The organism is Agrococcus sp. Marseille-Q4369, from assembly GCF_018308945.1.
Taxonomy (GTDB): Bacteria; Actinomycetota; Actinomycetes; order Actinomycetales; family Microbacteriaceae; genus Agrococcus.
In genome coordinates, this window is the sequence record NZ_CP070501.1 from 1,224,574 (window position 1) to 1,279,312 (window position 54,739).

A 54,739-nucleotide genomic window follows, 5' to 3' on the forward strand; every position below is an offset into this window, starting at 1 on the left:
ATCGTCCACGGGCGACCGGCGAGCCTCTGAGCGGCCCGGACGAAGGCTGGAAGCGAGGAGTCCTCAAGCTGTGAGGTAGACGTGGCGCGCGAGCTCGACGGGCAGCTCGATCGCCTCGCCGCCCGCGACGTCGAGGCGGATGCGGCCGGCGGCCGCGCTCACCATCACGGTCGCGCCCGGCACGAGACCGGCCGCCTGCAGCTCGCCGAGCCCCTCGACGTCGGCCTGGATCGGCTCGCCGAGCCGGCGCACCACGTGCTCGCCCCGCGCATCCGTCGCCGTCACGACGCCGTCGAGGAACAGCTCGGCCGCGGGCAGGCCCAGCTCGTCGAGCCCGGGGATCGGCGTGCCGTACGGCGACTCGGTCGGGTTGCCGAGCAGCGTCAGCAGCCGGCGCTCGACCTGCTCGCTCATGACGTGCTCCCACCGGCAGGCCTCGTCGTGCACGAGGCTCCAGTCGAGACCGATCACGTCTGCGAGCAGCCGCTCGGCGAGCCGGTGCTTGCGCAGCACGCGGATCGCGAGCGCGCGCCCCTCCTCGGTGAGCTCGAGGTGCCGGTCGGCGCCGACGATCACGAGCCCGTCGCGCGACATCCGGTTGATCGTCTGCGAGACGGTCGGGCCGGAGTGGTTCAAGCGCTCGGAGATGCGGGCGCGCAAGGGCGTGATGCCCTCCTCCTCGAGATCGAGGATCGTGCGGAGGTACATCTCTGTCGTATCGACGAGATCCGCCACGCCCAGTACCGCTTCCTCTGCCTCCGCCATCCCTGGCGCACTCCAACCCATCCCACCCTATGCTTCAGCCGCTCGTAGGATCATCGGTGTGAACGATCTGCGCATCCCGACCGAGCTGCTCCCCGCCGACGGAAGGTTCGGCTGCGGGCCCTCGAAGGTGCGGCCCGAGCAGGTCGCGCATCTCGAGGCCAACATGGCGCTGCTCGGCACGAGCCACCGGCAGGCGCCGGTCAAGGCGCTCGTGCGCTCGGTGCGCGAGCAGCTCGCGCAGCTCTTCTCGCTCCCCGAGGGCTACGAGGTGCTGCTCGGCAACGGCGGCTCCACCGCGTTCTGGGATGCGGCGGCCTTCTCCCTCATCCAGCACCGCTCGCACCACCTCGTCTTCGGCGAGTTCGGCGGCAAGTTCGCGAAGGCGGCCGCCGCGCCGTGGCTCGAGGCGCCGAGCGTCGCCGCAGCCCAGCCCGGCTCCCGCCCCACGCTCGACCCCGTGGAGGGCGTCGACGTCGTCGCCTACCCCCACAACGAGACCTCGACGGGTGTCTTCCACCCGGTCATCGGGGCTCAGGCGGATGCGCTCGCGGTCGTCGATGCCACGAGCGCGGCGGGCGGTCTCGCGGTCGACGTCTCCGCGGCCGACCTCTACTACTTCGCCCCGCAGAAGAACTTCGCCTCCGACGGGGGCCTGTGGTTCGCGATCGCCTCGCCCGCCGCGATCGAGCGGATCGAGCGCGTCGCGGCGTCGGGACGCTACATCCCCGAGTTCCTGTCGCTGCAGCAGGCGGTCGTGAACTCGCGGCTCGACCAGACGCTCAACACGCCGGCGCTCTCGACGCTCCTGCTGCTGCAGGAGCAGCTGCGCTGGATGCTCGAGCAGGGCGGCCTCCCCGCGATGGCGGCGCGCACGGCCCAGTCGGCCGGCACGCTCTACGCGTGGGCCGAGGCTCGGCCGGAGGCGACGCCCTTCGTCGTCGACCCCTCGCACCGCTCGAACGTCGTCGTGACGATCGACTTCCACGAATCGGTCGACGCGGCCGCGCTCGCGAAGGCGCTGCGGCAGAACGGCGTGGTCGACACCGAGCCCTACCGGAAGCTCGGCCGCAACCAGCTGCGGGTCGCGACCTTCGCGGCGATCGAGCCGGCCGACGTCGTGCAGCTCACGCGCTGCCTCGACTTCCTGCTCGACGCGCGGTAGCCGCCGGCGCGCTACTCCTCTTCGTCGTCGGCGACGTCGTCGGCGTGGTCGCCGTGCCCGTCGCCGTCGTCGTCGACGTCCTCGAAGTCGTCGTCGAAGTCGTCGTCGAGGTCTGACTCCAGATCCGACTCGAGCTCCTCATCGTCGCCCTCCTCGGCGGCGGCCTCCTTGGCCGCGAGGTAGTCGGCGAGCCGCTCCGACCACGGCACCCACGCGGGCGCGAGCAGCGAGCCCTCGCTCGGCAGCAGCGCGACCTCGAGCACCGTCGGGCCGCCCTCGATGCCGCGCGAGAGCAGCACGGTCCACGACCAGTCGGGGTAGCCGGGCAGCTTCGATGCGTGCCGGATCGCGACGACGTGGTCGCCCTCCGCGAGCGCGTCCTCCACCTCGCCGACCGCGCCCTTGGGCGCGACCTCGTCGAGCGCCGAGAGCGCGAGCTCGAGCTCGAGCTCCTCCATCGACGGCACCGTCGGGACGGGCACGACGGCGGGCTGCTCGGGCGCCGGCTCGGCGGTCTCGTCGGCCGCTTCCGCGGGCTCGTCGGTCGACGCCTCGTCGGCGGTCGTCGGCTCGTCGACGTCAGCGGCGCTCGTCGGCTCCGGGATCTCGGGGGCCTCCGTCGCCTCCGGCGCGTCGGCAGCCGGAGCCGAGCCGTCGTAGACGGGCACGATGTCGAGGGCGGTGCCGTCGACGCTCGCGCTCTCCGCGGGCTCAGGCGTCGAGGTCATCAGCGACCCTCCGGAGCATCTGCGCGACGGTCGAGCCGTGCGCGGCGCTCGGGTAGCGGCCGCGCCGCAGGTCGTTGCCGATCGTGTCGAGCAGCCGCACGAGGTCCTCGACGATGATCGCCATGTCCTCGGTGTCGCGACGCGCCGCCTTGACGGCCGTGCTGCCGAGCACGCGCAGCGAGAGCGCCTGCGGGCCGCGCCGGCCCTCGGCGATGCCGTACTCGACCTTGGAGCCCGGCTTCACCTGCACGCCCTCCGGCACCGCCGACGCGTGCAGGAACACCTCGACGCCGTCGTCGCCGGCGATGAAGCCGAAGCCCTTGGCCTCGTCGAAGAACTTCACCCTGCCCGTCGGCATGGCACCCTCCCGCTCAGGATCGAGGTGCGGCACCCCGCCGCACGGCACCCAGCGTAGTGGGCGTGCCGGGGCGGCCTCCCACGGCGGTATCCTGGTGGGATGCCGAAGGCGAGCAGCAACCCGACGCAGCGCCCCCGCAAGAAGGCGCCGCAGCAGCAGGCGCCGGTCGCGCGGTCGCCGCGCGACGCGGTCGAGCGCGTGCTGGCCTTCCTGGTCGTCGCGCTCGCCGCGATCGCGGTGCTCGGCTTCGCGGGCGCCATGCTGCACGTCGCGTTCCGCGACAGCGTCGAGCTCTTCGCGGGCATCGCCTGGCAGTACGCCTACTGGCTCCCGCTCATCGCGCTCCCCCTCGCCATCGTCTGCCTCGTGGTGCTCGTCATCGTGAGCGCGGCGGGCAAGTCCCGCAGGCGCTGATGGACGTCGTCGCGCTCGCGGCCCGCATCCAGGCGATGCCCGATGACGCGCTCGACCTGCTCGTCACCGAGCGGCAGGCACCCCCGCAGCTCGCCTCGACGTTCGACCTCGCCGAGCACCTGCTGACGGATGCGTCGATCGCGCTAGCGCTCCGGTGGCGGTCGGGCGCAGAGCTCGCCGGGCTCGCGGCGGGCACGTCGTCGCCGAGGCTCGACGCCCTGCTGCTCGGCGTCGACGGCGTCGCGCTGCCGCCAGTCACCGCGCTCGCAGCCGAGGCGCTCGACGGTCTCGCCGCGAGCGCCGCAGCGGACGCGGCGCCCATCGACGCGGCACCCACCGACTCCCCCACCGCGCCGCAGCTCGCGATCGATGAGGCGATCAAGATCGCCGAGCTCGTGCACCGCATCGCCGACCACCCGATCACGCTCCGCTCGCGCGCGCAGCTGCCGGCGGCCGTCGTGCGCGACCTCGCCGCGTCGATCGACGCGGAGCCGGGGCAGCTCGACGAGCGGCTCGAGCTCGCGAGCGCCGCGGGGCTCGTCGACAAGCACGACGGCCGGCTCCGCGCGACTGTCGACGCCGACGCGTGGCTCGCCTCGCCCGTGCCCGACCGCTGGCTCCGGGTCGCGACCGCCTGGCTCGAGGCGACCGACGACCTCTCGGCCGTCGCGACCGGCGACTTCCCGCTCGCCGACGACGCCGTGCGGGCCGTCCGCGAGCGCCAGGCGCGACAGGCGCGCCGGCTCGGGCTCGTCGACGGCAGGAACCCGACCACGCTCGCCGCCGCGCTCGCCCACGACCCGGGTGCCGCGCGCGAGACGCTCGCCGCCCACGTGCCGCCCGCCACCGCATCCGTCTACCTGCAGCCCGACCTCTCGGCCGTCGCCCCCGGGCCGCTCCGCGCCGCCGTCGACGCGCGCCTGCGCGGCATCGCCCGCATCGAGCGCGCCGGCATCGCCTCGCAGTGGCGCATCACGGCGCAGAGCGTCGCCGCGGGGCTCGCGAGCGGCGAGAGCGCCGATGGGGTGCTCGAATTCCTCGCGGGCATCTCGCTCACCGGCGTGCCGCAACCGGTCGCCTACCTCGTGCGCGACACCGCCGCGCGCTTCGGCAGCCTGCGCGTGCGCTCCGTCGACCCGACCGCCGAGGGCGGCGCCCGCGCGCAGGTGCGCAGCGACGACGAGCAGCTCATCCGCACGATCGCCGTCGATCGCGCGCTCGTCACCGCGGGGCCCGTGCAGACCGGCCCGCACCGCCTGACCTTCAGGCTGAGCGCCGAGGAGGTGCTCGAGGCGCTGCTCGAGGAGCGCTACCCCGCGGTGCTCGAGGACGAGGAGGGCGAGCTCGTGCTGCGCCGCCCCGAGCGCGCGCCGCGCCGGGAGCGCGAGCGGCATCGGCTCGTCGCGCGCTTGCGCGACGCGGGCTTCGAGGTCGGCGAGCAGGAGCGCGCGTGGCTCGAGCGGCAGCTGCAGTCGGCGGTGCGCGAGCGCATGCCCGTGCGGCTCACGGTGACGACGTCGAGCGAGCCGGTCGACGTCGAGCTCGTGCCGCTCGCGGTCGCGAACGGCAGGCTGCGCGCGCGGGACGCGAACCGCGACGTCGAGCGCACCCTCCCGCTCAGCGCGATCACGAAGGTCGCGGGGCTCGGCGTCGCGAACTGACGCGCCATCGGGCCGGAACGCCGTCGGCGAACGCTGGGGCTGTACCCCTGCCGGGCAGTAGGCTGGAACGCTATGACGCTCGGCCCCCTCATCGTCCAGTCCGACCGGACCGTGCTGCTCGAGGTCGCGCACCCCGACGCGGCCGCGGCGCGGCAGGCGCTGCAGGTGTTCGCCGAGCTCGAGCGCGCTCCCGAGCACATCCACACCTACCGCGTGACGCGGCTCGGCCTGTGGAACGCGCGCGCCGCCGGCCACACCGCCGACGAGATCATCGGCACCCTCGACCGCTACGCGAAGTTCCCCGTCCCCGCCGGCGTCGCGCAGGACATCCGCGAGACGATCGGTCGCTACGGCCGGCTCGTGATCGAGCGCGACGACGAGGGGCTCGTGCTCCGCAGCCAGGACCGCCCCGTGCTCGAGGAGGTGCGGCGCTCGAAGAAGATCGCGCCGCTGCTCGGCGGCCCCGCCGACGGCGGCATCCGCGTCGTCGACTGGGCGCGCGGCGAGCTCAAGCAGGAGCTCGTCAAGCTCGGCTGGCCCGCCGAGGACCTCGCGGGCTACACGCCCGGCACCCCGCTCGACATCGAGCTCGTCGAAGACGGCTGGACCCTGCGGCCGTACCAGGCGGACGCGGTGACGCACTTCGCCGACGCCGGCTCGGGCGTCGTCGTGCTCCCGTGCGGCGCCGGCAAGACGATCGTCGGCGCGGCGGCGATGGCCGCGACCGACACCACGACCCTCATCCTGGTCACGAACACCGTGTCGGCGAGGCAGTGGCGAGCCGAGCTGCTCGCCCGCACGAGCCTCACCGAGGACGAGATCGGCGAGTACTCCGGAGCGTCGAAGGAGATCAAGCCGGTCACGATCGCGACGTACCAGATCCTCACCGTCAAGCGCGGCGGCGAGTACGCCCACCTCGGCGTGCTCGACGCGCTCGACTGGGGCCTCATCGTCTACGACGAGGTGCACCTGCTGCCCGCGCCGGTCTTCAAGCTCACCGCCGACCTGCAGGCGCGGCGCCGGCTCGGCCTCACCGCGACGCTCGTGCGCGAGGACGGCCGCGAGTCGGACGTCTTCAGCCTCATCGGGCCCAAGCGCTTCGACGCCCCGTGGAAGGAGATCGAGGCGCAGGGCTTCATCGCGCCCGCCGAGTGCTTCGAGGTGCGCATCGACCTCGACGAGGACGAGCGGCTCGAGTACGCCGCCTCCGGCGATCGCGACCGCTACCGCATCGCCGCCTCGAGCCCGCGCAAGATCGACACCGTCCGCCGCGTGCTCGCGCAGCACCCCGACGAGCCAACGCTCGTCATCGGGCAGTACCTCGACCAGCTCCACGAGCTCGCCGCCGCGCTCGACGCGCCGCTCATCACGGGCGAGACGCCCGTCTCGGAGCGCGAGGAGCTCTTCCAGGCCTTCCGCACCGGGCAGGAGCGCGTGCTCGTGGTCTCGAAGGTCGCGAACTTCTCCGTCGACCTGCCCGACGCATCCCTCGCCGTGCAGGTGTCGGGCTCGTTCGGCTCGCGCCAGGAGGAGGCGCAGCGGCTCGGCCGGCTGCTGCGGCCGAAGGGCGGCCGCACGGCGAGCTTCTACACGATCGTCGCGCGCGACACCGTCGACCAGGAGTTCGCGCTCGGCCGCCAGCGCTTCCTCGCCGAGCAGGGCTACGCCTACACGATCCTCGACGAGCACGAGCTCGGTCTCGCCGATCGCGCCGCGGTGTGAGCGCGTTCCGGTGACTCCCAGACTCTTCTCAGGCAATCACCAGAGACTGTCCGCATGACCGAGCCGAACGCCAAAGTCCTCGTCGTCGACGACGAGCCGCACATCCGTGACCTGCTGACGACGAGCCTGCGCTTCGCGGGCTTCGACGTGCGCGCCGTCGGCGCGGGAGCCGCCGCGATCTCCGCCGTCCTCGAGGACGAGCCCGACCTCATCCTGCTCGACGTCATGCTCCCCGACATCAACGGATTCGGCGTCACCAAGCGGCTGCGCGCATCCGGCTTCACCTCGCCCATCCTCTTTCTCACCGCGAAGGACGACACCGAGGACAAGATCAACGGCCTCACCGTCGGCGGCGACGACTACGTCACGAAGCCGTTCTCGCTCGACGAGATCATCGCGCGCATCAAGGCGATCCTGCGCCGCACGATGGCCGAGACCGACGACGCGACGATCCACGTCGGCGACCTCGCGATGAACCAGGACACGCACGAGGTGACGGTGCGCGGCGAGGAGATCGAGCTCTCCCCCACCGAGTTCAAGCTGCTGCGCTACCTCATGCTGAACGCCAACCGCGTGCTGTCGAAGGCGCAGATCCTCGACCACGTCTGGGAGTACGACTTCAACGGCGACGTCGGCATCGTCGAGTCCTACATCTCCTACCTGCGGCGCAAGATCGACGACGGCGCGAGCGAGCCGATGATCGTCACCAAGCGCGGCTTCGGCTACATGCTGAAGTCCCCGAAGGCGTAGGTGCGACGGGCGCTGACCCGCCTGCTCGGCCGCACGTCGCTGGCCGGGCGGATCAGTGCACTCATCGTCGTGGTGATGACCTTCGGGCTCGTGCTCGCGGGCATCGGCACGCTCAGCATCATCCGCGACGCGCAGGTCGCCGACATCGACGTCGAGATCGAGGAGGCGCTGCTCGCGTTCACGAGCGAGCCGGTCACGCGCCGCGACTCGCCGGAGCAGTGCGACCTCGCGCAGCGGATGCCGAACACCTACTACCTGGGCGTCGCCGAGCCCGACGGCGTCATCGTCTGCGACAACAAGCTGCCCGACCCCGAGAACCCCGACCTGTCGGGGCTCTCGCTCGCGACGCTCGTCGAGCAGCCGAAGGCGTTCACGATCCCCTCGATCGACGGGCAGTCGACGTGGCGCACGCTCGTCGCGCCCACGACGGTCGAGGGCACCGGCGAGCTGCTCATCTCGGTCGTCGCGGTCAACACCGACCAGCTCGAGGCGACGACCGGCACCTTCATGCTCGTGTTCGCCGGCTTCTCGGTGCTCGCGGTCGTGCTCGGGGCCGCCCTCACGCGCATCCTCGCCGTCTCGACGCTCCGCGGCCTGCGGCGCACGGCGAAGCAGGCCGAGCGCTTCGCCGACGGCGACTACGAGACCCGCCTGTCGACCGAGCACCCGCGCACCGAGGTCGGCTCGCTGCAGCGCTCGCTCAACGGCATGCTCGATCGCATCGAGGCCGCGATCGAGCAGCGCGACGAGTCGGTGAAGCAGATGCGGCAGTTCGTCGGCGACGCGAGCCACGAGCTGCGCACGCCGCTCGTGTCGGTGCGCGGCTACGCCGAGCTCTACCGGATGGGCGCGATCTCGCGGCCCGAGGACGTCGCGAGCGCGATGGAGCGCATCGAGGGCGAGGCCAAGCGCATGGCGCGGCTCGTCGAGGACCTGCTGCAGCTCGCGCGGCTCGACGAGCGCCGCCCGATGGACCTGCAGCCGCTCGACCTCGTGCCGCTCGTCAACGACGCCGCCTCCGACACCCGCGCGGGCTCTCCCGATCGGCAGGTGCACGTGCTCCCGATCGACGCGGATGCGATGGGTCCCGTCGAGGACGACGTCGACGACGCGCTCCCCGACGCGATCTTCACGCCGCCGCCGCTCACGCCGCCCGCGATCGTGCTCGGCGACGAGCACGCGCTGCGCCAGGTGATCTCGAACCTCATCGGCAACGCGCTGCGCTACACGCCGGAGGGCTCGCCGATCGAGCTCGCGGTCGGGGTCACCGCGCGCCGTCGCCGCGCGGTCGTGATGGTCGTCGACCACGGGCCGGGTGTGCCGGCCGATCAGCGCGGCAAGGTCTTCGAGCGCTTCTTCCGCACCGACGAGTCGCGCGCTCGCGAGACGGGCGGCTCGGGCCTCGGCCTCGCGATCGTGCGCGGCATCGTGCGCGCCCACGGCGGCCGCATCGACGTGGTCGAGACGCCGGGCGGCGGCGCGACGTTCCGCTTCGCGATCCCGCTCGCCTCCGACGAGGCGGTCATGGCGCTCAGCCACAAGCTCCGCCCGGCGGACTCCCCCAACACGATCACGGGCGACCATCCACAGGCGCGCGCCGCCGCGCGACGCTGACCCGACGCATCCCCCTACCGTCTGCCTCGAGCGCGGATGCTCCGCGCGGGATCGAGGGGATCATGAGCAGGTACGTCGTCGACGGCGACGCCATCCACGGCGCGCACCTCGCGGTGCGGTCGACCGCATCGCGGCTGCAGTCGGAGTCCGCGGCGATGCTCGCGCAGCTCCAGGCGCTGCAGGACTCGTGGACGGGCCAGGCGTCGATCGCCTTCCAGGGCGTCGTGCAGGACTGGCGAGCGACGCAGCTGCGCGTCGAGGAGTCGCTCGCGAGCATCAACGAGGCGCTCGCGATGGCAGGCCGCCAGTACGACGAGGTGGAGCAGGGCAACACGCGGCTCTTCGCGGGCTGAGACGACGAAGGGCCCCAGCAGCGCTGGGGCCCTCCGATCGGTGGATCTCCTAGAAGTCCATGCCACCCGTGGGGTCGGCCGGCATCGCCGGCTGCTTCTCGGGCTTGTCGGCGACGACGGCCTCGGTCGTGAGGAAGAGGCCGGCGATCGACGCGGCGTTGGCGAGCGCCGAGCGCGTCACCTTCACCGGGTCGGCGATGCCCGCAGCGAGCATGTCGACGTACTCGCCGGTCGCGGCGTTGAGGCCGTGGCCGACCTCGAGGCTGCGCACCTTCTCGGCGACGACGCCCGGCTCGAGGCCGGCGTTCGTGGCGATCTGCTTGAGCGGCGCGTCGACGGCCACGCGCACGATGTTCGCGCCCGTCGCCTCGTCGCCGACGAGCTCGAGGCCCTCGAACGCGGTCTTCGCGGCCTGGATGAGCGCGACGCCACCACCGGCGACGATGCCCTCCTCGACGGCGGCCTTCGCGTTGCGGACGGCGTCCTCGATGCGGTGCTTGCGCTCCTTGAGCTCGACCTCGGTCGCGGCACCCGCCTTGATGACGGCGACGCCGCCAGCGAGCTTCGCGAGGCGCTCCTGGAGCTTCTCGCGGTCGTAGTCGCTGTCGGTGTTCTCGATCTCCGAGCGGATCTGGCGAACGCGACCCGCGATGGCCTCGGCCTCGCCGGCGCCCTCGACGATCGTCGTCTCGTCCTTCGTGATGACGACCTTGCGGGCACGGCCCAGCAGGTCGAGCGTCGCGCTCTCGAGCTTGAGGCCGACCTCCTCGGAGATGACCTGGCCGCCCGTGAGGATCGCCATGTCGGCGAGCATCGCCTTGCGGCGGTCGCCGAAGCCGGGGGCCTTGACGGCGACCGACTTGAAGATGCCGCGGATCTTGTTGACGACGAGCGTCGCGAGCGCCTCGCCCTCGACGTCCTCGGCGATGATGACGAGCTGCTTGCCCGCCTGGATCACCTTGTCGACGATCGGGAGCAGGTCCTTGATGTTCGAGATCTTCGAGTTGACGATCAGGATGTACGGGTCCTCGAAGACCGTCTCCTGGCGCTCGGGGTCGGTCACGAAGTACTGCGACAGGAAGCCCTTGTCGAAGCGCATGCCCTCGGTGAGCTCGAGCTCGGTGCCGAAGGTGTTCGACTCCTCGACGGTGACGACGCCCTCCTTGCCGACCTTGTCGATGGCCTCGGCGATGAGCGCGCCGATCTCCTCGTCGGCGGCCGAGATCGAAGCCGTGGCGGCGATCTCCTCCTTGGTCTCGACCTCCTTGGCGTTGGCGAGCAGCTGCTCGCTCACCGCGGCGGTGGCCTTCTCGATGCCGCGCTTGAGGCTGATCGGGTCGGCGCCGGCTGCGACGTTGCGGAGGCCCTCGCGGACCAGCGCCTGCGCGAGCACGGTCGCCGTCGTCGTGCCGTCACCGGCGACGTCGTCGGTCTTCTTCGCGACCTCCTTGACGAGCTCGGCGCCGATCTTCTCGAAGGGGTCCTCGAGCTCGATCTCCTTGGCGATCGACACGCCGTCGTTCGTGATGGTGGGGGCGCCCCACTTCTTCTCCAGCACGACGTTGCGGCCGCGCGGGCCGAGGGTCACCTTCACCGCGTCGGCGAGCGTGTTGAGTCCACGCTCCAGCCCGCGGCGGGCCTCCTCGTTGAATGCGATCATCTTTGCCATTGCAGTTCGTCCCTCCTGGACGCTGTGGACGTTCATCTGGCACTCCGACGATAGGAGTGCCAGTACACGAGTCTGGCACTCTCACTTGGCGAGTGCAAGCCGCGCGGGGGTCGGCGTCAGGGCGCGCTGGGCGTGGGCGAGTGCGTGACCGCACCGCCCTCCTGCGGCTCGGCGCTCGGGGCCGTGCCCACCGCATCCGCACCGAGCACGATCGTGATCGGCGTGCCGGTGATGCGGCCGTCCGAGAGCCGCGCCTCGCCGACGCCGAGGCCCTGCGCGAGCCCGCGCGCGACGGGCGCGAGCGACTCGTCGTCGTACCAGACGACCGTGCGCTCGACGTCGCCGCCCTCCGAGCCGCCGGTCGCGAGCACGCTCCAGCCCGCGTCCGAGAGCGCTTGACCGACGCCCGCGGCGAAGTCGTGCTCGCCCGACTGGTCGAGGACGGTGATGGATGCGTCGACGCCGGGATCGATCAGCCCCGGGTCGGAGACGACCTCGGCGGCCTCGCTCGCGACCGGCGCGGACGGCGCCGACTGCGGCCGCAGCCGATCGAGCAGGAAGAGGCCGATCGCGATGAGCACGATCGTCGCGGCGAGCGCGCACAGCAGGATCACCCAGCGCGGCGTGCGCCGCGACGCGCTCGAGCGGTGGGCGCCGACGCGCTGCGTGCGGCTCATCGGCCCTCGCGCACGCGCAGCAGTCGCCGCACGAGCATCGGATCGTGGCGGAGCGCCTCGGGCGTCTCGAGCAGCCCATCGAGCACCTGGTAGTAGCGGGTCGTGGTCCAGCCGAACTCGGCCCGGATCGCGCGGGCCTTCGCGCCGCCGTGGCTCGTCCAGCCGCCCTCGAAGTCGAGTACGCGGCGGATGCGCTGCTCGCGCGCCGATTGCAGGTCGTGGGCCGACGTATCCGCCGTCGTCGAGTGCCCCTCGGGCTCGACGACCGAATCGGCGGCCGCGAAGGCCAATGCGGCGGAGTCCGGCGCCGCGGAGTCCGGCGCCGCAACGTCGTCGGCAGCCGGCGCGCTGGCAGGTCGCGGCTCGGTCGGCATGGTGCCGATCCTACGGGCGCGGCGGCGTTCCGCCCGCCGCGAAACACAGTCGGCGCAATGGTGCCGCGCGTACGATTGCGGCATGACCGATCCCATCGAACGCTCCGACTCCGAGTGGCGCGAGGCGCTCTCGCCCGACGCCTACCGCGTGCTGCGCGAGGCCGGCACGGAGCGCCCGTGGACGGGCGCGCTGCTCGACGAGTCGCGCCAGGGCGTCTACGCATGCGGCGCGTGCGGCAACGAGCTCTTCGACGACGAGACGAAGTTCGACTCCGGCTGCGGCTGGCCGAGCTTCTTCGACGCGCGCGAGGACGCCGTCGAGCTCGTCGAGGACCGCTCGCTCGGCATGGTGCGCACGGAGGTGCGCTGCGCGAAGTGCCACAGCCACCTCGGTCACGTCTTCAAGGACGCGCCTCAGACGCCGACGGGCGACCGCTTCTGCATGAACTCCGTCGCGATGAGCTTCACGCCGGAGTCCTGAGGCACCGCGTCGAGGCACCGCGTCGCCGCTAGCGTTGCGGCGTGATGACGCTCGACGAGATCTGGCCGCTGCTCGGCCTGCGGCTGACGACCCCGCGGCTCGAGCTGCGGCCGCTCACCGACGACGACATCCCGCACTACGTCGCCGCGGCCGCGGCGGGCATCCACGACCACGCGCCGCGCACTCCCTTCGGCCGGCCGTGGGACGAGTCGCCCGACCTGGCGGCGAGCTCGGCGCGCTGGATCTGGCAGGCGCGCGTGCGCGTCGAGCGCGACGACTGGATGGTCATGCTCGGGGTGTGGGCCGAGGGCGCGCTCATCGGCGCGCAGGACGTCGTCGCGCGCCGCTTCCACGCCGAGCGCACGATCGAGACGGGCTCGTGGCTGCGTCGCGACGCGCAGGGCCGCGGCTTCGGCACGGAGATGCGGCTCGCCGCGCTGCTGTGGGCGTTCGACTCGCTCGGCGCCGAGGTCGCCGAGACCACCACGTACGACTGGAACGCCGCGTCGCTCGGCGTGAGCCGCGCGCTCGGCTACCAGCCGAACGGCGAGAGCCGCCACTCTCCGCGCGAGGGCGTCGTCGAGCGCGAGCTCGACCTGCGACTGCGGGCGGATGCGCTGCGGCGCCCGACGTGGACGCTCGGCATCGAGGGCGGCGAGGCCGCGGCCCGCTTCCTCGGCGTGCGCTGAGCGCGGTCCGCGTCCGGCTCAGGCCGGTCGCGGCGCACGGACGGGCCGGCGCAGCGACGACACCGCGACCGCGGCGATCGTGAGGCCCGCGCCGAGGAGCGACCACGCCGTCACGGGGTGGCCGGCCGGGAACAGCCAGTCGAGCAGCAGCGACGCGACGACCTGACCGCAGATGACGCCGAGGCCCATCGTGAGCACGCCGAGGTGGTGCACCGCGACCGACATGAGCGCGATGAAGACGATGCCGAGGATGCCGCCCGCGTAGAGCCACGGCTCGGCGGGCAGCGGGCGCGCGGTGACGCCCGCGAGCGACTGGACGCCGACGAACGCCGCGAGCGCGACGGTGCCGACGAGGAAGTTCGAGACGGTCTGCGCGATCGCCGAGCGCGAGTGCCGCTGCACGAGGCCGCCGAACGCCTGCTGGAACGACTGCAGGAGGCCCGCGATGAAGGGCAGCACGACGAGCCACGCGCCCTGCAGCTCCCCCGCGCCGACGAGCGCGATGCCGACGGCGACGAGCGCGAGCAGCGCCCCGATGACGCGCGGCGCGGTGATCGGCTTCCGCGCGAGCCCTCCGAAGCCTGCCCGGTCGACGGCGAGCGCGCTCGTCGTCTGCCCCGCGACGACGCCGACGGTGTAGAGCGCGACGCCGGTCGAGCCGACGACGACGCCTTGCGTCGCGACGAGGAACGCGCCGAGCAGCCCCGTCGTCGCGTACCACCACGGCATCGAGCCGTCGCGGATGACGCCGACGAGCCTGCGCACCCCGGCCCTCGCTCCGGGCGAGACGAGCAGCAGCACGGCGAGCAGCCCGAGCCCGACGCAGAACGAGATGAGGGCGGCGAGCATGCCGTGGTCGAGCCGCGCGCCGAGCTCGCCGTTGATGCGGCTCTGCACCGCGAGGCCAGCGCCGGCCGCGATCGACGCGAGCAGCCAGAGGAGGTGGATCACGCGACCGCCAACGGCTCGAGGTCGGGCGCGGGGTCGGTCGCGAGCCGGGCGAACCGCACGACGTCGAAGCGCGTGGCCAGGCCGTGCTCGTCGACGTAGCGGAGCCGCTCCCGCTCGACGCCCTCGCGCACGTAGCCGGCGCGCTCGGCGACCGCGATCGAGGCCGGGTTGTTCGCGCGGGCGCCGAGCTCGAGCCGGTGCAGCCCGTGGGCGAACAAGCGGCGGGAGAGCGTGTCGAGCGCTCGGCTCGCGAGCCCCCGTCCACGCGCCGCGGGCGCGAGCCAGTACGACATCCAGGCGGTGCCGTGCACGGGTTCCCGCTCGGCGGCCATGACGCATCCGACCGCCTCGCCGCCCTGGTCGATCGCGAGCGCGTCGGCCGCGATCGCCGTGAGGTAGTCGCGCGCGTCGTCGAGCGTCTCGATCGGCGGCGCCTGCCGGTGCAGGTCGAGCGAGCCGAGGAAGGCGGCCAGCACTGCGGCGGCGTCGCGCTCGGAATCCCAGGGGCGCAAGCGGCTCACCGGGAAAGCCTAGAATGGCTGGGCGCCGCGGGCGAACCCGCGCCGCGCCTCCTTAGCTCAGTGGTAGAGCAACGCTCTTGTAAAGCGTAGGTCGTCAGTTCGATCCTGACAGGGGGCTCTACCGGCCCTCCGCGATGAACGTCGCCAGCGCATCCGCATCGTCCACGTCGCCGTCGAACGTGACGCCGTCGACGACCACCGTCGGCACGCCGCGCAGCGGCTCGACGTCCTGCAGCGGCTCCTCGATCGCGCGCACGGTCGCCTGCCGCACCCACCACGCGAAGCGGCCCTCGGCGATGCAGTCGCCCGCCTCAGCGCCGTGCTCGGCGGCGAGCGCGGTCACCGAGGCCGCATCGAAGGGCTGTCGCTGCAGCATCGCCAGCAGGGCGGTCTGGAACGGGCGGTACGCCTCGGGCTCCGCATCAGCGACGCACGCGAGCGCGTTCGCGCCGAGCGTCGACGCGTAGCCGTTGCCGATCGAGTCGCCGAGCGAGACGGGCAGGTAGGCCACGCGCGCGCGCCCCGCGTCGGCGAGCTCGGCGAGCCGCTCGCCGCTCGCCTCGAGCAGCCGGTCGCAGTACTCGCACGCCGGGTCGACCACGACGAGCACATCGGGCACGTCGGCTGCGTCGGGCAGCGGCTCGGGCGCGCCCTCGGCGGGCACGGGGTCGCGCTCGATCGCGCCGTCGGCGTCGAAGGCGATCGCGTCGGCCATGTTCGCGGGACCGTCGGCGGGCGCGAGGGTGACGATCTGGCCGCCGAGCTCCTGCTGGATCGTCTCGAGCTCGGGGTCGCGGATCACCCAGCGGTCGAAGACGAGCACGGTCTGCTCCTGCAGCTGCCGCTCGGTCGCGACCGCGAGCGCCGCATCGGCGCTGGCGGCGAGGATGAGCTCGGTGTCGGCGCCGCACGTCGCGACGACCGGGTCGTCGTCGCTCTCGCGGTACTGCTCGACGAGGTCGTCGCACTGCCCGCCCGCGTCGAGGTAGGCGGCGCCGAGCTCGCCGATCGTGGTGATGGGCGGGGGCGGCGACGCCGCGCACCCTGCCAGCACGGCGAGCGCGACGAGCGCGCCACCTGCCGACAGGGTGCGCATGCGCTCAGCCGTCGCTCGGGGCGGGCGACTCCGCGGGCTCGGGCGACTCGGTGAGCGAGCCGGCCGTCGCCGTGACGAACGCCTGGAACCCTGCCGCGTCGCCGGGGGCGCCGGCGTAGCGCTCGCCGTTCACGATGACCGTCGGCGTGCGGTCGGCGACCTCGCCGTCGGTGCCGGGCAGCGGCTCGGTGCCGGCGCGCACGGTGGCGTCCTCGACCCAGCTCATGAAGCGGCCCTCGGTGATGCACTCGGCGAGCCCGCCCGACGTGTCGATGCCGGCCGACTCGGCGACGCCGACGATCTCGTCGTTCGTCAGGCCCGGCGTGCCCTCCTCGGGGCGGTTGTCGAACATCGCGGAGTTGAACGCCCAGAACTGGTCGGGCGCGTGCTCGGCGACGCACGCGGCGGCGGAGGCGGAGCGCGTCGAGTACTTCGTGCCGAGCGACGTGCGGTCGAGGATCGAGATCGGGTGCACCTCGACGGTCGCGGCGCCGGTCTCGAGCAGCTGCTCGAGCGTCGCGCGGTTGGCCTCGTCGAAGGCGCCGCACGCGGGGCACATGTAGTCCTGGTAGATCTGGATCTGGATCTGGTCGTCGCGCGGCTCGGTCGGCGTCGGCTCGCCCTCCGGCGGCGTCGCGGGCGTGCGCTCCGCCTCGAAGCCGGCGCCGATCACGATGCCGTTGCTCGCCATGTTCTCGGGGCCGGGGCCCGCGGGGCGGATGCTGTTGACGATCACGACCGCCACGATCGCGACGATCGCCACGGCAGCCACGATGATGCCGCCGATCGTCAGGCCCTTCTTGAGGCGCTCCTTCTTGCGGCGCTCCTCCTGCATCCGGCGGGCCTGCTCGCGGGCCTGCGCACGACGCTCGTTCTTCGTCAGCTTCTCGCTCATGCGTCCTTGTCCTGGGTCGGCCGTGGTCACGGCGGTGGGCGCCGCTGGGGGAAGCGCGCCGTCCTCTAGGGTACCGGCAGGCCGACGTGCCAGGATGAGCACGCGGGCGACGGCGCCCGTCCTCACCACGACGGATCGTCCGGCACGTACCTGCCGGTGGAAAGGGAGTATCGACAATGGCGTCTGTGACGTTCGACAAGGCCACCCGGGTCTACCCCGGCGGCAACCGCCCCGCGGTCGACGCGATCGACCTCGAGATCGGCGACGGGGAGTTCCTCGTGCTGGTCGGCCCCTCCGGCTGCGGCAAGTCCACGACCCTCCGCATGCTCGCGGGCCTCGAAGAGGTCAACGACGGCCGCATCCTGATCGGCGACCGCGAGGTCACCGACATGCCGCCGAAGGACCGCGACATCGCGATGGTGTTCCAGAACTACGCGCTCTACCCGCACATGACGGTCGCCGAGAACATGGGCTTCGCGCTCAAGATCGCCGGCGTCGCCAAGGAGGAGCGCGCGAAGCGCGTCGAGGAGGCGGCGAAGCTGCTCGACCTCGAGCCCTACCTGAGCCGCAAGCCGAAGGCCCTCTCGGGCGGTCAGCGCCAGCGCGTCGCGATGGGCCGCGCGATCGTCCGCCAGCCGCAGGTGTTCCTCATGGACGAGCCGCTGTCGAACCTCGACGCCAAGCTGCGCGTGCAGACGCGCACGCAGATCGCTTCGCTCCAGCGCCGCCTCGGCGTCACGACGGTCTACGTCACGCACGACCAGACCGAGGCGCTCACGATGGGCGACCGCATCGCGGTGCTCAAGGACGGCGTGCTGCAGCAGGTCGGCACCCCGCGCGAGCTCTACGGCCAGCCGGCGAACCAGTTCGTCGCCGGCTTCATCGGCAGCCCCGCCATGAACCTCATGGAACTGCCCGTCACCGAGCGCGGCATCGAGTTCGGCGCGCACGTCACGCCCATCCCGCGCGAGCAGCTCGCGGCGGCGAAGGGCCACGTCGTCGTCGGTGTGCGCCCCGAGGACATCTCGGTCGCCGAGTCGGGCGGCGTCGGCCTGCCGGTGCTCGTCGATCTCGTCGAGGAGCTCGGCGCCGACGGCTACCTCTACGGCCACGCCGACGTCGAGGGCAAGCGCGTCGACATCGTCGCGCGCGTCGACGGGCGCACGCACGCCTCGCTCGGCGACACCGTGTACATCACGCCCGACCCGCAGCACATGCACCTGTTCGACTCCGACAGCGGCAACCGCCTCTGACCGGCACCGAGCGACGGCCCCGTCCTGGCGACGGGGCCGTCGTCGTCGACGGATGCGCGCGATCGACCCGAGCGCGCACGCCCGGTCGCGCCTACCATGGCGGCATGCGGTCCGACCTGCGCATCACCTCCGCCGTGATGGATGCGACGCTGCTCGACCTGCCGTGGGACGAGCCGCTCGAGCAGTGGACCGACGCCGACGTCGTGCAGCTGCCGAAGGGCATCTCGCGGCACCTCGTGCGCTTCGCGCGGCTCGGCGGCCGCGTCGTGGCGATCAAGGAGACGACGCCCGAGATGGCGACCCGGGAGTACGGGATGCTCCGCACGCTGCAGCGGCTCGAGGTGCCGTGCGTCGAGCCGCTCGCGGTGATCGCCGACCGGGTCGACGCCGACGGCAACCCGCTCGCCGCGGCGCTCGTCACCCGACACTTGCGCTTCTCGCTCCCCTACCGCGCCCTCTACTCCTCTGCGCTCAAGGAGCCGACCGCGCAGCGCCTCGTCGACGCGCTCGCGGGGCTGCTCGTGCGGCTCCACCTCGTCGGCTTCTACTGGGGCGACGTCTCGCTCTCGAACACGCTCTTCCGCCGCGACGCCGGCGCCTTCGCCGCCTACCTCGTCGACGCCGAGACCGGCACGCTGCTGCGCGACGGCCTCTCGGACGGCCGCCGCGAGGACGACCTCGAGATCGCGCGCGTCAACATCGCGGGCGAGCTGCTCGACCTCGCCGCGGGCGACCGCCTCGACGAGTCGATCGATCCGGTGCAGGTCGCCGGCTCGATCGTCGACCAGTACCGCTCGCTCTGGCACGAGCTCCACAGCGACGAGGTGCTGCCCGCCGACGAGCGCTGGCGCATCTCCGCTCGCATCGAGCGGCTCAACGCGCTCGGCTACGACATCGGCGAGCTCGCGATCCGCACGGGCGACGGCGGCACGACCGTGCGCATCCAGCCCAAGGTCGTCGACCCGGGCCACCACCACCGCCGGCTGCAGTCGCTCACCGGCATCGACGCGCAGGAGAATCAGGCGCGGCGGCTGCTCAACGACCTCGACCAGTACGTCGCGACGCAGCACGACCTGCGGCCGCACGTCGGCGACGAGGCGCTCGCCCACGAGTGGCTCGAGCAGGTGTTCCAACCGATCGTGCAGTCGGTGCCGATCGAGCTGCGCGGCAAGCTCGAGCCCGCCGAGATCTTCCACGAGGTGCTCGAGCACCGCTGGTTCCTCTCCGAGCGCGAGCAGCGCGAGGTGCCGCTCGCCGAGGCGGCCGAGCAGTACATCGCGACGCAGCTCGCGTTCCGGCGCGACGAGGCGGCGCTGCTCGACCTGCCGCTCACGATGACGATGCCCATCATCACCGTGCAGGGCCTCCTCGACGAGGAGGACGACGAGGGCGACTGGCGCGACCGCGTCTGACCCGCCCAGCGAGACGCACCGCCCACCGGGGCGCATCCGCCCGAGCGGGGCCCGCGTGCCCGCCCCGGTCAGGCGGAACCGCCCCGGTCGCCGCACGCACGCCCGATCTCGATGCGCGACCTCCGGCCGCTGCTCGATCAGCGCGAGGAGCGGCGCTTCGCGACCTCGTAGAGCGTGACGGATGCGGCGATGCCGGCGTTGAGCGACTCGGTCGCCGACGAGATGGGGATCGAGACGATCGCATCGCACGTCTCGGCCACGAGCCGCGAGAGCCCCTTGCCCTCGCTGCCGACGACGATCACGAGCGGGCCGCCCGCGAGGTCGAGCTCGTGCAGCGGCACGTCGCCGTCGCCGTCGAGCCCGACGACGAACACGCCCTGCGACTTCAGCTCCTTGAGCGTCGTCGTGAGGTTCGTGGCCATCGCGACCGGCACGCGCGCGGCGGCGCCGGCGCTCGTCTTCCACGCCGACGCGGTCACGCCCACCGAGCGGCGCTGCGGCACGATGACGCCCTGCGCGCCGAACGCGGCGGCCGAGCGGATGATCGCGCCGAGGTTCCGCGGGTCGGTGATGCCGTCGAGCGCGACGAGCAGCGGCGTCTGCTGCCGGTCGACGATCTGCTCGAGCAGCTCGATCGGGTGCGCGTACTGGTACGGCGGCACCTTGAGCGCGACGCCCTGGTGCACGGCGTCGTGGCCCGAGAGCCGGTCGAGCTCGGGCCGCATGACCTCGAGCACCGGCAGTCCGCGCTTGTTCGCGATCGAGAGGATCTCCTTGACCCGCTCGTCCATCTCGAGCCGGGCGGCGAGGATGAGCGTCGTCGCGGGCGTCTTCGTGCGCAGCGCCTCGAGCACGCTGTTGCGGCCGGTGACGAGCTCGGAGTCGTCCTTCGCCGACGAGGGCTTGCGGTGGCGGGGCGGCTCGGGGCGGCGGCCCTTCTGCGCGGCCGCCTCGAAGCGCTCGCGCGCCGACTTGCGCTTGCCGGCGACGTGCCACGAGCGGTCCTCGGCCTTCGGCGTGGGGCCCTTGCCCTCGAGCGCCTTCCGGCCGTGGCCGCCCGTGCCCTTCTGCGGGCCCTTCTTGCGCGGCGATCGCTGCGACTTGGTCATGAGATGCTCCAGGTGGTGGTGTCCTTGCCGTCCTCGACGGCGATGCCGGCGGCGGCGAGCGCATCGCGGATGCGGTCGGAGGCGGCGAAGTCCTTCTTCGCGCGCGCCTCGCGGCGCTCTGCCAGCAGCGACTCGACGAGGCTCGAGAGCGCCCCGGTCGCGGCCGACGTTCCAGGATGCCACACCTCGTCGGCCGGGTCGAGGCCCAGCACGCGCAGCATCGCCCGCACCTCCCCCGCTCGCGCGAGCGCGGCATCCGCCTCCCCCGCGTCGAGCGCGGCGTTCGCGGCGCGCGTCGACTCGTGCAGCACCGCGACCGCTTGCGGGGTCGAGAGGTCGTCGTCCATCGCCGCGCCGAACGCCACCGGCACGTCCGACTCCGGCAGCTCGCCCGCGCGCGCCGCGCGCTCGAGCATCGACTCGATGCGGCCGAACGCCGCCTCCGCCTCGCCGAGCGAGCCGCCCTCGAGGTCGCCGGCCGCGGTGCGGAGGTCGATCGTCGAGCGATAGTGCGGGGCGAGCAGGAAGTAGCGCACGACGATCGGGCGCACGGCGCGCACGAGGTCGGCGGCGAAGATCGAGTTGCCGAGCGACTTCGACATCTTCTCGCCGTCGACGTGCACGAGGCCGTTGTGGCTCCAGACGCTCGCGAACGCGAGCCCCGCCGCCGTCGACTGCGCGAGCTCGTTCTCGTGGTGCGGGAAGCGCAGGTCGAGGCCACCGCCGTGGATGTCGAACGCGTCGCCGAGGTAGCGGCGCGACATCGCCGAGCACTCGATGTGCCAGCCCGGCCGGCCGCGGCCCCACGGGGAGTCCCACGAGGCCGAGGCGGGCTCCTCGGGCTTCTGCGCCTTCCAGAGCGCGAAGTCGCGCGGGTCGCGCTTGCCGCGCGGGTCGGCGTCGGCGGCGGACTCCATGTTGTCGAGCGACTGGCGCGTGAGGGCGCCGTACTCGCGCCAGGAGCGCACGTCGAAGTAGACGTCGGCCGAGCCGTCGAGGGCCGGGTAGGCGTGGCCGCGCTCGATGAGCTCGGCGATGAGCGCGTGCATCTCGGGCACGGAGGCGGTGGCTCGCGGCTCGTACGTCGGCGCGGCGACGCCGACGGCGCGGTACGCCGCCGTGAACTCGAGCTCGACGCGGTAGGCGAGCGCCCACCACGGCTCGTCGACCGCGTTGACGAGCACCTTGTCGTCGATGTCGGTGACGTTGCGCACGAACGTGACGCGGTGGCCGCGGTGCTCGAGCCAGCGGCGCCAGACGTCGTAGGCGACGGCGCTGCGCACGTGGCCGATGTGCGGCGACGACTGCACCGTCGGACCGCAGACGTACATCGAGACCTCGCCGGCCTTGAGTGGCTGCAGGTCGACGATCGCCTGCTGCTTCGAGTCGTAGATGCGCACGGTCACGGTGCCCAAGGCTACTGGCGCTTCCGTTTCGCAGGCGATCCGGGCGGGTCGAGGGGAATCCTCCCTCGGGCCGGCTCGATCGCCTGCAGAACGAGTGGGGTGGGTCAGCGGCGACGGATGAGGGCGGTCGCGATCGCCTGCACGCCCTCGCCCCGACCGATCGCGCCGAGCCCGTCGGTCGTCGTGCCGCTCACGCTCACCGGCGCGCCGACCATCGCACTGAGCGCCGCTTGCGCCTCGTCGCGGCGAGTGCCGATGCGCGGCCGCACGCCGAGCACCTGCACGGCGACGTTCACGGGCGCCCAGCCGTCCGCCGCGAGCCGCTCGAGCGCGGCGCGCACGAACACCTCGCCGCGCGCGCCGGAGTACTGCGGGTCGTCGACGCCGACGAGGCCACCGATGTCGCCGAGCCCCGCGGCGCCGAGCAGCGCGTCGACGATCGCGTGGCACACCGCATCCCCGTCGGAGTGGCCGGCGAGGCCCTGCCCCTCCCACTCGAGTCCCGCGAGCATGAGCGTCCCGTCGCCGCCGAAGGCGTGCACGTCGACGCCGATCCCGGTGCGCAGCTCGTCCACGCGACCCCCCTCCGGCGCGAGCAGCGCCTCCGCGCGGTCGGCGTCAGCCGCCGTCGTGATCTTGAACGCGAGCTCGTCGCCCGGCACCGACGCGACCGGTTCGCCGAGCGCCTGCACGAGCTGGGCGTCGTCGGTCGAGTCGGCGCGCGCGAGCGCCTCCGCGTAGGCGGCACGCAGCAGTTGGGCGTCGAAGCCCTGCGGCGTCTGCATCGCGCGGAGCGTCGAGCGGTCGACGATGCGGCCGAGCCCCGCGGCACCCGACTCGCGGATGGTGTCGACGACGGGCAGCACCGGCACGACGGCGCGCGCGCCGCCCCGCAGCGCCTCGACGACCCGCTCGACGAGCGAGCGCGGCGCGAGCGCTCGGGCGGCGTCGTGCACGAGCACGAAGCGCTCCTCGCCCACGCGCTCGAGTCCCGCCGCGACCGAGTCGGCCCGCGTCGCGCCGCCCACGACCACGAGCGCGTCGACCCGCGCACGCTCGGCCGCCGCCGACGCATCCGCCTCGAACCCCGCAGGCACGACGACGACGATCGACGCGTCGATGCCCGCGAGGCCGCGCAGCGCGTGCTCGAGGATCGTCGCGCTCGCGAGCTCGGCGAAGGCCTTCGGCACGCCGCGCCCGAGGCGCGTGCCGCTGCCCGCGGCGACGACGATGATGGCGGTGTCGGTCACGCGCTCGAGCCTAGATGCCTCGCGCGGCCGCGCCCGGACGTGGAACGAGGCACCCGATCGAGAGATCGGATGCCTCGCCCCAGGCATGTGCCTGCAGGTCTGCGGGTCAGCTCGCGGGGGCGAGCGCCTCGTCGAGGCGCGCCGCGGCGGCGTCCTCATCGGTGTGCTCGGCGAGCGCGAGCTCGGAGACCAGGATCTGCCGCGCCTTCGCGAGCATGCGCTTCTCGCCGGCCGAGAGGCCGCGGTCCTGGTCGCGGCGGCTGAGGTCGCGGACGACCTCGCTCACCTTGATGACGTCACCGGACGCGAGCTTCTCGACGTTCGCCTTGTAGCGGCGGGCCCAGTTGGTGGGCTCCTCGGTGAAGTCGGCGCGCAGCACCTCGAAGACCTTGTCGAGGCCCTCCTCGCCGATCACGTCGCGGACGCCGACCATGTCGACGTTCTGCGCCGGCACCTCGATCGTGAGCCCGCCCTGTGCGACGTTGAGCTTGAGGTAGGTGGTCTCGACGCCCTTGATCTTGCGCACCTTGACCTCGGTGATCGTTGCGGCACCGTGGTGGGGGTAGACGACCGTCTCTCCGACCTCAAAGTTCATCGAATGCTCCTCGTCATAGCCAGAACCTCGATTTTATCACAGCGTGTCGCTCGCCCAGGCCCGCGGGGCGTGGTTGGATCGCGCCCCTCAGCGCCGCGTGGAGCGTCCATCGGGCGGGTATTAGAGTGGTCGTGACCGCGGTCGCGCACTCAGCGCCCGCGGCCATCGTCGAAAGGGATCCCGTGCAGCACCGCCCCCTCGCCGCAGCCGCCGCAGCCGCAGTCGTCGTCCTGGCAGCCACCGGCTGCAACCTGCTCACCCCGCAGGCGACGACGATCGAGTACGACCCCTCCGACGGCGTCTCGGGCTCGACCGGCACGGTCGAGTGGCACAACGCGCTGCTCATCGGCGACCCGGACGGCGACACGCTCAACCTGCTCGTCACCTTCACGAACCCCGGCGAGGCGACCTTCGTCGAGGTGCGCGTCGACGACGAGGCCGAGGAGGTCCGCGTCGGCCAGGGCACGACGACCTTCGGCTTCCCCGACGGCGAGCAGCTGCTCTTCGAGGTCGGCGAGATCGAGTTCGGCGGGCTGCGCAACGTCTCGTTCCAGGCCGACGGCGCCGAGCCGACGGGCGTGGGCGTGCCCGTGCACTCGACCGAGTTCCCCGACTACGCGGACTTCGGCCCGGCCGAGTAGCCCACCGGGCTCAGACCCGAAGGGGTCTGCGCCCTACGCTCCAGCGCGGAGCTCGAAGCGGTAGCCGAGGCCTCGCAGCGTCACGAGCTGCGTCGGGCTCGAGGGCTGCTCCTCGATCTTCGCCCGCAGCCGCTTGATGTGCACGTCGAGCGTCTTCGTGTCGCCGAAGTAGTCGCTCCCCCATACCCGGTCGATGAGCTGCCCCCGCGTGAGCACGCGGCCGGCGTTGCGCATGAGGTACTCGAGCAGCTCGAACTCGCGCAGCGGCATCGCCACCTCCGCCCCGTCGACCGTGACGGTGTGGCTGTCGGCGTCGAGCCGCACGCGCCCCACCTCGACGACCGAGTCGTCGTCCGCGTCCTCCTCCTCGGCTGCGCGGCGACGGAGGACGGCGCGGATGCGCGCCACGAGCTCGCGGGTCGAGTACGGCTTCGTGACGTAGTCGTCGGCACCGAGCTCGAGCCCGACGATCGTGTCGACCTCCGAGTCCTTCGCCGTCAGCATGATGATCGGCACCTTTGAGGTGCGGCGCACGTGCCGGCACACGTCGGTGCCGCTGCGCCCCGGGAGCATGACGTCGAGCAGGATGAGGTCGGCACCTTCCCGCTCGAAGCGCTCGACCGCCGCGTTTCCGTCGGCCGCGTGCGCCGTCTCGTACCCCTCGAGCTCGAGCAGGTAGGCGAGCGGCTCGGCGAGCGCGAGCTCGTCCTCGACGATCAGGATGCGCGTCATGCAGTCTCCTCGCGGGCAGGCGTCTCGGCGACGGGCAGTCGCAGGGTGAACGTCGAGCCCTGACCCGGGCGCGACCAGAGGGTGACCTCGCCGCCGTGGCTCACGGCGACGTGCTTCACGATACTGAGGCCGAGGCCCGTGCCGCCCGTGACGCGGCTGCGCGCGGGGTCGACGCGGTAGAAGCGCTCGAACACCCGCTCGCGGTCCTCCTGCGCGATGCCGACGCCCTTGTCGGTCACCGCGATCTCGACCACCCCGTCGACGACGCGCACGCCGATGCCGACGTGCGTCGCCTCCGGCGAGTACTGCACGGCGTTCGCCACGAGGTTCTGCACCGCCATCGTGACGAGCTCGGCCGAGCCGAGCACCTCGGCGTCCTCGAGCACGCGCGTCACCACGCGCATCCGCTTCGCATCCGCGAGCACGCGCGTGCGGTCGACCGCGACGTCGATGACCTCGGTGATCCCGACGAGCTCCGGCTGGTCGAGCGGGTCGTCGGCCTGGATGCGCGAGAGCTCGATGAGCTCCTTCGTCATGCGGCCGAGCCGATCCGCCTCGAGCTGCATGCGCTGCGCGAACGCGCGCACGCGATCGGGATCCTCGGCGGCCGCCTCGATCGCCTCGGCGAGCACCGCGACGGCGCCGATGGGGGTCTTGAGCTCGTGGCTCACGTTGGCGACGAAGTCGCGCCGCACACCCGCGAGCCGCAGCTCCTCGGTGCGGTCGGCGGCGAGCACGAGCATGAAGCGGTTGCCGAGCGGGGCGACGCGCACGCGCAGGTGCAGCTCGGTGCCGACGCCGATGCGGCCGCGGCGGTGCACGAGGTCGAGCACCTCCTCGTGCCCCGTGCGCCATACGCGACGCACCGCCTCGAGGATGTCGTGGCTGCGCAGCGCGCGCCCGTCGACGAGGTCGAGCGTCACGGCGCCGGGCGACGAGAGCAGCACCTGGTTGGAGCCGTCGAGCACGACGCCCGCCGACTCGAGCACGTCGACCATCGCGGCGATGCCGTCGGGGACGGGCTCGCTCGCGATCGCCATCACCTGGCGTCCGCGCTGCGCGGCGATGCCGAGCAGATGCACCGAGAGCGCTCCCAGACCGAAGCCCAGCAGGAGCGCCAGGAGCACGTACCACGACGCATCCACGCCCCCATCGTAGCCAGCGCGACGCGCGGCTCCCGCGGTTCAGCGGCTGGACACCGCCCGGTAACCTGGCCCCAGGACACTGGCAGTCCGTACCGTGCCACTGCCGCTCGACGCCGTCGAGCGTCGACGCACCGAAGGAGCAGGAGCAAATGCGCGACGTCTTCCAGCAGGAGCTCGCCGAGGTGCAGGAGCGCCTCGTCGACATCGCCAACCACGTCGTGGTCTCGATCGAGTCGGCCGTGCGCGCCTTCGGCGACTCGAACGTGCAGCTCGCCGAGCAGGTGATCGCGACCGACCCGATCATCGACGACAAGGCGTCGGCGCTCGACGAGCTCGCGATCAACATCATCGCCCGCCAGTCGCCCGTCGCCCGCGACCTGCGCATCACCGTCTCGGCGCTGCGCATCTCGGCGTCGCTCGAGCGCATGGGCGACCTCGCGCGCCACATCGCGCTGCTCGCCCGCTACCGCTTCCCGATGAACGTCGTGCCCGACTCGCTCGCGCCCACGTTCGCCGAGATGGGCGCGAAGGACATCGAGATCGCGAAGCTGCTGCGCGACCTGCTCGAGACGCAGGACCTCGCGCTCGCCGAGCAGATCGAGCAGGCCGACGAGATCGTCGACCAGCTGCACCGCGACGTCTTCGCGCACGTGCTCGGCACCGAGTGGCAGGGCGCGGCGCATACGACGGTGGATGCGACGCTCGCGAGCCGGTACCACGAGCGCTTCGCAGACCACGGCGTGAGCATCGCGAAGAAGGTCAAGTACCTCGCGACCGGCGACTGGGTCGGCGACGAGGACCCGCACCCGGAGATGGCGCCCGAGCCGGTGCAGCCCGCCGCGCCGACCGAGGGCTGACGCCGCCACGAGAGATGGGCCCGACCGCAGCAGTCGGGCCCATCCTCGTCTCGGCTCCTACCGAGGCCCGGGACGGGCCTCGGCGCTGGGGTCGCGGCGGAGACCCGAAAGGGTCTCCGCCCTAAGCTCCACCGCGCTTTCCCTGCGCAGCGACCGCGGCCGCACCCGCAGCCGCCGCCTCGGGGTCGAGGTACTCGCCCGGCGCGACGGGCATGTTGTCGTCGCCGAGGCGGTAGAGCAGCGGGATGCCCGTGGGGATGTTGAGCGCCGCGATGTCGTCGTCGGAGATCTTGTCGAGGTGCTTCACGAGCGCGCGCAGCGAGTTGCCGTGGGCGGTGACGAGCACCGTCTTCCCGGCCTCGAGGTCCTTCGTGATCGTCGACTCCCAGTAGGGCAGGAAGCGCTCGATGACGTCCTTGAGGCACTCGGTGCGGGGCATCTCGCCGTCGATGTCGGCGTAGCGCGGGTCGCCCGCCTGCGAGTACTCGTTGTCGTCGGCGATCGCGGGCGGGGGCGTGTCGAACGAGCGGCGCCAGATCATGAACTTCTCCTCGCCGTACTGCTCGAGGGTCTCCGCCTTGTCCTTGCCCTGCAGGTCGCCGTAGTGGCGCTCGTTGAGGCGCCACGAGCGGTGCACGGGGATCCACGAGCGGTCAGCCGCGTCGAGGGCGATGTTCGCCGTCTGGATCGCGCGCGTCAGCAGCGACGTGTAGAGCACGTCGGGCAGCACGTCGCGCTCGCGCAGCAGCTCGCCGCCGCGCTTGGCCTCCTCCTCGCCCTTCGGCGTGAGCCGCACGTCGACCCAGCCGGTGAAGAGGTTCTTCTCGTTCCAGGTGGACTGGCCGTGGCGGAGCAGGATGAGGGTGCGCTCGGTCATGCCGCCAGCCTAACCCGGTGCGCGATGCCCGAACCGGGCGATGAGGTGCCAGACGCGCTTGACCGCCTGCGGGTCACGGCCCTCGGCCGCCTCGCCCAGGATGCGCGCGTCGATGCGGCCGTCGACCGCGAGCTCCACGGCGAGCGTGAGCGCGTCGATGCCGCGATACGCCTCGAGCTCCTCGATGCGATCGACCTCGAGCTCGAGCCCCGGGTGCCACGCGACCGGCACGCCGAGCTCGGCGGCGACGCGCTCGAGCTCCGTGCCCCGGAACGACGGGTCGAGCACGAGCCGCCGGGCGTCGCGGGCGATCTCCAGGCCGCCGTGCACGTGCGCCTCGACGTAGTCGTCGAGCGGGTCGAGCGCCGACGCATCCGCGAGCGCGAGCAGGTCGCCCGCGCGCTCGGGCGTGCCGAAGCGCTCGGGCTCGGCGACCGAGTCGGGCCAGCAGAGCGTCACGCGCGGCCACGCGCTGCGCGCGACCTCGAGCCACGACGAGCCGAAGCGGATCGCGCCGCCCGTCTCGCGCCGCCGGTGCTCGACCGCGCCGTAGACCGGCCGCTCGTCGGGCGCCGCGTCGTCGTAGGCGCCGCCGAAGATGCGCGACTCCCACCGCCACCGGTCGCCGCCCGGATGCGCGGTGAGACCCCCGTTCGAGATGCCGGTGGAGAACTGCGAGCGGTAGGCGCCCTCGACCGCGATGCGCTCGAGCACGCTCTCGCCGCCGATCCGGCGATCGGGGTGGAAGTGCACGGTGATGCGCGCGTCGGCGGGGAGCGGCCCGCCGCTCGAGCGCGACGCGACGTGGTCGACCGCCCGGCGCCACGCATCCATGCCCGTCACCGTACCCACGCCCCGACGGGCGCGACAATGGTGGGGTGGCGAAGCCGACCGGACGCATCACGCGCGGCACGACCGGCGTGAACCGGCTGCGCCGCGTCGACCGCTGGATCGCGGCGCAGCCGGCCGCGCGCGTGCCGGGCTGCCTCGTCGTCGACCTCGGCTTCGGCGCGAGCGCGACGACGAGCCTCGAGCTGCACGAGCGGCTCTCGCGCGGCAATCCCACGGTCGAGGTGCTCGGCCTCGAGATCGATCCGGAGCGCGTCGCGCTCGCGACGGCGGAGCTCGAGGCGGCGCGCGCGGCGGGCCCTTCGCGCTACGGGCGCGCGATCGCGGCGGATGCGCGGGTGTCGTTCGCGCTCGGCGGCTTCGAGGTGCCGGCGCCGCGGCCGCCGCTCGTGATCCGCGCGATGAACGTGCTGCGGCAGTACGACGAGCACGAGGTCGCCGGGCACTGGGCGACGATGCTCGCGCGGCTCGCGCCCGGCGGGCTGCTCGTCGAGGGCACGTCGAACGAGGTCGGGCGGGTGTGCTCGTGGGTCGCGCTCGACGCCGCGGGGCCGCGCTCGCTCACGATCGCGCTCAAGCTCGACGAGCTCGGCTCGGCGCCGATGGAGGCGCCCTCGGTCGTCGCCGAGCGGCTGCCGAAGGCGCTCATCCACCGCAACGTGCCGGGCGAGCGCGTGCACGCGCTGCTGACGGACCTCGATCGCGCGTGGGCCTCGCACGCGCCGCTCGCCGACTTCGGGGCGACGCAGCGGTGGGTCGCGACGGTCGGGCGGATGCGCGACACGGGCTGGCCGGTGAGCGGCGGCCCGGCGCGATGGCGGCTCGGGGAGCTGACGGTCGCGTGGGAGGCGGTCGCGCCGCTGCCGTGACCGCACCGGCGGCGCCCGCGATGGCCGCGACGCGCCGTGTGCTCCGAGTCGACCCGTTCTCGCCGAGCGGAGCCGTTGCAGCAGGTCGGGTCGGCGAGAACGGGTCGAGTCGCTGCGGGAACCGGTCGAGTCGGCGGGAACGGGTCGAGTCGCTGCGGGAACCGGCGAGTCCATCCCGCGCAATTCGAGAAGCGGGCCCCATCTCGTTTCGCGGACCCGACATATCGGGTCCGCGTGCCGAGAACGGGTCCGTTGAGCCGGGCGCGCGCGGAAGCGCTCCGCGGGCGGATCGGCGGCGCGCGCCGCGCGCTACGCGGGAGGCGCCGCGGGGCGGGTCGGCCGCTGCACGGCGCCGAGCCTCGGCAGCCGCGGCGGCCGGTTCGCGTGGCCCGCGCTCGGCGGCACGAGCACCTGCTGGCCCGCCGCGACGTCGAGGCCCTCGGCGCTGCGCACGACGAGGTCGCCGTCGGCGGGCGCCGAGCGCTTCACGACGGCGAGCGCGATCGGACCGAGGTCGTCGTGGATCGCCGCGGACGTCACCTCGCCGACCTCCTTGTCACCCGCGAGCACGACGTCGCCAGCCGCGACCGGCGCGTTCTGCGAGCCGTCGAGGTGCAGCAGCACCACGCGGCGCGGCGGCGCGCCCAGGTTGTGCACCTTCGCGACCGTCTCCTGCCCGCGGTAGCAGCCCTTCTGCAGGTGCACCGCCGTCGTCAGCCAGTCGAGCTCGTGCGGGATCGAGCGCTCGTCGACCTCCGCGAGGCCGGGCCTGCCCGCGGCGATGCGCAGCGCCTCGGCCGCGAGCGAGCCGACGAAGCGCTCCGGCTCGAGCGCGGCCGCCTCCTCCGGGCTCAGCACCGACTCCGACCAGCTCCACGGCTCCCCCGTCGGCTCGCCGTAGCGCACGCCGCCGGGCGCGACCTCGGGCCAGCCGTCGAGCCACGCGACGGGGCCCGCAGGCTCGCCCGCGGTGCCCACGACGACCGCCTCGGGTCGCTCGATCTCCACTTGCTTGAAGAAGCGCATCCGCGTCAGCCACGACTCGAGCGCGTCGCCGCTGCCGGCATCGACGATCACCCAGAGCGCATCGCCGTCGCGCCGCAGGCGCAGCACGTGCTCGATGCGCCCTTCGGGCGAGAGCACGAGCGTCTCGCTCGAGGCGCCGTCGGCGAGCGAGACGATCGCCTGGCTCGAGATCGAGTCGAGCCACGGCAGCGCGTCGGGGCCGGTGAGCCGCAGCACGTCGCGCGGCAGCAGCACGAGCGCGCCGGCCCGCAGCCGGCGCTGCTCGGCCATCGGGTTGCCGACGTGCAGCGGCAGGCCGGTCGACTCGTCGAGCACCGCGCCCGGGATGCGCGAGGCGAGCATGCTCACGCCTCGTCGCCGCCCGAAGGGGTCGCGCGCGCGAGCCGGGCCGAGGCGTGGCTCTCGAGCCCGCGGCCGAGCGCCGCGAGGTCCCACGCCCACAGCAAGTGACCCTCGACGAGCCCGAGCATGCGAGTGGATGCGGTGTGCTCCTTCGCGCTCGCACCTCGCAGCACCGCGTCGGTCGCGAGGTCGATGCGGGGGCCGGCGATCGTGCCGAGGTAGAGCTCGGCGACGCCCGCGGGGTGGGCGATGAGCGCCTGGATGTCGAACGCGCCGTCGGGGCGGCGGAGCGACTCGACCGCGTCGAGCGAGCCGAACGCGGGCTCGCCCTCGGGCGGCAGCATGCCGGGGCCCGGGTCGGCCGCCTCCGCGGGGCGGGCGAGGCGCCAGAAGCCCGACTCGGCCGCGAGCGGCGTCAGCTCGTCATCGAGCATCCACGCGTAGGCCTCGTACGAGAGGTACGGATGCCCGTGGTGGGCGAAGGAGACGCGCTGGCCGAACTCGTGCTCCACCGTGCGGTCGCCGACCGGGAAGGAGAGCACGCCGGTGCCCTCCCAGTCGCCGACGAGCCACTGGAGCGGGCCGAGCTCCGGGGGCAGCGTGGGATCGAGCTCGAGCACCGCGCTAGCGCTGGCCCTTGAAGAGGTTGCGGATGACCACGTAGGAGACGCCGAGGATCGCGATCATGGCGAGCCCGAGCAGACCGAGGTAGAAGATCTCGAAGGCGATGATGGGGATGGCGTCCATGGCTCGATCCTACCCCCGCACCCCGAGCCCGCGCGGGCGCCGGGCGCTACAGCAGGTGCGTGAGCGGCACGAGCACCGCGGAGGCGATCGCGAGCACCACGACCACGCCGAAGACCGCCGCCGCGAGCCGCGCGACGACGCCGGGCTCCGTGGGCCCGCCGAGCTGGATCGCGAAGGCGACGAGCGTGCAGACGCCGAGCACGATCGGCAGCCACACGATGCCGTCGGAGGGCTGCAGCACCCCGACCGCGATCGCGCCGATGGCCGCGAGCAGCCACACGGGCCACACGCTCCCCCATCGCCACGACGTGGCCTTGCTCGCCATGGCCTCATCATGCCGCAGTCCCCTCGGACGGTCGAACCGGGCCGCGCGCCAGGCCGCGAGCCCTCGAGCGCGCCGGCGCCGTCAGGACGGCCTCCGCGCAGACCCTAGGATCGGAATCGGCAGGAGGCTTGATGGCGCACGTCGTGATCTTCACCCGCCGCGATCGGGGAGCGCTGCCCAGTCTCGAGCTGCTGGAGCACCGCGTGACGACGCTCCCCGGCACGGCGGAGGCCGTCGCGCACGCCCCCGCCGGCGACGTGCTCGTCGTCGACGGCGCCGTCGAGCTCGCGAGCGCGAAGGCGCTGTGTCGGCTGCTCGACCGCGACGCGGCGCCCGTGCTGCTCGTGCTCTCCGAGGGCGGCTTCGCGGCCGTGAGCGCCGAGTGGGGCGTGACCGACATCGTGCTCGACTCGGCCGGTCCCGCCGAGCTCGAGGCACGCATCCGCCTCGCCGTCAGCGCGCGCACCGAGGCCAAGCCGATCGTCGCGAGCGGCCTCAGCATCGACGAGGCGAGCTACCAGGCGAGGGTCGACGGCCGACCGGTCGACCTGACCTACAAGGAGTTCGAGCTGCTGCGGTTCCTCGCCGCGCACCCCTCGCGCGTCTTCACGCGCGAGCAGCTGCTGAGCGAGGTGTGGGGCTACGACTACTTCGGCGGCACCCGCACCGTCGACGTGCACGTGCGGCGGCTGCGCGCGAAGCTCGGCGACCTCGAGGGCCTCATCGGCACCGTGCGCGGCGTCGGCTACCGCTTCGACCTGGAGACCGCATGATCGACACCGCTCGCGCCCTCGGCGCCGCGTGCGCCGCGCACGACGGCATGCCGCCCTTCAACGACCAGGCGCTCGTCGAGCTCGCCCGCGGACAGCGGCGCGCGATCGGCGACGAGACGGCGCTCGCGATCGTGAGCGACGCCGACCGGGAGGTCGAGCTCGCCGTGCACCCCGACCACCGCGGCCGCGGGCTCGGGCTCGCGCTCGCCGAGCGCGTCGCCGCCGAGCTCGGCGACTTCGACGCGTGGGCGCACGGCGACCTGCCCGAGGCGCGCGCGATCGCCGAGCGGCTCGGGATGCGGCGCGTGCGCGAGCTGCTGCAGCTGCGCGCCCCCGTGCCGGCCGCCGCCGACGGCGCCGATCCCGACCGCCTGCCCGACGGGGTGCGCGCGTTCGAGTCCGACGACGCATCCGCCCTGCTCGCCCTCAACGCCGCCGCGTTCGCCGACCACCCCGAGCAGGGCCGCATGAGCGCGAGCGACCTCGCCGCGCGCCTGGCCGAGCCGTGGCACGACGACGCCAACCTCGTCGTGCTGCCGGGCGAGGCCGGCCTCGACGGCTTCGCGTGGGTCAAGACAGGCGGCGACGTCGCCGAGCTCTACGTGCTGGGCGTCGCGCCCGGCCGGCAGGGCGCGGGCATCGGGCGACGGATGCTCGAGGCCGCGTTCGCGCGGATGCGCGCGGTGGGCGCGACGACCGCGCACCTGTACGTCGAGGGCGACAACGAGGCTGCGCTCGGGCTCTACCGGCGGGCAGGATTCTCGCAGTGGGCGATCGACGTGCGATGGAGGCACGGGACGATCACCCAGGACGATGGCACCTCGGATTGAGAGGATGGCGTCATGACTGACGGCACCGCCACCAGCGCTCCCGCGAGCTCGGAGACGCTCCGCGAGCGCCCGGCTCGCACTCTCGGCGAGGAGCGCAGCTTCCACGACGCCAACGAGGCCGACTTCGACGACTACGACGACGAGTCGAGCTGGTCGGCCGAGCTGCAGGGCACCGCGACCGAGGACGGCCTGCCCGCCGACCGCTTCCTCGACCGCGAGCTCTCCTGGCTCGCCTTCAACGAGCGCGTGCTCGAGATGGGCGAGGACCCGCGCGTGCCGCTGCTCGAGCGCGCCAACTTCCTCGCGATCTTCGCCTCGAACCTCGACGAGTTCTTCATGGTGCGGGTCGCGGGCCTCAAGCGCCGCATCGCGACGGGGCTCGCCGTGCCGACGAACGTGGGCCGCTCGCCGCAGGAGCTGCTGCACGCCGTCGTGCAGCGCGCGCACGAACTGCAGCTGCGGCACGCGCTCGCGGCGCGCGAGTCGTTCCAGGTCGACCTAAGCGAGGCTGGCATCCACGTCGTCACGTGGCACGACCTCACCGACGAGGAGCGCGAGGCGATGTCGGCGCGCTTCGAGGCCGAGATCTTCCCCGTCCTGATGCCGCTCGCGGTCGACCCCGCGCATCCGTTCCCCTACATCTCCGGCCTCTCGCTCAACCTCGCCGTGCGCGTGCAGGTGCCGGGCGAGGAGGAGCCGCAGTTCGCGCGCCTCAAGGTGCCGGCGGTGCTGCCGCGCTTCATCGAGCTCCCCCGCGCGGCCGACGGCGCGCAGCGGTTCCTGCCGCTCGAGGCGCTCATCGCGAACAACCTCGACGAGGTGTTCTCCGGGATGGGCATCATCGACCACCACGTCTTCCGCGTCACGCGCAACGAGGACGTCTCGATCGACGAGGACGACACCGAGAACCTCATCAGCGCGCTCGAGGAGGAGCTGTCGCGGCGCAAGTTCGGGCCGCCCATCCGGCTCGAGGTCGCGGAGGACATCGACGCCGACACGCTCGACCTGCTCGTCGACGAGCTCGGCATCACCGAGCACGAGGTCTACCGGCTGCCGGGGCTGCTCGACCTCACCGGGCTCTTCCAGATCGCGGGCATCGACCGGCCCGACCTGCGCTACACGAAGCGCGTGCCGGTCACCGCGACGCCGTTCCTGCCCGGCGACCAGGACGAGAAGCCCGACCTCTTCGCGGCGATCACGCGCAAGGACGTGCTCGTGCACCACCCGTACGAGTCGTTCGCGACGAGCGTGCAGGCGCTGCTCGAGCAAGCGGCCGACGACCCCGACGTGCTCGCGATCAAGCAGACGCTCTACCGCACCTCGGGCGACTCGCCCGTCGTCGCGGCGCTCATCCGCGCGGCCGCGGCCGGCAAGCAAGTGCTGGCGCTCGTGGAGGTGAAGGCCCGCTTCGACGAGCAGGCGAACATCCGCTGGGCGAAGCAGCTCGAGCGCGCGGGCGTGCACGTCGTCTACGGCATCGTCGGCCTCAAGACGCACTGCAAGCTCATGCTCATCGTGCGCCGCGAGCAGGGGCGGCTGCGCCACTACTGCCACATCGGCACCGGCAACTACAACCCGAAGACGAGCCGCATCTACGAGGACTTCGGGCTCTTCACCGACAACGACCAAGTGGGTCGCGACATCACGAGGCTCTTCAACGAGCTCTCCGGCTACGCGAAGGAGAAGTCGTACCAGCGGCTGCTCGTCGCCCCGCGCCACTTGCGGAAGGGGCTGCTCGACCGCATCGAGCGCGAGACGCAGGCCGCCAGGGCCGGCCGGAAGGCGCGCATCCGCTTCAAGATCAACGCGATCGTCGACGAGCAGCTCATCGACGCGCTCTACCGCGCGAGCCGCGCGGGCGTCGAGGTGCAGATCTGGGTGCGCGGCATCTGCTCGATCAAGCCGGGCGTGCCGGGGCTGAGCGAGAACATCACGGTGCGCTCGATCGTCGGCCGCTACCTCGAGCACTCGCGCGTGTTCGCGTTCTGGAACGACGGCGCCGAGGAGGTCTTCATCGGCTCGGCCGACATGATGCACCGCAACCTCGACCGCCGCGTCGAGGCGCTCATCCAGCTCACCTCGACCGAGCACATGCGCGACATCTCGCAGCACTTCGATCGCGCGATGTCGCCGCAGACGGCGTCGTGGTGGGCGGAGCCCGACGGCACCTGGACGCGCCGCTTCTACGACGACGAGGGCGCGCCGCTCGACGACCTGCACCGCGACCGGATGATCCAGATCCAGCGCCGCAAGCGCGCGGGCGGCCGGTGACCGCCGCGGCCGCGCCCGTGCTCGCCGCGGGCGCGCTCGTGTGGCGGCGCGGGAAGCGCGGCGTCGAGGCCCTGCTCGTCGAGCGCACGCAGCACCGCGACCTGTCGCTGCCGAAGGGCAAGCTCGATCCGGGCGAGTCGCTGCCCGAGTGCGCCGCGCGCGAGATCGAGGAGGAGACCGGCTGCGCCGTGACGCTCGGGGCGCCGCTCGGCACGAGCGAGTACCGGCTGCCCGACGGCCGCGACAAGGTCGTCTACTACTGGCAGGCGCCGCTCGGCGATGCGGGCCCTGGCCCGTTCGAGCCGAACGACGAGATCATGGCGCTGCACTGGCTGCCGCTCGACGAGGCGCGGCGGCGCGTGAGCTATGAGCACGACGCGGCGATCATCGCGCGCTTCGAGGAGCGCCTCGCGCGCGGCCAGGAGCAGACGTTCCCGATCGTCGCGCTGAGGCACGGGAAGGCCGCGGATCCCTACTCCTTCGACGGCGATGCCGCGGCGCGGCCCCTCACGCCGCGCGGCGAGCGCCAGTCGGCATCGATCGCGCGCGGGATCGCCGCCTTCGGGCCGGAGCGCATCCTCTCCTCCGACGCCCTCCGGTGCCTGCAGACCGTCGAGCCGCTCGAGGCGGTGCTCGGCGTCGAGGCGAAGGCGCTGCACGAGCTGAGCCAGGAGTGGCCGGTCGGGCAGCGCGAGGAGATCGAGCGGCGCATCGCGAAGGCGGTGCGGAAGCGCCGCGGCACGGTGCTGTGCAGCCACGCGCCGGTGATCGGCGACATCGTCTCGGCGGTCGTGCACGTGACGGATGCGGCGGAGACCGAGCGCACGCACCGCGCGTCGATGCTGCACACGGCCGAGTTCACGGTGCTGCACGTGAGCGCGGGCGCCGAGCCGTCGCTCGTCGCCCTCGAGACGCACGGCCCGCCGGCCGACTGACCGCGCGCTCCCGGCGCGCTCGAGCCCCGCAGAGTCTCGCCACTCCGCGTTCGCCGCGGCCGCGAGAGCGCAGAGTTCCGGCACTCTGCTGTTTCGCGTGCTCGGAAGCGCAGAGTTCCGGCACTCTGCGGCCGGAGCGGATCAGCCGAAGCGGCCCGAGACGTAGTCCTCGGTCGACTGCACCGACGGGTTCGAGAAGATGCGAGTCGTCTCGTCGTACTCGATGAGCTTCCCCGGCTTGCCCGTGCCGGCGATGTTGAAGAACGCCGTCTTGTCGGAGACGCGGCTCGCCTGCTGCATGTTGTGGGTCACGATCACGATCGTGTACTCCTGCTTGAGCTCCTCGATGAGGTCCTCGATCGCGAGCGTCGAGATCGGGTCGAGCGCCGAGCACGGCTCGTCCATCAGCAGCACGTCGGGGCTCACCGCGATCGCGCGAGCGATGCAGAGGCGCTGCTGCTGTCCGCCCGAGAGGCCCGAACCCGGGATGCCGAGGCGGTCCTTCACCTCGTTCCAGAGGTTCGCGCCGCGCAGCGAGCGCTCGACGAGGTCGTCCTGGTCGCCCTTGGACATCCGGCGGTTGTTGAGCAGCACGCCGGCGAGCACGTTCTCGCGGATCGTCATCGTCGGGAACGGGTTCGGGCGCTGGAAGACCATCCCGATCTGGCGGCGCACGTTGACCGGGTCGACGCCCGTGCCGTAGAGGTTGGCGCCGTCGAGCAGGATCTCGCCGTCGACGTAGGCGCCGGCGATCACCTCGTGCATGCGGTTGATCGTGCGCAGCACGGTCGACTTGCCGCAGCCCGAGGGCCCGATGAACGCCGTGACCGAGCGGGGCTCGATCTCGAGCGAGACGCCCTCGACCGCCTTGAACGCGCCGTAGTAGACGTCGAGGTCGTTGATCTCGATGCGCTTGGACATGTGCGTATTACCTTCCGGCCTTCGGGGCGAAGAAGTGGGCGATGAGTCGCGCCACGATGTTGAGGATCATCACGATGAGGATGAGGACGAGCGCCGCGGCCCACGCGCGGTCGAAGTACGCCTGCTCCTGGACGCCGGGGCTCACGTACTGGTTGTAGGCGAAGACCGGCAGCGTCATCATGCGGCCCTCGAACACGTTGTAGTTCATGTTCGTCGTGAAGCCGGCGATGATGAGCAGCGGCGCCGTCTCGCCGATGACGCGGGCGATGGCGAGCGTCACGCCCGTGACGATGCCGGCGAGCGCGGTGGGCAGCACGACCTTCGCGATCGTCAGCCACTTCGGCACGCCGAGGGCGAGGGATGCCTCGCGCAGGTCGTTCGGGACGAGCTTCAGCATCTCCTCGGTCGAGCGCACGACCGTCGGGATCATGAGCAGGCTGAGGGCGACCGCGCCGCCGATGCCCGAGCGCACGCCCTCCCCGAAGAAGAGCGCGAAGAGCGCGTAGGCGAACAGTCCCGCGACGATCGAGGGGATGCCCGTCATGACGTCGACGAAGAACGTGATGGCCTTCGCGAGCTTGCCCTTGCCGTACTCGACGAGGTAGATCGCGGTGAAGATGCCGACCGGCACCGAGATGATCGCCGCCCAGAGCGTCACGAGCAGCGTGCCGACGATCGCGTGCAGCACCCCGCCGCCCTCGCCGACGACGTTGCGCATCGTGTAGGTGAAGAACTCGGCGTCGAAGCGCGCCACGCCGTTCGCGACGACCGTGATGACGAGCGAGACGAGCGGGATGAGCGCGAGCAGGAACGCGCCGGTCACCAGCCCGGTGACGAACCGGTCGGTCGCCTTGCGTCCGCCCTCGATGAGCTGGCTGACCACGGTGACGGCGACGAGGTAGAGCACGAAGCCGATGAACGCCGTCATGACGATGCTGAACTGCCCGCCGGACGCGCCCGCGACGAGACCGGCGACGGCCGCGCCGACGAGCAGCGCACCGGCGAGCACGGCCCACGGGCTCCAGCGCGGCAGCTGGCCTGCCGTGAGCGGGTTCTGCGCCTGGCGGGGCGCGCTGATGGTGGTGGTCATGGTCTAGCGACCTCCGTCGACGGTCGTCTTCGCGATGATCCAGCGCGAGATGGCGTTGACCAGCAGCGTGATCGCGAAGAGCACGAGGCCGGAGCCGATGAGCATGTTGACGGTGATGCCGTGCGCCTCGGGGAATCGCAGCGCGATGTTCGCGGCGATCGTCGAGGGGTTCTGCGAGCCGACGACGACGAACGTCACCGCGCCCGCGGAGGCGAGCACCATCGCGACCGCCATCGTCTCGCCGAGCGCCCGGCCGAGGCCGAGGATCGAGGAGGCGATGATGCCGGAGCGGCCGTGCGGGAGCACCGCCATGCGGATCATCTCCCACCGAGTGGCGCCGAGCGCGAGCGAGGCCTCCTCGTTCAGCCGCGGGGTCTGCAGGAAGATCTCGCGGCAGAGAGCGGTGATGATCGGCAGCACCATGACGGCGAGCACGATCGCTGCCGTGAGGATCGTGCGGCCGGTGCCGGAGGCGGGCGGCGAGAAGAGCGGGATCCAGCCGAGGTTCTGCGCGAGCCACGTGTACGCCGGCTGCATGAAGGGCGCGAGCACCGCGATGCCCCACAGTCCGTAGATCACCGAGGGGATGGCTGCGAGCAGGTCGATCAGGTAGCCGAGGATCGCGGCGAGGCGGCGCGGTGCGAAGTGCGTGATGAACAGCGCGATCGCGATGGCCATCGGCACCGCGATCACCATCGCCAGGAATGCCGACCAGATGGTGCCGAACGTGAGCGGCCACACCCAGGCCCAGAAGCTGTCGTCGTTCGGCAGCGGGCCGATGATCGCAGGCACGGCCTGCGCGACGAGGAAGATCGCGACGCCGGCGAGCGCGAGGAGGATGAGCACGCCGGCGGTCGTCGAGACCGCCTTGAAGATGACGTCAGCCGGACGGTTGGGCGCGGAGGCTCTCGTCGCGGCCGGTGCTGCGGTGGTCATGGGGCTCCAGCGAATCGGGTTGGGCCGGTCATGGCGACCGGCCGGGGCGACGAGCGCCCCGGCCGGTCGGGTGCGGCGATGCCGCGTGGTCTCAGACCAGTATGACTACTGGATCGAGTCGACGACGGCGAGGATCTCGTCGCGCAGCTCGTCCGAGATGGGCGCGTTGCCAGCGTTCTCCTGGCCGGCGGTCTGGCCCTCCTCCGACGCGACGTACGCGAGGTAGGCCTTGACGAGCTCGCCCGCCTCTGCGTCCTGGTACTCGGTGCACGCGATGGCGTACGAGATGAGGACGAGCGGGTAGACGCCGGCCTCGGTCGTCGTGCGGTCGAGGTCGACGGCGATGTCGCCGTCGTGGCGGCCCTCGACGCGCGGCGACGCGTCGACCGCGGCGGCGGCGGCGTCGGCCGTGAACGGCACGTACTCCTCGCCGACCTTGAGCGCGACCGTGCCGAGGTCACCGGCGCGCGAGGCGTCGGCGTAGCCGATCGTGCCCGTGCCGTTCGCGACGGCGTCGACGACGCCCGAGGTGCCCTGCGCGCCCTCGCCCCCGTAGGCGGCAGGCCACGTCTCGAACACGCCCTCGGTCCAGTCGGACTCTGCAGTCGCCGCGAGGTACTCGGTGAAGTTCTCGGTCGTGCCGGAGTCGTCGGAGCGGTGGACGGCCGTGATCGGCGCGTCGGGCAGCTCGACGCCCTCGTTCTGCGAGGCGATCGCCTCGTCGTTCCAGTTCGTGATCTGGCCCGAGAAGATCTTCGCGATCGTCGAGGCGTCGAGGTTGAGCGAGTCGACGCCCTCGACATTGAAGATGATCGCGATGGGCGAGATGTAGACGGGCAGGTCGACCGGGAGCGTGTCGGGCACGCACGCGGCGAACTCGCCCTCGAGCTCCTCATCCTTCAGGTAGGCGTCGGAGCCGGCGAACGAGACGCCGCCCGCGATGAACTGCTCGCGGCCCGCGCCGGAGCCGGCCGGGTCGTACGTGACGTTGACGTCGGGGTTCGCGGACTGGAAGCCGGCGATCCAGGCTTCCTGCGCCGCGCCCATCGACGAAGCGCCGGCGCCCGCGAGATCGCCCGAGAGGCTCGAGGCGGCGGACTGCGAGCCCTCGGGGGCATCGTCGGCGGCGGGCTCGTTGGCGGCGCAGGAGCTGAGCAGGAGCGCGCCTGCTGCGGCGACGACCGCAGCGCGGCCGAGCTTCGTGAACTTCACGGTGTTCCCTTCGGAAGGTCGGTGCAGGGCTGGGGACCCTGGGTCGGCACGCATCCGCGCGCCTCGATCACGGTAGGAAGGCCGAGTGGCGGGGAGCCGCCCGCGAGGTGAACAGCGGGTGAACTCGACCGGGGCGCGCATCGGCGCCCGCGAACGATGAAGCCGGGCCGCGAACGCCTCTCGGCGGAAGGCCGCTCGCAGCGGCGAATATTGGAGCCCGGGGTTACGCGGCCCGGCTGTTCCAGGGTAGCGAGCGCCGACTCGACACGCCTGGGCGTGCGCTCAGCGCGAACGCAAGGGTGGGATGCGTCAGCGCACGTCGACGACGACGTCCTCGACCTGCGGGTGGCCGTACGCCGAGCGCGCGACCACGAGCTCGGGGTCGACCCCTTCGGGCAGCTGGATCAGGGCGCGAGCGCCCGCGAAGGAGTCGCCGACGAAGTAGACGTCCTCCTCGGCGGTCGCCTCGACCGTGTCGGCCCAGTAGTACTCCCCGCCGTCGCTGCCGACGACCCAGATGTCGAACAGCTGGATGAAGCCGACGCCGCCCTCGACGCGCTCGCCGTCGAGCAGCACCGCGACGAACCGCGTGCCCGGCGCGCTGTCGCCGCTCTCGAGCGGCGGGTTCTCCTCGATGCCGGTGACCGCGAACGACCACGAGTCGCCCGCCTCGTCGTCGACCGTCACCATCTCACCGAGCCCGACGTTCGCCTCGCCCGAGGGCGCACCGCTGTCGGGTGCGTCCGCCGACTCGCTCGGCTGCGCGGGGTCAGCGGGCTGCGGGTCGGCCGGCTGCACCGGTGACTGCGGGATGGCGGGTGGCTCGGGAATGCACCCGGTGAGCACGAGTGCACCGGCGGCCATGACGAGTGCGGCTGCGAGCGGGCGGCGTGCCATGGCGACCTCCGATTCTGACCGCGACCCGTGCGCGGACCGCTTCAGCCTACGGCGTCGATCGGATGCGTCGGGCGAGCCGGGCGAGTCAGGCGAGCGATTCGTCGCGCCACAGGCGCGCGCACACGCGCAGGTCGTCGGCGACGTCGGTGAGCGCGGCGGCGAGCCGGGTGCGCTCGCGCGCGCGCTCGGGGTTCGTCGGCTCGTCGATGTGGGCCGACTCAACCGCTCCCGCGGCCGTCACGACGGCGAAGGCCGCCGCGCGGTCGAGGGCGAGCGCGAAGTCGCCAGTGAAGACGCCGCGGAGGATCGTCTCGGAGAGCGAGCGCAGCTCGTCGGGGCTCGCCGGCGCAGGCACGCCCGCGACGACGGGCGCGGCCGTCTGCAGCGCATCCGCGCCCTGCTGGTAGAGCACGGCCGCCTCGGCGGCGCGCTGCGTCACGAGCACATGCAGCAGGTTGACGCGCCAGAGCGCGCCGGGCAGCGAGTGCGGCCGGGCGTGCGACCAGAGCTCCGCGACCGTGTCGATGCCGTCCTCGCGCGCGAGCGTCAGGATGCGCTCGACGACCTCGGGGTCGGCCCCGGCGCGCACGCGCGAGAGCAGCGCCTGCGCCGTGTCGGCCGCGAGTTGCAGCCGCAGCACCGGATCGACGTCGCCCTCGACCCGCTCGAACCAGTCGTTCGAGAAGCGGGTCGGGCGGTGGAAGTCGTCGGCCATCGCCCACCATCATCGCGGATGCAGGCTGGGCGCGGGAGGTGCGCCTAGGTCGTGCGCACGATCGCGGGCGGCAGCTTCGGCGCGAGCCGGTGCCACACCTCGATGAGCGCGCTCGCCGCGAGGCCGATCGCGATCGACCACGCGATGATCGGCGTCGGCGGCAGCTGGAACTCGAAGAAGTCGCGCACGATCGGCACCGTCACCGCGGCGACGAGGCCGGCGATCATGACGCCCACGATGAGCGCCCGCACCGCCGTGAACGGCCGGCAGGCGATGCCGAGCACCCACAGCCCGCCGACGGTGAGCGTGAAGACCGCGGCGGTCTGCACCTGCCGCTCGTCGAGCCCGGCCTCGCGCCCGAGCACGGTCGTGGCGACGACCGAGAGCGCGATCGTGATGCCGGAGGGGATCGTGAAGCGGAGGCTGCGGAAGAGGAAGCCGGGCACGTAGCGGGTCGCGGCGGGCATGAGCGCGAGGAAGAAGGCGGGGATGCCGATCGTGAGGCCGTCCGTGGCCGAGAGCTGCCGCGGCAGGAACGGGTACTGCATGAGCAGCGCCCCGAACACGAGCGCCATCGTGAAGGCGTAGGTCGTCTTCGTGAGGAAGATGCGCGAGACGCGCTCGATGTTCGCGATCACCTGCCGGCCCTCGTCGACGACGCGCGGCAGGTGCGAGAAGCGGCCGTCGAGCAGCACGAGCCGGGCGACGGCCTTCGTCGCCGCAGCGCCCTCCCCCATCGCGATGCCGAGGTCGGCGGTCTTGAGCGCGAGCGCGTCGTTCACGCCGTCGCCCGTCATCGCGACCGTGCGGCCCTGCGCCTGCAGCGCCTCGACGATGCCGCGCTTCTGCCCGGGCGTCACGCGGCCGAGCACGTGGTGCTCGGCGAGCACGGCCGCGAGCGCGTCCCGGTCGGCGGGCAGCTGTCGCGCGTCGAACGCGTCGCCCTCGAGCGGCATGCCGACCTGCCGCGCGACGGCGCCGACGGTGCGCGGGTGGTCGCCCGAGAGGATGCGCACCTCGACCCCCTGCTCGCGGAAGTAGTCGAGCGTCGCGGGCGCGTCGTCGCGCACGTGCTCGCCGAACGCGAGCACCGCGACGGGTGCGAGCGGCGGCAGGTCGAGGCGCTCGGCTTCGTCGGTGGAGATGGGATGCGCCGCGCTGCCGAGCACGAGGGCTCGGCGGCCGAGCGCGGCGATCTCGAGCGCGCGACGGGCGGCCGGGCTCTCGCCGTCGTCGCCGAGCACCGACTCCGGGGCGCCGAGCACCCACGTGCCGCGCACGGGCCCCTCGTCGAACGCGACGGCGCTCATGCGGCGCGCGGAGGAGAAGCCGATCACGGCGCTCGGCCGCAGCGCCGGGTCGGGCAGCAGCGGGCGGATCGCGGCAGCGGTCGCGTTCGCGTTCTCGTCGTGGCCGAACCAGGCGAGCGCGAGCGGCCACGCGCCCGAGGCGCGCTCGAGCGCGGTCGCCGGGACCGCATCCGCCACCGACCCGCCCTCGTCGATCGGCGCCGCCTCGAGCAGCTCGATGTCGCTCTCGGTGAGCGTGCCGGTCTTGTCGAGGCAGATGACGTCGACGCGCGCGAGGCCCTCGACGGCCGCGAGCTCCTGCACGAGCACCTGGCTGCGGGCGAGCTTGACGGCCGCGACCGCGAACGCGATCGACGTCATGAGGATGAGTCCCTGCGGCACCGAGGCGGAGATCGCGGCGATCGCGAGGACGACGGCGTCCTCCCACTCGCCGCTCGCGATCGCCGCCTCCCAGCCGCCGCGCGCCTGCATCTGTCCGTTGAGGACGATCGCGATGAGCGGCACGAGCGCGATCGAGATCCACTTGACGACCCGGTTGAGGGCGCTGCGCAGCTCGGAGTGCACGAGCGAGAAGCGACGCGCCTCGGCGGTGAGCTTCGCGGCGAACGAGTCGCCGCCGACGCTCGTGAGCTGCACCGCTGCCGAGCCGGAGGAGACCGCGGAGCCCGAGAGCACGCCGTCGCCCGTGTGCTTGAGCTGCGGCTCCGACTCACCGGTCAGGAGCGACTCGTCGAGGTCGAGCCCCAAGGTCTCGACGATCACGCCGTCGGCGGGCACCTGGTCGCCGCGGCGCAGCAGCAGGATGTCGTCCTGCACGAGCTCCTCCATCGCGACGTCGTGCTCCTCGCCGTCGCGCAGCACCGTGCTGCGGGCCACGTGGAGCAGCGCGAGGTCGTCCAGTTTTCGCTTGGCGCTGTACTCCTGCACGACGCCGATGAGCACGTTCGAGATCGCGGCGAACGAGAAGAGCGCGTCCTGCCAGCGGCCGAGCACGAGCAGCACCGCGGTGCAGACGGCGATGACGAGGTTGAAGAGCGTGAAGAGGTTGGCCTGCAGGATCGAGACGAGCGAGCGGCTCGAGGCGTTCGCGAGCCGGTTGACGCGGCCGTCGGCGACGCGCTCGGCGACCTCGGCCGCCGTGAGCCCACACGCGGCGTCGGTGGTCGAGAGCAGCCGCTGGCGATCGGGCTCGCCGACGAGGGTGCGAGGACCCTCGTCGGGCTCAACGGCGGTGCGGGTCGCGGTGCGCGCGGGCGTGTTCACAGGCTGCGGCTTCCATCGGGAGCGGGGACGCGACAAGCCTGGCGGATGGTCGGCCCGCACGACAGGGTGCAGGCCCGAAGATCCGCCTAGCGGTTGACCCTGCCCTCGCGGACCACCGGGTTTCTCTACATGCGGCTGAAGACTTGGGAAGAAGAATCGTGTCGTTTCCGGCCCGCCCTGTCGGTTCTCGTGCGTAGGATCCTCAACATGACTGAGGAAAGCGCAACGAAGCGCCGCACATACCCGTTGAGTGAGGTCTTCAACGAGGCGGGCTTGCCCGACGTGACGTACGTGCCGCCAGCAGAGGCGAAGCAGTTGAAGGGATCGCTCGCCACGACGGGGAAACACGTAACGCTGGTGGGACCTTCCGGGTCGGGCAAGTCAACCGTGGCAAACCGCGCATTAACTGAGCTCAAGCTCTCTGCGTCGGACGTCCACTCGTTGAGTGGACGGAGCTATACCGGCGCCTCGACAATTCTGGAAGTCCTCGGCAAGGAGTTCTCGGTCGCCCCAACGCTCGACGACGTCACAGAATGGTTAAAGCTTTATCGCCTTGTGATGATCGACGATGTGCATCACCTGTCAGTGGGAGCGCGAGCAGAACTCGCGCGCTATCTGAAGCTATGGCACGAGCAAGGCATCCGCTTCTTCATGATCGGAATCGCAAAGACCGCAGAGGCGATCCTCGGCGCGGACCCAGAGCTTGCGATTCGGAACGACACTTGGCACATCTCAGCACAGTCCCCCGCGTTCCTAGGGGAACTAATGGACAAGGGCGAGGCTGCGCTCAATATTCGCTTTACAAAAGGCGGTCGGGAGGTCGCGCTTCGTGCTGCTCAAGGTTCGCCTTCCATCTTCCAGGCGATCTGCAGGATTGCGGCCGTCGAGGCTGAGGTGCTCGAATCACAGGAAGAACTCCGCGAGGTGGACGTGGAACTCCCACTCATCCGAGACGCCGTGGTGCGTCAGTACGATGGCCGCTACCTGGCGAAGATTGTGAGCCTTGCCCGCGGCAGGCGTCAAGCGCGCTCCGTGCATGACACCTATTATTCGATTGTGGACTACGTCGCGCGCAGCGGAAAGACGCAGATCTCGCAAGACGAGATGTACCACAAAGTCGTAGGAAGCGATGCGGCGAGAACTAAGTCTCGGCTGCGCAATAGCTTCTATCGTGCCATGAAGAACCTGCCGACGGTCATCGAGGAGAACCAGCTATCGGAGATTCTGATCTTTGAAAACGGCACGTTGACGATCGACGACCCAGTTTTCCGGTTCTACCTCGATCACCTCGACTTTTCGCGCGTGCGCTCGCAAGTCAATATTCGACGTATCGGTTACGAGTACGACGTCGCCGTTTCGTTCGCGGGTCCGGATCGCGTCACGGTCGAGAGCCTCGTACGAGCGCTCGAAAAGAGCGGGCTTGAAGTCTTTTATGACTTTGACGAGCAGGCGATGCTATGGGGCAAGGACCTCCGAAAAGAACTTGGACGCGTTTACAGCGAGGACGCACAGTTCATGATCGTTTGCCTGTCGGACGAGTACCCGGAACGGGACTGGACAACGTTCGAGCTCGAGGTCGGGAAAGAAGCGGCGGGCAAGCGCACGGAGGACTATCTGCTGCCGCTGATCGTCGGCGACCATCAGCCGGCGATTGTTGGTCTGCCCCAGACAGTCGGCCATCTCTCACTGAAGAATCGGTCTGCTGAAGACGTCGCGTCGCTGATCCAAGAAAAGATCGCTGCGCTGCCGGCGTCACGTCCGAACGACGAGGGCGAGGACGCTTCGGGCGCATCCTCGGAAGAGTCCGAGGTGTGATCATCGGTGGTCACTACGACGCCGCGCGCGCGGCATCGTGGCGGTTCGCGCGCACCTATCCTGGAGGCTCGGGCCTGTAGCTCAGTCGGTAGAGCATCGGACTTTTAATCCGCTGGTCGTGGGTTCGAGCCCCACCGGGCCCACTGCCGTCGTCGAGGAGGATGACCGCGAAGATCGACCTCAAGCGGGAGCTCGACTCCTACCGCGCGAAGCCGGGCGAGGTGCGCTTCGTCGACGTGCCGCCGCTGTCGTACCTCGCGATCGACGGGCACGGCGACCCGAACGGCCCCGCCTTCGCCGAGGCGCTCTACCCGCTCGCGTACGCGCTGAAGATGGCGAGCAAGCGCGAGCTCGGCCGCGACTTCACCGTCATGCCGCTCGAGGGGCTCTGGTCGGCCGACGACTGGTCGTCGTTCACGGATGCGCGCGACAAGACACGGTGGGACTGGACGCTGCTCATCCTGCAGCCCGATTGGATCGATGAGGCGATGCTCGAGGCGGCGCGCGAACGGGTCGCCGCGAAGGGCGCGCCGGAGGGTTCCTCCGCGGCCCGGCTCGCCGACGGCCGCCTCGAGCGGCTCGAGGAGGGCCGCTGCGTGCAGACGCTCCACGTCGGCGCGTTCGACGACGAGGGTCCGGTGCTCGCACGCATCCACGACGAGGTCCTGCCCGCCCACGGCCTCCGCCCCCGCGGGCGCCACCACGAGATTTACCTCAGCGACGCCCGCAGGGTCGAGCCGGCGAGGCGGCGGACGATCCTCCGCCAGCCCGTCGAGCCCGCGTGAGGGCTAGAAGGCGACCTCGATCGTCTCGTTCGACTCGATCACCTCGCGCACCGCGTCGCTCGTGAACGCCTCGATGAGCGCGGCGGTCGCCGCCGAGTCGGCGTCCTCCTCGCGCACGACGACGTGCAGCGCGAAGGTGTCGTCGAGCTCGGTGATGAGGCCGTCATCCTCGGGGTTGAGCCCGAGCGCCGAGATGTGCGAGGGCCACTGGAAGACGAGGTCGGCCTCCTCGTAGGCCGTGTTGAGCGAGCTGATCGGGATCTGCAGGAACTCGAGCTCCTTGGGGTTGCCGGCGATGTCGTCGACCGTCGCCTCGTAGGGGTCGACCGCCGGGTCGAGCTCGATGACGCCCTCGCTCGCGAGCAGCTTGAGCGCCCGGCCGGTGTTCGACGCGTCGTCGGGGATGGCGACGGTCGCCCCGGTGGGGAGGTCGGCGATGTCGTCGAGGGTCTTCGAGTAGAACGCGATGACGAAGTTGTAGACCGGCTGCACACCGGTGAGCGTGCCGTCGTTGGCGGCGTTGAAGCCCTCCATGTACGGCACGTGCTGCGAGAAGTTCGCGTCGATCTCGCCGTCGTTGAGCAGCGTGTTGGCGGTGACGTAGTCGGAGACCTCGACGAGCTCGATCTCGAAGCCGTCCGCGATCGCCTCGCCTGCGGCCTCGACCACATCCGTCATGGGCGACGTGACCGCTGCCACCTGGATGGTCGTCGGCTCGGCGCCGCTCTCGGCGCCTGCGTCGGTGCTGCCGGACTGCTGCGCGCCGCAGCCGGTGAGGAGGAGCGCGGCGGCCGTCGCGGTGGCGAGGAAGGGGGTGGAGCGCATGGGAGCATCCTGCTTTCTTCAGTGGTTCGAGGTCGGGGCGGCTCAGCGGTGGTCGAGCCGCACGGAGATGCGGTGGCCGATGCCCTGCAGTGCGAGCACGCAGACGACGATGACAGCGATGGTGATGTACATGAGCGCGTCGTTGTACTCCTGGTACCCGTAGCGCATCGCGAAGTCGCCGATGCCGCCGCCGCCGACGACGCCGAGCACCGTCGAGTAGGACAGCAGGCTGATCGCGGCGGAGGTCAGTGCGTAGACGAGCCCGGAGCGCGCCTCGGGCAGCAGCACCCGGAGCACGGCCTGCGGCACGGTCGCGCCCATCGTGCGCGCGACGAGCGAGATGCCCGGCGGGATCTCCCGCAGGATCTGCTCGACGAGCCGCGCGTAGATCGCGACCGCGACGAAGCACAGCGGCAGGGTCGCGGCCTGCGTGCCGAAGCTCGTGCCCATCACGGCCCGCGTGAAGGGGATGAGGAAGACGACGAGCAGCAGGAACGGGAAGGAGCGGACGATGTTGATGTACATGTTCGCGACCGACCACACGGGCCGGTGCTCGGCGAGGCCGCCGCGATCGGTGAGGAACACGGTCATGCCGAGCGGCAGCCCGACGAGCACCGCGGCGATGAGCGAGACGACGAGCATGTAGCCGGTCTCGGCGAGCGCCTCCCCCATCGCGTCGCCGTGCTGCGCGAGCAGCTCCGTGATCCACTCCACCTACATCAGCTCCCGGCGCACCTGCTCGCGGTAGCTCGGCAGCGACCGGTAGTCGCTGCGGGCCACTGCGAAGAGCTCGCGCACCGCGCCGCGCTCGAGGAGCGCCGCGCGGTCGCAGAGCGCCTTGACGACGTCGAGGTCGTGGGTGATGACGATCACGGTCGAGCCGAGCTCCTCGCGCGCCCGCTCGAGGACGCGCAGCACGTCGGCGGTCGTGGTCGTGTCGAGCGACGAGGTCGGCTCGTCGCACAGCAGCAGGGCCGGCTTCGCGACGAGCGCGCGCGCGAGCCCGACGCGCTGCCGCTCGCCGCCGCTGAGCTGCGCCGGGTAGTGGTCGGCGCGGTGGCCGAGGCCGACGAAGTCGAGCATCTCGTCGACCGCCGTCGCTTGCGCCGCGCGCGACGGCCGGGCGCTGCGGGGGACGAGCTGCAGCGCGAGCGCCACGTTGGCGCGCACGGTGCGGCTGCTGAGCAGGTGGATGCCCTGGAAGACGACGCCGAGCTCGCGCCGGAGCTCGCGGAGCCCGCGCCTGTCGAGGGCACCGACGTCGCGGCCGGCGACGGTGACGCGCCCCTCGTCGGGCGCGACGAGTCCGCTCAGCACCTGCAGCAGCGTCGACTTCCCCGCGCCGCTCTCGCCGATGACGCCGAAGATCTCGCCGCGGTGGATCGTGAGGTCGACGTCGTCGAGCGCTGGGCGCGGGTCGTCGGCGCCCCGGTAGCGCTTCGAGACGGCGGCGAGCTCGACGATCGGCGCGCCGCTCGCTTGCATGGTCCGTCCGCTTCCCGTCATCGGCGGCGCCCGCCGATCGCTATTTCTGTACCGGGATCAACTATAGCGTCGCGAGCGTACGGCTTGCGCCCCGGGCCTGCCGGGGCGCCGATGCGCGAGCGTCAGACGCCGTCGACGCGGAGGATCGAGCCGTCGGTGATCGAGACGAAGACCTCGCCGCCGTCCTCGAACGAGACCTGCCACGCCTGCGCGTCGCCGTCGTCTTCGAGCGAGGCGTCGTCGAGCGCGCTGCCCTCGCCGATCTCGTCGGCCGCCGCCTCGAGCGCCTCGACGAGCGTGATGCCCGCCGCATCGAGCGCGGCGCGGTCGTCGGCGTCGACCTCCTCGGCGTCGTCGGAGGTCGAGACGATCGACGAGCCGTCGCCGCTCACGATGACCGTGATCTGGCGGGTGCCGTCGGCGATGTCGATCTCCCAGGCGCGATCCTGGTCCTCGTCGTCGATCTCGTAGGCGACGCCGCCGGTCTCCCGCTCGGCGAGCTCGATCGCGGCGATGGCCGACTCGAGGCCCTCGATGCCGTGGCCGGACTCGCTCGGCTCGGCGCTCGAGCCGCTGCCGCTCTCGCTCGCGTCCGGTGCCGCCGAAGTCGCGACCGGCTCGGCCGAGCGCTGGGGCTGCTGGTTGCCGCCCCCGCCGCTGCACGACGCGAGTGCGAGGGCGCCCGTCGCGGCGACGGCGATGAGGAGGGGTGCACGGAGCTTCGAGTCGATGGCCATGCGCACGACGGTAGCCACGGCGGGTGGGAGCCGCGTGGGAGCGGACTGGGAGGTCAGATGCCGCCCCTCAGATGCCGACCGGCGCGATGCCCCAGCGGCCTCGCCACGACTCGCCCGGCTCGAGCCAGACGAGCCCGTGACCGGAGTTGAGCGCGTTCGCCGGCGCGCTCATCGGCTCGACCGCGACCGCGTGCCGCGCGCCGTCCGGCGCGGGGAACTCGCGCGGCGTGAAGACGACCGTGTAGGGATAGGCGTCGTCCTGCCACAGCTCGACGCCGCGCCCGTGCTCGTCGAGCAGCGACGAGGTCGCGACCCCGTCGACGAAGTCGAGCCCGCCGTAGTTGTGGTCGATGTCGAGCTCCGACAGCCGTCGACCTGCCCGCAGGTCGGGCGCCGACGCATCCATCGCATCGACGAGGGTCTCCTCGGTCGGGATGAGGTCGACCGCGTTGAAGACGCGCTCGGCGGGCACGGTGAGGGTCAGCTCGTCGGCCGGCGTGCCGCCGACGGCGAGGAACGGATGCGCGCCGCACGCCCACGGGGCGCGCTCGGTGCCGCCGTTGATCGCCTCGTGCGTGACGACGAGCCCGTCGTCGGTGAGCTCGTACGCGACGAACGTGTCGATCAGGAACGGGAAGCCGGCCTGCGGGTAGATCGTGGCCTGCAGCAGCACCCGTGAGGCGGACTGCTCGAGCAGCCGGTAGGGCGCGAAGCGCAGCAGGCCGTGACTCGCGTTGCCCTTCTCCCGCTCGGTGATCGGCAGCCGCTGGACCTCGCCGCGCAGCCGCCAGTCGCCGCCCGCGACGCGCCCGCCCCACGGGGCGAGCACGATGCCCTGCGCCTTCGCCGGCCGGGCGTCCTCCGGGAAGGGCTCGATGAGGTCGAGCCCCTCGATCGTGAGCTCTCGCAAGCCCGCGGCGACCTCGGTGACCGTGGCGCGCATCCGCTTGCCCTCGACGTCGTGGGCGATCGTGAACTGCTGTCCCGTGGGTGGCCGCATGCCGCGAGCATAGGAGATGCCCGAGCGCCGCTTCTCGGGTGTCCCCCACTTCTCCCGGCGAGCCGGTGTATCTTCCGACCAACGAGCGGCCCGGCAAGGGTGCCGGACCGCCCCCTTCGCGGGGTTCGGTCGAAAGGCATGAGATGACGAGCAGAAGGTTGGGTGCGGGTGCTGCGGCGCTCGCGGCGACGCTGGCCCTGACGGCGTGCGGCGGTGGCGGCGGAGGCTCCGCCGATGCCGCGGAGTTCTCCACCGAGTTCTCGGGAACCGTGAGCGCGTGGGGCTTCGAGAACGCCGACGACGTCGGCCAGTCGCGGCTGGATCACGCCGAGGCGGTGCTGGGCGAGTCCGACACGACGATCGAGATCGACGCGACGGCGTTCGACGCGCAGAAGTTCACGACCCTCGCGGCGTCGGGCTCCGTGCCCGACGTCGTGCAGATGGACCGCAACTTCGTCGCGACCTACGCGGCGCAAGGGCTCATCACGCCGCTCGACGCGTGCTTCGAGGCCCACGGCATCGACCCGGACGACCGCTGGTACGAGCAGGTCGTCGATGACGTCGAGTGGAACGACCAGGTCTGGGGCGTGCCGCAGTTCTACCAGCCGCCTGCCGTGCTGCTGAACATGCGCGTCCTGAACGACGCGGGCGTGACCGAGGAGGAGATCGACCCGTCGAACCCCGACGCGTTCATCGCGGCCGCGGAGCGGATGACGACGCTCGAGGGCTCGACGCCCACGCGCATCGGCTTCGACCCCCAGGGCGTCTCGAAGGCCGCGCTGTGGATGATGAGCTTCGGCGGCGGCATCATCGACGACGACGGGATGCCGACGCTCAACCGCGCCGAGAACATCGAGGCGGTCGAGTTCCTGCAGGAGCTCTACGACGCGCAGGGCGGATACGCGAACGTCAAGAGCTTCGTCGACTCCTTCGACGTCTTCGGCGACGGGAACTCCTACGTGAACGACACCGTCGGCGCCGCGATCTGGGACCAGTGGTACCCGAACGTGCTGACCGCCTACGCGGGTGAGATCGAGATCGCCGCCGTGCCGATGATGGCGCAGGACGGCGAGCCCATCACGGCCGCGTCGGGCCAGGCGTTCGTCATCCCGACGAACGCGCAGAACCCGTCGGCCGGCTGCGCGTGGGCGCTCGAGCTCACCTCCCCCGAGGCATGGCAGGCCGCGGGCGAGGCGCGGGCCGAGACGACCGCGTCGAACCCCGACCGCCAGGGCATCAACACGGGCCTCTTCACGGGCTCGCCCGACGTCGACCAGGACCTGCGCGAGCAGTTCGCCGACGCGGCGGGCTTCGAGGGCTTCGACGACGTCATCTCGACGTACTACGAGGTCGCCGCGGAGGGTGAGTCGTTCGGGGCTTCGCCCGCCGGTCAGCAGATCCAGTCGGAGCTGCAGAACGCCGTGACGTCGGCGCTGCTGGGCGAGTCGAGTGCCGAGGAGGCGCTCTCGCAGGCTCAGGACGCGGCGATGCGCGCCCACGAGCAGGTGGCCGGCGGACAGTAGCCGCACGCACCGAGACAGGGGCGCTCGACCTGCGGGTCGGGCGCCCCTCTCGCGTCTCGGTCCGGCGGCGCAGCTGCGCGGACCGACGGAGCGTCAGCCCTTCCGGCCCGTCGTCGCGATGCCGGTGATGAACGAGCGCTGCCCGAACGCGAACAGGATGAGCATCGGGATCGTGACGATCACCGCGGCCACCATCACGTACTGGTAGTCGCCCTGCCCGCCCGCGGTCGGGCTGTACTTCGTCATCGCGCTCGCGATGCCGAGCGGCACGGTGTAGCCCTCTTGCGTACCCGTGTTGAGGTAGATGAGCGCCGCCTGCAGGTTGTTCCAGCTCGCCTGGAACTCGAACAGCAGGATGATCACGAACGACGGCACCGACAGCGGCATCGCGATCCGCCAGAACTGACCCCACGCGCTCAGCCCGTCGAGCTTCGCCGCCTCGAACAGCTCCCGCGGCAGGCCCAGGAAGAACTGCCGCTGCAGGAAGATGTAGAACGCCGAGCCGAAGAGGTTGGCGCCCCACAGCGGCACGTGCGTGCCGACGAAGCCGAGCTGGTTCCAGATGAGGTACTGCGGCACGAGCGTGACCGCGCCCGGCAGCATCATCGTCGCGAGCACGACCCCGAAGAGGATGCCGCGTCCCGGGAAGCGGTAGTAGGCGAAGCCGAATGCGACGAGCGAGCTCGACACCGCGACGAGCACCGCGGCGAGCACGGCGATGAAGATGCTGTTGCCGATCCAGTTCGCGAGCGGCATCTCCTCGAACGCGACGAGGTAGTTCTCGGGCACGACGGTGTTGGGGATGAGCCGGTTGTCGAAGACCTCGCCGCGCGGCTTGAGGCTCGCCGCGACGAGCCACGCGAGCGGGTACATGAACAGCGCCGCGAACAACAGCAGCAGCACCCAGCGCACGACCTGGCCCACCCAGCCCATGGGCGTGAGCGACTGACCGCGCGCATCCCCGAACCACTTCTTGCGGCGGCGCACCTGCACGTCCTCGGGCTGCACCTCGGCGATCGCCCCGGCGGCCTGGACGGTCTTGATCGGCGTCTGCGAAGCCATCTCAGCGCTCGCTCTCGTAGTAGACGAACCGGTTCCCGA

At 72.0% G+C, this 54,739-nt stretch carries 57 protein-coding genes and 2 tRNA genes (1 of these 59 cut by a window edge); 23 read left to right on the forward strand and 36 right to left on the reverse strand.

Features of this window, described 5'->3' with window-relative positions; all coding sequences use genetic code 11:
* Positions 1–63: 63 nt before the first annotated feature.
* A complete protein-coding gene (locus JSQ78_RS06155) occupies positions 64–735 on the reverse strand; it encodes an iron-dependent transcriptional repressor DtxR (protein ID WP_211450243.1) in 672 nt (223 codons plus the stop codon).
* Between the two features lie 88 nt (positions 736–823).
* On the opposite strand from JSQ78_RS06155, the gene serC reads away from it, so the two are divergent.
* On the forward strand, positions 824–1,927 hold the full coding sequence (gene serC, locus JSQ78_RS06160; RefSeq protein WP_211450245.1) for a phosphoserine transaminase: 1,104 nt from the start codon (positions 824–826) through the stop codon (positions 1,925–1,927).
* Between the two features lie 11 nt (positions 1,928–1,938).
* Here serC and JSQ78_RS06165 read toward each other — a convergent pair whose 3' ends face one another.
* Both JSQ78_RS06165 and JSQ78_RS06170 read right to left on the reverse strand, forming a co-directional pair.
* Entirely contained in the window at positions 1,939–2,655 is a 717-nt protein-coding gene (locus tag JSQ78_RS06165) for a DUF3027 domain-containing protein (RefSeq protein ID WP_211450247.1), read from the reverse strand.
* Positions 2,639–3,013, reverse strand: a complete 375-nt coding sequence (locus tag JSQ78_RS06170; protein WP_211450248.1) for a cold-shock protein — start codon at positions 3,011–3,013, stop codon at positions 2,639–2,641. Before JSQ78_RS06170 ends, JSQ78_RS06165 begins: the two co-directional genes overlap by 17 nt.
* Before the next feature lie 99 nt (positions 3,014–3,112).
* Here JSQ78_RS06170 and JSQ78_RS06175 point away from each other — a divergent pair, with 99 nt between their 5' ends.
* From JSQ78_RS06175 to JSQ78_RS06200, 6 genes are all read left to right on the forward strand, one after another.
* Positions 3,113–3,427: a hypothetical protein gene (locus JSQ78_RS06175; RefSeq protein WP_026374334.1), complete on the forward strand. Its 315-nt coding sequence runs from the start codon at positions 3,113–3,115 to the stop codon at positions 3,425–3,427.
* A complete protein-coding gene (locus tag JSQ78_RS06180) occupies positions 3,427–5,088 on the forward strand; it encodes a helicase-associated domain-containing protein (protein WP_211450250.1) in 1,662 nt (553 codons plus the stop codon). Before JSQ78_RS06175 ends, JSQ78_RS06180 begins: the two co-directional genes overlap by 1 nt.
* A 72-nt stretch (positions 5,089–5,160) precedes the next feature.
* Complete coding sequence (locus JSQ78_RS06185) at positions 5,161–6,810, forward strand: DNA repair helicase XPB (RefSeq protein WP_211450252.1); 1,650 nt, start codon at positions 5,161–5,163, stop codon at positions 6,808–6,810.
* Between the two features lie 54 nt (positions 6,811–6,864).
* Positions 6,865–7,560 (forward strand): response regulator transcription factor, encoded by a 696-nt coding sequence (locus JSQ78_RS06190; RefSeq protein WP_021010709.1) that lies wholly within the window; start codon positions 6,865–6,867, stop codon positions 7,558–7,560.
* Positions 7,561–9,174, forward strand: coding sequence for a sensor histidine kinase (locus JSQ78_RS06195; protein ID WP_211450254.1), 1,614 nt, complete (start codon positions 7,561–7,563; stop codon positions 9,172–9,174). It begins immediately after the preceding gene.
* 62 nt (positions 9,175–9,236) lie between these two features.
* On the forward strand, positions 9,237–9,527 hold the full coding sequence (locus JSQ78_RS06200) for a WXG100 family type VII secretion target (protein ID WP_026374331.1): 291 nt from the start codon (positions 9,237–9,239) through the stop codon (positions 9,525–9,527).
* 49 nt (positions 9,528–9,576) lie between these two features.
* Here JSQ78_RS06200 and groL read toward each other — a convergent pair whose 3' ends face one another.
* The 3 genes from groL to JSQ78_RS06215 all read right to left on the reverse strand — a co-directional run bounded on the left by groL (position 9,577) and on the right by JSQ78_RS06215 (position 12,247).
* Complete coding sequence (groL, locus tag JSQ78_RS06205; RefSeq protein WP_211450256.1) at positions 9,577–11,196, reverse strand: chaperonin GroEL; 1,620 nt, start codon at positions 11,194–11,196, stop codon at positions 9,577–9,579.
* Between the two features lie 116 nt (positions 11,197–11,312).
* Positions 11,313–11,873 carry a LytR C-terminal domain-containing protein gene (locus JSQ78_RS06210; protein WP_211450258.1) on the reverse strand — a complete coding sequence of 187 codons (561 nt, stop codon included), beginning with the start codon at positions 11,871–11,873 and terminating at the stop codon, positions 11,313–11,315.
* Positions 11,870–12,247, reverse strand: a complete 378-nt coding sequence (locus JSQ78_RS06215; RefSeq protein WP_211450260.1) for a DUF3263 domain-containing protein — start codon at positions 12,245–12,247, stop codon at positions 11,870–11,872. The genes JSQ78_RS06210 and JSQ78_RS06215 overlap by 4 nt, the downstream gene beginning before the upstream one ends.
* Before the next feature lie 82 nt (positions 12,248–12,329).
* On the opposite strand from JSQ78_RS06215, the gene msrB reads away from it, so the two are divergent.
* Both msrB and JSQ78_RS06225 read left to right on the forward strand, forming a co-directional pair.
* Entirely contained in the window at positions 12,330–12,728 is a 399-nt protein-coding gene (gene msrB / locus JSQ78_RS06220; RefSeq protein WP_211450261.1) for a peptide-methionine (R)-S-oxide reductase MsrB, read from the forward strand.
* A gap of 44 nt (positions 12,729–12,772) precedes the next feature.
* Positions 12,773–13,417, forward strand: coding sequence for a GNAT family N-acetyltransferase (locus JSQ78_RS06225; RefSeq protein WP_249296006.1), 645 nt, complete (start codon positions 12,773–12,775; stop codon positions 13,415–13,417).
* Positions 13,418–13,435: 18 nt separating this feature from the next.
* On the opposite strand, the gene JSQ78_RS06230 is transcribed toward JSQ78_RS06225, so the two are convergent.
* Together JSQ78_RS06230 and JSQ78_RS06235 are read right to left on the reverse strand one after the other, a co-directional pair.
* The gene (locus tag JSQ78_RS06230) at positions 13,436–14,368 is read right to left on the reverse strand and encodes a DMT family transporter (RefSeq protein ID WP_211450270.1); all 933 of its coding nucleotides are present in this window, start codon (positions 14,366–14,368) and stop codon (positions 13,436–13,438) included.
* On the reverse strand, positions 14,365–14,889 hold the full coding sequence (locus JSQ78_RS06235) for a GNAT family N-acetyltransferase (protein WP_211450271.1): 525 nt from the start codon (positions 14,887–14,889) through the stop codon (positions 14,365–14,367). Before JSQ78_RS06235 ends, JSQ78_RS06230 begins: the two co-directional genes overlap by 4 nt.
* Before the next feature lie 46 nt (positions 14,890–14,935).
* Between JSQ78_RS06235 and JSQ78_RS06240 the strand changes: the two genes are divergently transcribed.
* A tRNA-Thr gene (locus JSQ78_RS06240) sits at positions 14,936–15,007 on the forward strand.
* On the opposite strand, the gene JSQ78_RS06245 is transcribed toward JSQ78_RS06240, so the two are convergent.
* Together JSQ78_RS06245 and JSQ78_RS06250 are read right to left on the reverse strand one after the other, a co-directional pair.
* Entirely contained in the window at positions 15,008–15,985 is a 978-nt protein-coding gene (locus tag JSQ78_RS06245) for a DsbA family protein (protein WP_211450273.1), read from the reverse strand.
* Positions 15,986–15,989: 4 nt separating this feature from the next.
* Entirely contained in the window at positions 15,990–16,880 is an 891-nt protein-coding gene (locus JSQ78_RS06250) for a DsbA family protein (protein ID WP_211450275.1), read from the reverse strand.
* 176 nt (positions 16,881–17,056) lie between these two features.
* On the opposite strand from JSQ78_RS06250, the gene JSQ78_RS06255 reads away from it, so the two are divergent.
* A complete protein-coding gene (locus JSQ78_RS06255; RefSeq protein ID WP_211450277.1) occupies positions 17,057–18,133 on the forward strand; it encodes an ABC transporter ATP-binding protein in 1,077 nt (358 codons plus the stop codon).
* 104 nt (positions 18,134–18,237) lie between these two features.
* A complete protein-coding gene (locus tag JSQ78_RS06260; protein WP_211450278.1) occupies positions 18,238–19,545 on the forward strand; it encodes a DUF4032 domain-containing protein in 1,308 nt (435 codons plus the stop codon).
* Positions 19,546–19,682: 137 nt separating this feature from the next.
* Here JSQ78_RS06260 and rlmB read toward each other — a convergent pair whose 3' ends face one another.
* The 4 genes from rlmB to JSQ78_RS06280 form a co-directional block, all read right to left on the reverse strand.
* The gene (gene rlmB, locus JSQ78_RS06265; RefSeq protein WP_211450280.1) at positions 19,683–20,654 is read right to left on the reverse strand and encodes a 23S rRNA (guanosine(2251)-2'-O)-methyltransferase RlmB; all 972 of its coding nucleotides are present in this window, start codon (positions 20,652–20,654) and stop codon (positions 19,683–19,685) included.
* Entirely contained in the window at positions 20,651–22,060 is a 1,410-nt protein-coding gene (gene cysS / locus JSQ78_RS06270) for a cysteine--tRNA ligase (protein ID WP_211450282.1), read from the reverse strand. Before cysS ends, rlmB begins: the two co-directional genes overlap by 4 nt.
* 104 nt (positions 22,061–22,164) lie before the next feature.
* The gene (gene ispD, locus JSQ78_RS06275; protein ID WP_249295949.1) at positions 22,165–23,310 is read right to left on the reverse strand and encodes a 2-C-methyl-D-erythritol 4-phosphate cytidylyltransferase; all 1,146 of its coding nucleotides are present in this window, start codon (positions 23,308–23,310) and stop codon (positions 22,165–22,167) included.
* Positions 23,311–23,416: 106 nt separating this feature from the next.
* Positions 23,417–23,905 carry a CarD family transcriptional regulator gene (locus JSQ78_RS06280; RefSeq protein WP_021010726.1) on the reverse strand — a complete coding sequence of 163 codons (489 nt, stop codon included), beginning with the start codon at positions 23,903–23,905 and terminating at the stop codon, positions 23,417–23,419.
* Between the two features lie 131 nt (positions 23,906–24,036).
* Here JSQ78_RS06280 and JSQ78_RS06285 point away from each other — a divergent pair, with 131 nt between their 5' ends.
* On the forward strand, positions 24,037–24,546 hold the full coding sequence (locus JSQ78_RS06285) for a hypothetical protein (protein ID WP_211450286.1): 510 nt from the start codon (positions 24,037–24,039) through the stop codon (positions 24,544–24,546).
* Between the two features lie 33 nt (positions 24,547–24,579).
* On the opposite strand, the gene JSQ78_RS06290 is transcribed toward JSQ78_RS06285, so the two are convergent.
* A complete protein-coding gene (locus JSQ78_RS06290; protein ID WP_211450288.1) occupies positions 24,580–25,278 on the reverse strand; it encodes a response regulator transcription factor in 699 nt (232 codons plus the stop codon).
* The gene (locus JSQ78_RS06295) at positions 25,275–26,423 is read right to left on the reverse strand and encodes a sensor histidine kinase (protein ID WP_211450289.1); all 1,149 of its coding nucleotides are present in this window, start codon (positions 26,421–26,423) and stop codon (positions 25,275–25,277) included. The genes JSQ78_RS06290 and JSQ78_RS06295 overlap by 4 nt, the downstream gene beginning before the upstream one ends.
* A gap of 149 nt (positions 26,424–26,572) precedes the next feature.
* On the opposite strand from JSQ78_RS06295, the gene phoU reads away from it, so the two are divergent.
* Positions 26,573–27,280 (forward strand): phosphate signaling complex protein PhoU, encoded by a 708-nt coding sequence (gene phoU, locus JSQ78_RS06300; protein WP_211450291.1) that lies wholly within the window; start codon positions 26,573–26,575, stop codon positions 27,278–27,280.
* Positions 27,281–27,401: 121 nt separating this feature from the next.
* Here the strand turns inward: phoU and JSQ78_RS06305 are convergent, their stop codons facing one another.
* Together JSQ78_RS06305 and JSQ78_RS06310 are read right to left on the reverse strand one after the other, a co-directional pair.
* A complete protein-coding gene (locus tag JSQ78_RS06305) occupies positions 27,402–28,157 on the reverse strand; it encodes a phosphoglyceromutase (protein ID WP_211450293.1) in 756 nt (251 codons plus the stop codon).
* Positions 28,158–28,166: 9 nt separating this feature from the next.
* A complete protein-coding gene (locus tag JSQ78_RS06310; protein ID WP_211450295.1) occupies positions 28,167–28,991 on the reverse strand; it encodes a DUF3626 domain-containing protein in 825 nt (274 codons plus the stop codon).
* A gap of 44 nt (positions 28,992–29,035) precedes the next feature.
* Here JSQ78_RS06310 and JSQ78_RS06315 point away from each other — a divergent pair, with 44 nt between their 5' ends.
* Positions 29,036–29,875 carry a class I SAM-dependent methyltransferase gene (locus JSQ78_RS06315; protein WP_211450297.1) on the forward strand — a complete coding sequence of 280 codons (840 nt, stop codon included), beginning with the start codon at positions 29,036–29,038 and terminating at the stop codon, positions 29,873–29,875.
* A gap of 309 nt (positions 29,876–30,184) precedes the next feature.
* Here the strand turns inward: JSQ78_RS06315 and ygfZ are convergent, their stop codons facing one another.
* The 4 genes from ygfZ to JSQ78_RS06330 are packed head-to-tail and all read right to left on the reverse strand — an operon-like array spanning position 30,185 to position 32,315.
* The gene (gene ygfZ, locus JSQ78_RS06320; protein WP_211450541.1) at positions 30,185–31,243 is read right to left on the reverse strand and encodes a CAF17-like 4Fe-4S cluster assembly/insertion protein YgfZ; all 1,059 of its coding nucleotides are present in this window, start codon (positions 31,241–31,243) and stop codon (positions 30,185–30,187) included.
* A 2-nt stretch (positions 31,244–31,245) separates the two neighbouring features.
* Positions 31,246–31,863 carry a heme-binding beta-barrel domain-containing protein gene (locus tag JSQ78_RS06325; RefSeq protein WP_211450298.1) on the reverse strand — a complete coding sequence of 206 codons (618 nt, stop codon included), beginning with the start codon at positions 31,861–31,863 and terminating at the stop codon, positions 31,246–31,248.
* A 4-nt stretch (positions 31,864–31,867) separates the two neighbouring features.
* Positions 31,868–31,990 (reverse strand): hypothetical protein, encoded by a 123-nt coding sequence (locus JSQ78_RS14010; protein WP_021010736.1) that lies wholly within the window; start codon positions 31,988–31,990, stop codon positions 31,868–31,870.
* Between the two features lie 46 nt (positions 31,991–32,036).
* Positions 32,037–32,315, reverse strand: a complete 279-nt coding sequence (locus JSQ78_RS06330) for a hypothetical protein (RefSeq protein WP_211450300.1) — start codon at positions 32,313–32,315, stop codon at positions 32,037–32,039.
* A gap of 131 nt (positions 32,316–32,446) precedes the next feature.
* Here JSQ78_RS06330 and JSQ78_RS06335 point away from each other — a divergent pair, with 131 nt between their 5' ends.
* Genes JSQ78_RS06335 through JSQ78_RS06350 form a run of 4 tightly spaced genes read left to right on the forward strand, consistent with a single transcriptional unit; the run spans position 32,447 to position 37,124 of the window.
* Positions 32,447–33,088, forward strand: a complete 642-nt coding sequence (locus JSQ78_RS06335; RefSeq protein WP_211450302.1) for a response regulator transcription factor — start codon at positions 32,447–32,449, stop codon at positions 33,086–33,088.
* Positions 33,085–33,918, forward strand: a complete 834-nt coding sequence (mshD, locus tag JSQ78_RS06340) for a mycothiol synthase (RefSeq protein ID WP_211450304.1) — start codon at positions 33,085–33,087, stop codon at positions 33,916–33,918. Before JSQ78_RS06335 ends, mshD begins: the two co-directional genes overlap by 4 nt.
* 12 nt (positions 33,919–33,930) lie before the next feature.
* Entirely contained in the window at positions 33,931–36,189 is a 2,259-nt protein-coding gene (locus tag JSQ78_RS06345; RefSeq protein WP_211450306.1) for an RNA degradosome polyphosphate kinase, read from the forward strand.
* Positions 36,186–37,124 (forward strand): NUDIX hydrolase, encoded by a 939-nt coding sequence (locus JSQ78_RS06350; RefSeq protein WP_211450308.1) that lies wholly within the window; start codon positions 36,186–36,188, stop codon positions 37,122–37,124. Before JSQ78_RS06345 ends, JSQ78_RS06350 begins: the two co-directional genes overlap by 4 nt.
* Positions 37,125–37,265: 141 nt before the next feature.
* Here JSQ78_RS06350 and pstB read toward each other — a convergent pair whose 3' ends face one another.
* The 7 genes from pstB to JSQ78_RS06385 all read right to left on the reverse strand — a co-directional run bounded on the left by pstB (position 37,266) and on the right by JSQ78_RS06385 (position 45,468).
* Positions 37,266–38,045: a phosphate ABC transporter ATP-binding protein PstB gene (pstB, locus tag JSQ78_RS06355; protein ID WP_211450310.1), complete on the reverse strand. Its 780-nt coding sequence runs from the start codon at positions 38,043–38,045 to the stop codon at positions 37,266–37,268.
* A gap of 7 nt (positions 38,046–38,052) precedes the next feature.
* The gene (gene pstA, locus JSQ78_RS06360; RefSeq protein ID WP_211450311.1) at positions 38,053–39,135 is read right to left on the reverse strand and encodes a phosphate ABC transporter permease PstA; all 1,083 of its coding nucleotides are present in this window, start codon (positions 39,133–39,135) and stop codon (positions 38,053–38,055) included.
* A 3-nt stretch (positions 39,136–39,138) separates the two neighbouring features.
* Positions 39,139–40,071: a phosphate ABC transporter permease subunit PstC gene (gene pstC, locus JSQ78_RS06365; protein WP_211450313.1), complete on the reverse strand. Its 933-nt coding sequence runs from the start codon at positions 40,069–40,071 to the stop codon at positions 39,139–39,141.
* Positions 40,072–40,176: 105 nt separating this feature from the next.
* Positions 40,177–41,283: a phosphate ABC transporter substrate-binding protein PstS gene (gene pstS, locus JSQ78_RS06370; protein ID WP_211450315.1), complete on the reverse strand. Its 1,107-nt coding sequence runs from the start codon at positions 41,281–41,283 to the stop codon at positions 40,177–40,179.
* 309 nt (positions 41,284–41,592) lie between these two features.
* Entirely contained in the window at positions 41,593–42,180 is a 588-nt protein-coding gene (locus JSQ78_RS06375) for a hypothetical protein (RefSeq protein WP_211450317.1), read from the reverse strand.
* A gap of 85 nt (positions 42,181–42,265) precedes the next feature.
* Positions 42,266–42,895, reverse strand: coding sequence for a DNA-directed RNA polymerase subunit beta (locus JSQ78_RS06380; RefSeq protein WP_211450319.1), 630 nt, complete (start codon positions 42,893–42,895; stop codon positions 42,266–42,268).
* Positions 42,896–42,939: 44 nt separating this feature from the next.
* Entirely contained in the window at positions 42,940–45,468 is a 2,529-nt protein-coding gene (locus JSQ78_RS06385) for an HAD-IC family P-type ATPase (RefSeq protein ID WP_211450320.1), read from the reverse strand.
* Between the two features lie 207 nt (positions 45,469–45,675).
* On the opposite strand from JSQ78_RS06385, the gene JSQ78_RS06390 reads away from it, so the two are divergent.
* From JSQ78_RS06390 to JSQ78_RS06400, 3 genes are all read left to right on the forward strand, one after another.
* Positions 45,676–47,283 carry a TIR domain-containing protein gene (locus tag JSQ78_RS06390; protein WP_211450322.1) on the forward strand — a complete coding sequence of 536 codons (1,608 nt, stop codon included), beginning with the start codon at positions 45,676–45,678 and terminating at the stop codon, positions 47,281–47,283.
* A gap of 70 nt (positions 47,284–47,353) precedes the next feature.
* Positions 47,354–47,426, forward strand: a tRNA-Lys gene (locus tag JSQ78_RS06395).
* An 18-nt stretch (positions 47,427–47,444) separates the two neighbouring features.
* On the forward strand, positions 47,445–48,068 hold the full coding sequence (locus JSQ78_RS06400) for a GyrI-like domain-containing protein (protein ID WP_211450324.1): 624 nt from the start codon (positions 47,445–47,447) through the stop codon (positions 48,066–48,068).
* 3 nt (positions 48,069–48,071) lie between these two features.
* On the opposite strand, the gene JSQ78_RS06405 is transcribed toward JSQ78_RS06400, so the two are convergent.
* From JSQ78_RS06405 to JSQ78_RS06425, 5 genes are all read right to left on the reverse strand, one after another.
* A complete protein-coding gene (locus JSQ78_RS06405) occupies positions 48,072–48,893 on the reverse strand; it encodes a MetQ/NlpA family ABC transporter substrate-binding protein (RefSeq protein WP_211450326.1) in 822 nt (273 codons plus the stop codon).
* 42 nt (positions 48,894–48,935) lie between these two features.
* Entirely contained in the window at positions 48,936–49,607 is a 672-nt protein-coding gene (locus tag JSQ78_RS06410) for a methionine ABC transporter permease (protein WP_249295950.1), read from the reverse strand.
* Entirely contained in the window at positions 49,608–50,378 is a 771-nt protein-coding gene (locus JSQ78_RS06415) for a methionine ABC transporter ATP-binding protein (protein WP_211450328.1), read from the reverse strand.
* 122 nt (positions 50,379–50,500) lie between these two features.
* On the reverse strand, positions 50,501–51,115 hold the full coding sequence (locus JSQ78_RS06420) for a PepSY domain-containing protein (protein ID WP_211450330.1): 615 nt from the start codon (positions 51,113–51,115) through the stop codon (positions 50,501–50,503).
* Between the two features lie 67 nt (positions 51,116–51,182).
* Complete coding sequence (locus JSQ78_RS06425) at positions 51,183–52,115, reverse strand: aldose 1-epimerase family protein (RefSeq protein ID WP_211450332.1); 933 nt, start codon at positions 52,113–52,115, stop codon at positions 51,183–51,185.
* Positions 52,116–52,258: 143 nt separating this feature from the next.
* Here JSQ78_RS06425 and JSQ78_RS06430 point away from each other — a divergent pair, with 143 nt between their 5' ends.
* Positions 52,259–53,638 (forward strand): ABC transporter substrate-binding protein, encoded by a 1,380-nt coding sequence (locus JSQ78_RS06430; protein ID WP_211450333.1) that lies wholly within the window; start codon positions 52,259–52,261, stop codon positions 53,636–53,638.
* 93 nt (positions 53,639–53,731) lie between these two features.
* On the opposite strand, the gene JSQ78_RS06435 is transcribed toward JSQ78_RS06430, so the two are convergent.
* The gene (locus JSQ78_RS06435) at positions 53,732–54,700 is read right to left on the reverse strand and encodes a carbohydrate ABC transporter permease (RefSeq protein WP_211450335.1); all 969 of its coding nucleotides are present in this window, start codon (positions 54,698–54,700) and stop codon (positions 53,732–53,734) included.
* A 1-nt stretch (position 54,701) separates the two neighbouring features.
* Positions 54,702–54,739, reverse strand: partial view of a carbohydrate ABC transporter permease gene (locus JSQ78_RS06440; protein ID WP_211450337.1) — the 3' end only. The gene runs 931 nt beyond the window's last position; only the last 38 of its 969 coding nucleotides appear in the window; its start codon lies off the right edge, out of view; it ends in the stop codon at positions 54,702–54,704.

Excerpts from the sequence above, each read along its gene's own strand:
- JSQ78_RS06165 (WP_211450247.1), bottom strand. The coding sequence starts at position 2,655 with ATGACCTCGACGCCTGAGCCCGCGGAGAGCGCGAGCGTCGACGGCACC.
- JSQ78_RS06170 (WP_211450248.1), bottom strand. The coding sequence starts at position 3,013 with ATGCCGACGGGCAGGGTGAAGTTCTTCGACGAGGCCAAGGGCTTCGGC.
- JSQ78_RS06175 (WP_026374334.1), top strand. The coding sequence starts at position 3,113 with ATGCCGAAGGCGAGCAGCAACCCGACGCAGCGCCCCCGCAAGAAGGCG.
- JSQ78_RS06180 (WP_211450250.1), top strand. The coding sequence starts at position 3,427 with ATGGACGTCGTCGCGCTCGCGGCCCGCATCCAGGCGATGCCCGATGAC.
- JSQ78_RS06185 (WP_211450252.1), top strand. The coding sequence starts at position 5,161 with ATGACGCTCGGCCCCCTCATCGTCCAGTCCGACCGGACCGTGCTGCTC.
- JSQ78_RS06190 (WP_021010709.1), top strand. The coding sequence starts at position 6,865 with ATGACCGAGCCGAACGCCAAAGTCCTCGTCGTCGACGACGAGCCGCAC.
- JSQ78_RS06200 (WP_026374331.1), top strand. The coding sequence starts at position 9,237 with ATGAGCAGGTACGTCGTCGACGGCGACGCCATCCACGGCGCGCACCTC.
- groL (WP_211450256.1), bottom strand. The coding sequence starts at position 11,196 with ATGGCAAAGATGATCGCATTCAACGAGGAGGCCCGCCGCGGGCTGGAG.
- JSQ78_RS06210 (WP_211450258.1), bottom strand. The coding sequence starts at position 11,873 with ATGAGCCGCACGCAGCGCGTCGGCGCCCACCGCTCGAGCGCGTCGCGG.
- JSQ78_RS06215 (WP_211450260.1), bottom strand. The coding sequence starts at position 12,247 with ATGCCGACCGAGCCGCGACCTGCCAGCGCGCCGGCTGCCGACGACGTT.
- msrB (WP_211450261.1), top strand. The coding sequence starts at position 12,330 with ATGACCGATCCCATCGAACGCTCCGACTCCGAGTGGCGCGAGGCGCTC.
- JSQ78_RS06225 (WP_249296006.1), top strand. The coding sequence starts at position 12,773 with ATGACGCTCGACGAGATCTGGCCGCTGCTCGGCCTGCGGCTGACGACC.
- JSQ78_RS06245 (WP_211450273.1), bottom strand. The coding sequence starts at position 15,985 with ATGCGCACCCTGTCGGCAGGTGGCGCGCTCGTCGCGCTCGCCGTGCTG.
- JSQ78_RS06250 (WP_211450275.1), bottom strand. The coding sequence starts at position 16,880 with ATGAGCGAGAAGCTGACGAAGAACGAGCGTCGTGCGCAGGCCCGCGAG.
- JSQ78_RS06255 (WP_211450277.1), top strand. The coding sequence starts at position 17,057 with ATGGCGTCTGTGACGTTCGACAAGGCCACCCGGGTCTACCCCGGCGGC.
- JSQ78_RS06260 (WP_211450278.1), top strand. The coding sequence starts at position 18,238 with ATGCGGTCCGACCTGCGCATCACCTCCGCCGTGATGGATGCGACGCTG.
- rlmB (WP_211450280.1), bottom strand. The coding sequence starts at position 20,654 with ATGACCAAGTCGCAGCGATCGCCGCGCAAGAAGGGCCCGCAGAAGGGC.
- JSQ78_RS06280 (WP_021010726.1), bottom strand. The coding sequence starts at position 23,905 with ATGAACTTTGAGGTCGGAGAGACGGTCGTCTACCCCCACCACGGTGCC.
- JSQ78_RS06290 (WP_211450288.1), bottom strand. The coding sequence starts at position 25,278 with ATGACGCGCATCCTGATCGTCGAGGACGAGCTCGCGCTCGCCGAGCCG.
- phoU (WP_211450291.1), top strand. The coding sequence starts at position 26,573 with ATGCGCGACGTCTTCCAGCAGGAGCTCGCCGAGGTGCAGGAGCGCCTC.
- JSQ78_RS06305 (WP_211450293.1), bottom strand. The coding sequence starts at position 28,157 with ATGACCGAGCGCACCCTCATCCTGCTCCGCCACGGCCAGTCCACCTGG.
- JSQ78_RS06310 (WP_211450295.1), bottom strand. The coding sequence starts at position 28,991 with ATGGATGCGTGGCGCCGGGCGGTCGACCACGTCGCGTCGCGCTCGAGC.
- ygfZ (WP_211450541.1), bottom strand. The coding sequence starts at position 31,243 with ATGCTCGCCTCGCGCATCCCGGGCGCGGTGCTCGACGAGTCGACCGGC.
- JSQ78_RS14010 (WP_021010736.1), bottom strand. The coding sequence starts at position 31,990 with ATGGACGCCATCCCCATCATCGCCTTCGAGATCTTCTACCTCGGTCTG.
- JSQ78_RS06330 (WP_211450300.1), bottom strand. The coding sequence starts at position 32,315 with ATGGCGAGCAAGGCCACGTCGTGGCGATGGGGGAGCGTGTGGCCCGTG.
- JSQ78_RS06335 (WP_211450302.1), top strand. The coding sequence starts at position 32,447 with ATGGCGCACGTCGTGATCTTCACCCGCCGCGATCGGGGAGCGCTGCCC.
- mshD (WP_211450304.1), top strand. The coding sequence starts at position 33,085 with ATGATCGACACCGCTCGCGCCCTCGGCGCCGCGTGCGCCGCGCACGAC.
- JSQ78_RS06345 (WP_211450306.1), top strand. The coding sequence starts at position 33,931 with ATGACTGACGGCACCGCCACCAGCGCTCCCGCGAGCTCGGAGACGCTC.
- pstB (WP_211450310.1), bottom strand. The coding sequence starts at position 38,045 with ATGTCCAAGCGCATCGAGATCAACGACCTCGACGTCTACTACGGCGCG.
- pstA (WP_211450311.1), bottom strand. The coding sequence starts at position 39,135 with ATGACCACCACCATCAGCGCGCCCCGCCAGGCGCAGAACCCGCTCACG.
- pstC (WP_211450313.1), bottom strand. The coding sequence starts at position 40,071 with ATGACCACCGCAGCACCGGCCGCGACGAGAGCCTCCGCGCCCAACCGT.
- JSQ78_RS06375 (WP_211450317.1), bottom strand. The coding sequence starts at position 42,180 with ATGGCACGCCGCCCGCTCGCAGCCGCACTCGTCATGGCCGCCGGTGCA.
- JSQ78_RS06380 (WP_211450319.1), bottom strand. The coding sequence starts at position 42,895 with ATGGCCGACGACTTCCACCGCCCGACCCGCTTCTCGAACGACTGGTTC.
- JSQ78_RS06390 (WP_211450322.1), top strand. The coding sequence starts at position 45,676 with ATGACTGAGGAAAGCGCAACGAAGCGCCGCACATACCCGTTGAGTGAG.
- JSQ78_RS06400 (WP_211450324.1), top strand. The coding sequence starts at position 47,445 with ATGACCGCGAAGATCGACCTCAAGCGGGAGCTCGACTCCTACCGCGCG.
- JSQ78_RS06405 (WP_211450326.1), bottom strand. The coding sequence starts at position 48,893 with ATGCGCTCCACCCCCTTCCTCGCCACCGCGACGGCCGCCGCGCTCCTC.
- JSQ78_RS06415 (WP_211450328.1), bottom strand. The coding sequence starts at position 50,378 with ATGCAAGCGAGCGGCGCGCCGATCGTCGAGCTCGCCGCCGTCTCGAAG.
- JSQ78_RS06420 (WP_211450330.1), bottom strand. The coding sequence starts at position 51,115 with ATGGCCATCGACTCGAAGCTCCGTGCACCCCTCCTCATCGCCGTCGCC.
- JSQ78_RS06425 (WP_211450332.1), bottom strand. The coding sequence starts at position 52,115 with ATGCGGCCACCCACGGGACAGCAGTTCACGATCGCCCACGACGTCGAG.
- JSQ78_RS06430 (WP_211450333.1), top strand. The coding sequence starts at position 52,259 with ATGACGAGCAGAAGGTTGGGTGCGGGTGCTGCGGCGCTCGCGGCGACG.
- JSQ78_RS06435 (WP_211450335.1), bottom strand. The coding sequence starts at position 54,700 with ATGGCTTCGCAGACGCCGATCAAGACCGTCCAGGCCGCCGGGGCGATC.